59 protein-coding genes and 2 pseudogenes (2 of these 61 running past the window's edge) are annotated in these 56,771 nt (G+C 66.8%); 8 read left to right on the top strand and 53 right to left on the bottom strand.

Features of this window, described 5'->3' with window-relative positions:
* The 13 genes from EBL85_RS00570 to EBL85_RS00630 all read right to left on the bottom strand — a co-directional run.
* Positions 1-78, bottom strand: the beginning of a protein-coding gene (locus EBL85_RS00570) for an OadG family protein (RefSeq protein ID WP_207301260.1). Its footprint begins 186 nt before the window's first position; the window shows 78 of its 264 coding nt (coding positions 1-78); the start codon lies at positions 76-78; its stop codon lies beyond the left edge, outside the window.
* A gap of 11 nt (positions 79-89) precedes the next feature.
* Complete coding sequence (locus tag EBL85_RS00575; protein WP_123141863.1) at positions 90-1,385, bottom strand: adenylosuccinate synthase; 1,296 nt, start codon at positions 1,383-1,385, stop codon at positions 90-92.
* Between the two features lie 12 nt (positions 1,386-1,397).
* Complete coding sequence (locus EBL85_RS00580) at positions 1,398-2,591, bottom strand: ATP phosphoribosyltransferase regulatory subunit (protein ID WP_123140760.1); 1,194 nt, start codon at positions 2,589-2,591, stop codon at positions 1,398-1,400.
* A 13-nt stretch (positions 2,592-2,604) separates the two neighbouring features.
* Positions 2,605-2,787 carry a DUF2065 domain-containing protein gene (locus EBL85_RS00585; protein ID WP_062274437.1) on the bottom strand — a complete coding sequence of 61 codons (183 nt, stop codon included), beginning with the start codon at positions 2,785-2,787 and terminating at the stop codon, positions 2,605-2,607.
* A gap of 297 nt (positions 2,788-3,084) precedes the next feature.
* Entirely contained in the window at positions 3,085-3,972 is an 888-nt protein-coding gene (gene hflC / locus EBL85_RS00590; protein WP_123140761.1) for a protease modulator HflC, read from the bottom strand.
* Positions 3,972-5,135, bottom strand: coding sequence for an FtsH protease activity modulator HflK (gene hflK / locus EBL85_RS00595; RefSeq protein ID WP_123140762.1), 1,164 nt, complete (start codon positions 5,133-5,135; stop codon positions 3,972-3,974). The genes hflC and hflK overlap by 1 nt, the downstream gene beginning before the upstream one ends.
* A gap of 264 nt (positions 5,136-5,399) precedes the next feature.
* Positions 5,400-6,686: a ribosome rescue GTPase HflX gene (gene hflX, locus EBL85_RS00600; RefSeq protein WP_123140763.1), complete on the bottom strand. Its 1,287-nt coding sequence runs from the start codon at positions 6,684-6,686 to the stop codon at positions 5,400-5,402.
* 32 nt (positions 6,687-6,718) lie between these two features.
* On the bottom strand, positions 6,719-6,979 hold the full coding sequence (gene hfq, locus EBL85_RS00605) for an RNA chaperone Hfq (protein WP_005223727.1): 261 nt from the start codon (positions 6,977-6,979) through the stop codon (positions 6,719-6,721).
* A gap of 259 nt (positions 6,980-7,238) precedes the next feature.
* Positions 7,239-8,207, bottom strand: a complete 969-nt coding sequence (miaA, locus tag EBL85_RS00610) for a tRNA (adenosine(37)-N6)-dimethylallyltransferase MiaA (protein WP_123141864.1) — start codon at positions 8,205-8,207, stop codon at positions 7,239-7,241.
* Between the two features lie 28 nt (positions 8,208-8,235).
* The gene (mutL, locus tag EBL85_RS00615) at positions 8,236-10,206 is read right to left on the bottom strand and encodes a DNA mismatch repair endonuclease MutL (protein ID WP_123141865.1); all 1,971 of its coding nucleotides are present in this window, start codon (positions 10,204-10,206) and stop codon (positions 8,236-8,238) included.
* Positions 10,207-10,557: 351 nt separating this feature from the next.
* Positions 10,558-11,880 carry an N-acetylmuramoyl-L-alanine amidase gene (locus EBL85_RS00620; protein ID WP_123141866.1) on the bottom strand — a complete coding sequence of 441 codons (1,323 nt, stop codon included), beginning with the start codon at positions 11,878-11,880 and terminating at the stop codon, positions 10,558-10,560.
* 224 nt (positions 11,881-12,104) lie between these two features.
* A complete protein-coding gene (tsaE, locus tag EBL85_RS00625) occupies positions 12,105-12,563 on the bottom strand; it encodes a tRNA (adenosine(37)-N6)-threonylcarbamoyltransferase complex ATPase subunit type 1 TsaE (protein WP_123140768.1) in 459 nt (152 codons plus the stop codon).
* Positions 12,556-14,061 (bottom strand): NAD(P)H-hydrate dehydratase, encoded by a 1,506-nt coding sequence (locus tag EBL85_RS00630; protein WP_123141867.1) that lies wholly within the window; start codon positions 14,059-14,061, stop codon positions 12,556-12,558. The genes tsaE and EBL85_RS00630 overlap by 8 nt, the downstream gene beginning before the upstream one ends.
* An 84-nt stretch (positions 14,062-14,145) precedes the next feature.
* Between EBL85_RS00630 and queG the strand changes: the two genes are divergently transcribed.
* On the top strand, positions 14,146-15,231 hold the full coding sequence (gene queG / locus EBL85_RS00635; protein ID WP_123141868.1) for a tRNA epoxyqueuosine(34) reductase QueG: 1,086 nt from the start codon (positions 14,146-14,148) through the stop codon (positions 15,229-15,231).
* Between the two features lie 3 nt (positions 15,232-15,234).
* Here the strand turns inward: queG and EBL85_RS00640 are convergent, their stop codons facing one another.
* Positions 15,235-15,924 (bottom strand): hypothetical protein, encoded by a 690-nt coding sequence (locus EBL85_RS00640; protein WP_123141869.1) that lies wholly within the window; start codon positions 15,922-15,924, stop codon positions 15,235-15,237.
* 22 nt (positions 15,925-15,946) lie between these two features.
* Positions 15,947-17,146: an FkbM family methyltransferase gene (locus EBL85_RS00645; RefSeq protein WP_190288009.1), complete on the bottom strand. Its 1,200-nt coding sequence runs from the start codon at positions 17,144-17,146 to the stop codon at positions 15,947-15,949.
* A 194-nt stretch (positions 17,147-17,340) separates the two neighbouring features.
* Between EBL85_RS00645 and EBL85_RS00650 the strand changes: the two genes are divergently transcribed.
* Positions 17,341-17,736 carry a flagellar protein FliT gene (locus tag EBL85_RS00650; RefSeq protein ID WP_123141871.1) on the top strand — a complete coding sequence of 132 codons (396 nt, stop codon included), beginning with the start codon at positions 17,341-17,343 and terminating at the stop codon, positions 17,734-17,736.
* On the opposite strand, the gene flgL is transcribed toward EBL85_RS00650, so the two are convergent.
* The 14 genes and pseudogenes from flgL to EBL85_RS00720 form a co-directional block, all read right to left on the bottom strand.
* Positions 17,733-18,983 carry a flagellar hook-associated protein FlgL gene (flgL, locus tag EBL85_RS00655; RefSeq protein ID WP_123141872.1) on the bottom strand — a complete coding sequence of 417 codons (1,251 nt, stop codon included), beginning with the start codon at positions 18,981-18,983 and terminating at the stop codon, positions 17,733-17,735. The genes EBL85_RS00650 and flgL overlap by 4 nt on opposite strands.
* 22 nt (positions 18,984-19,005) lie before the next feature.
* Entirely contained in the window at positions 19,006-21,708 is a 2,703-nt protein-coding gene (gene flgK, locus EBL85_RS00660; protein WP_123141873.1) for a flagellar hook-associated protein FlgK, read from the bottom strand.
* Between the two features lie 98 nt (positions 21,709-21,806).
* Positions 21,807-22,862, bottom strand: a complete 1,056-nt coding sequence (gene flgJ, locus EBL85_RS00665) for a flagellar assembly peptidoglycan hydrolase FlgJ (protein WP_123140775.1) — start codon at positions 22,860-22,862, stop codon at positions 21,807-21,809.
* Positions 22,863-22,864: 2 nt separating this feature from the next.
* A complete protein-coding gene (locus EBL85_RS00670) occupies positions 22,865-24,007 on the bottom strand; it encodes a flagellar basal body P-ring protein FlgI (protein ID WP_123141874.1) in 1,143 nt (380 codons plus the stop codon).
* 22 nt (positions 24,008-24,029) lie between these two features.
* The gene (flgH, locus tag EBL85_RS00675; RefSeq protein WP_123141875.1) at positions 24,030-24,722 is read right to left on the bottom strand and encodes a flagellar basal body L-ring protein FlgH; all 693 of its coding nucleotides are present in this window, start codon (positions 24,720-24,722) and stop codon (positions 24,030-24,032) included.
* A gap of 20 nt (positions 24,723-24,742) precedes the next feature.
* Complete coding sequence (gene flgG / locus EBL85_RS00680) at positions 24,743-25,534, bottom strand: flagellar basal-body rod protein FlgG (RefSeq protein ID WP_123140778.1); 792 nt, start codon at positions 25,532-25,534, stop codon at positions 24,743-24,745.
* 30 nt (positions 25,535-25,564) lie between these two features.
* Positions 25,565-26,305 carry a flagellar basal body rod protein FlgF gene (locus EBL85_RS00685; protein ID WP_123140779.1) on the bottom strand — a complete coding sequence of 247 codons (741 nt, stop codon included), beginning with the start codon at positions 26,303-26,305 and terminating at the stop codon, positions 25,565-25,567.
* Between the two features lie 23 nt (positions 26,306-26,328).
* Positions 26,329-27,093, bottom strand: a pseudogene (locus EBL85_RS17365) (flagellar hook protein FlgE); the annotation flags it as partial.
* A 291-nt stretch (positions 27,094-27,384) separates the two neighbouring features.
* Positions 27,385-28,188 (bottom strand): annotated as a pseudogene (locus tag EBL85_RS17370) (flagellar hook-basal body complex protein); the annotation flags it as partial.
* A gap of 76 nt (positions 28,189-28,264) precedes the next feature.
* Entirely contained in the window at positions 28,265-28,945 is a 681-nt protein-coding gene (locus EBL85_RS00695) for a flagellar hook assembly protein FlgD (RefSeq protein WP_123140781.1), read from the bottom strand.
* A gap of 10 nt (positions 28,946-28,955) precedes the next feature.
* Complete coding sequence (gene flgC / locus EBL85_RS00700; protein ID WP_123140782.1) at positions 28,956-29,375, bottom strand: flagellar basal body rod protein FlgC; 420 nt, start codon at positions 29,373-29,375, stop codon at positions 28,956-28,958.
* Positions 29,376-29,378: 3 nt separating this feature from the next.
* Positions 29,379-29,783 carry a flagellar basal body rod protein FlgB gene (gene flgB / locus EBL85_RS00705; protein ID WP_123140783.1) on the bottom strand — a complete coding sequence of 135 codons (405 nt, stop codon included), beginning with the start codon at positions 29,781-29,783 and terminating at the stop codon, positions 29,379-29,381.
* A gap of 251 nt (positions 29,784-30,034) precedes the next feature.
* Entirely contained in the window at positions 30,035-30,847 is an 813-nt protein-coding gene (locus tag EBL85_RS00715; protein ID WP_123140784.1) for a protein-glutamate O-methyltransferase CheR, read from the bottom strand.
* 125 nt (positions 30,848-30,972) lie between these two features.
* A complete protein-coding gene (locus tag EBL85_RS00720) occupies positions 30,973-31,905 on the bottom strand; it encodes a chemotaxis protein CheV (protein ID WP_123140785.1) in 933 nt (310 codons plus the stop codon).
* A gap of 257 nt (positions 31,906-32,162) precedes the next feature.
* Between EBL85_RS00720 and flgA the strand changes: the two genes are divergently transcribed.
* From flgA to EBL85_RS00750, 6 genes are all read left to right on the top strand, one after another.
* Entirely contained in the window at positions 32,163-32,912 is a 750-nt protein-coding gene (gene flgA / locus EBL85_RS00725) for a flagellar basal body P-ring formation chaperone FlgA (RefSeq protein WP_123140786.1), read from the top strand.
* Between the two features lie 100 nt (positions 32,913-33,012).
* Entirely contained in the window at positions 33,013-33,324 is a 312-nt protein-coding gene (gene flgM / locus EBL85_RS17155; RefSeq protein ID WP_165913552.1) for a flagellar biosynthesis anti-sigma factor FlgM, read from the top strand.
* Positions 33,325-33,350: 26 nt separating this feature from the next.
* A complete protein-coding gene (locus EBL85_RS00735) occupies positions 33,351-33,827 on the top strand; it encodes a flagella synthesis protein FlgN (protein WP_062274522.1) in 477 nt (158 codons plus the stop codon).
* Positions 33,828-33,891: 64 nt separating this feature from the next.
* On the top strand, positions 33,892-34,602 hold the full coding sequence (locus EBL85_RS00740) for a flagellar brake protein (protein WP_123140788.1): 711 nt from the start codon (positions 33,892-33,894) through the stop codon (positions 34,600-34,602).
* Between the two features lie 500 nt (positions 34,603-35,102).
* Positions 35,103-35,987, top strand: coding sequence for a flagellar hook-length control protein FliK (locus EBL85_RS00745; RefSeq protein WP_123141877.1), 885 nt, complete (start codon positions 35,103-35,105; stop codon positions 35,985-35,987).
* Positions 35,984-36,298 carry an EscU/YscU/HrcU family type III secretion system export apparatus switch protein gene (locus EBL85_RS00750; RefSeq protein WP_123140790.1) on the top strand — a complete coding sequence of 105 codons (315 nt, stop codon included), beginning with the start codon at positions 35,984-35,986 and terminating at the stop codon, positions 36,296-36,298. The genes EBL85_RS00745 and EBL85_RS00750 overlap by 4 nt, the downstream gene beginning before the upstream one ends.
* Before the next feature lie 32 nt (positions 36,299-36,330).
* On the opposite strand, the gene EBL85_RS00755 is transcribed toward EBL85_RS00750, so the two are convergent.
* From EBL85_RS00755 to fliI, 24 genes are all read right to left on the bottom strand, one after another.
* Positions 36,331-36,777 carry a DUF2802 domain-containing protein gene (locus EBL85_RS00755; RefSeq protein WP_123140791.1) on the bottom strand — a complete coding sequence of 149 codons (447 nt, stop codon included), beginning with the start codon at positions 36,775-36,777 and terminating at the stop codon, positions 36,331-36,333.
* 67 nt (positions 36,778-36,844) lie between these two features.
* Positions 36,845-37,240 (bottom strand): hypothetical protein, encoded by a 396-nt coding sequence (locus EBL85_RS00760; RefSeq protein WP_123140792.1) that lies wholly within the window; start codon positions 37,238-37,240, stop codon positions 36,845-36,847.
* Between the two features lie 71 nt (positions 37,241-37,311).
* Complete coding sequence (locus EBL85_RS00765) at positions 37,312-37,797, bottom strand: chemotaxis protein CheW (RefSeq protein ID WP_123140793.1); 486 nt, start codon at positions 37,795-37,797, stop codon at positions 37,312-37,314.
* A gap of 77 nt (positions 37,798-37,874) precedes the next feature.
* A complete protein-coding gene (gene motD, locus EBL85_RS00770; RefSeq protein WP_123140794.1) occupies positions 37,875-38,810 on the bottom strand; it encodes a flagellar motor protein MotD in 936 nt (311 codons plus the stop codon).
* An 8-nt stretch (positions 38,811-38,818) separates the two neighbouring features.
* The gene (locus tag EBL85_RS00775) at positions 38,819-39,562 is read right to left on the bottom strand and encodes a flagellar motor protein (protein ID WP_123140795.1); all 744 of its coding nucleotides are present in this window, start codon (positions 39,560-39,562) and stop codon (positions 38,819-38,821) included.
* 1 nt (position 39,563) lies between these two features.
* On the bottom strand, positions 39,564-40,673 hold the full coding sequence (locus EBL85_RS00780; protein WP_123141878.1) for a chemotaxis response regulator protein-glutamate methylesterase: 1,110 nt from the start codon (positions 40,671-40,673) through the stop codon (positions 39,564-39,566).
* A 3-nt stretch (positions 40,674-40,676) separates the two neighbouring features.
* Positions 40,677-42,791, bottom strand: coding sequence for a chemotaxis protein CheA (locus tag EBL85_RS00785; RefSeq protein WP_123141879.1), 2,115 nt, complete (start codon positions 42,789-42,791; stop codon positions 40,677-40,679).
* 35 nt (positions 42,792-42,826) lie between these two features.
* Positions 42,827-43,597 (bottom strand): protein phosphatase CheZ, encoded by a 771-nt coding sequence (locus tag EBL85_RS00790; RefSeq protein ID WP_123140798.1) that lies wholly within the window; start codon positions 43,595-43,597, stop codon positions 42,827-42,829.
* 155 nt (positions 43,598-43,752) lie between these two features.
* Complete coding sequence (cheY, locus tag EBL85_RS00795; RefSeq protein ID WP_005224626.1) at positions 43,753-44,127, bottom strand: chemotaxis response regulator CheY; 375 nt, start codon at positions 44,125-44,127, stop codon at positions 43,753-43,755.
* 47 nt (positions 44,128-44,174) lie between these two features.
* Positions 44,175-44,930 (bottom strand): RNA polymerase sigma factor FliA, encoded by a 756-nt coding sequence (locus tag EBL85_RS00800; RefSeq protein WP_369957890.1) that lies wholly within the window; start codon positions 44,928-44,930, stop codon positions 44,175-44,177.
* The gene (locus EBL85_RS00805; protein WP_123141880.1) at positions 44,927-45,751 is read right to left on the bottom strand and encodes a MinD/ParA family protein; all 825 of its coding nucleotides are present in this window, start codon (positions 45,749-45,751) and stop codon (positions 44,927-44,929) included. Before EBL85_RS00805 ends, EBL85_RS00800 begins: the two co-directional genes overlap by 4 nt.
* A complete protein-coding gene (gene flhF / locus EBL85_RS00810) occupies positions 45,738-47,012 on the bottom strand; it encodes a flagellar biosynthesis protein FlhF (protein WP_123141881.1) in 1,275 nt (424 codons plus the stop codon). Before flhF ends, EBL85_RS00805 begins: the two co-directional genes overlap by 14 nt.
* Positions 47,013-47,034: 22 nt before the next feature.
* Positions 47,035-49,146 carry a flagellar biosynthesis protein FlhA gene (gene flhA, locus EBL85_RS00815; RefSeq protein ID WP_123140802.1) on the bottom strand — a complete coding sequence of 704 codons (2,112 nt, stop codon included), beginning with the start codon at positions 49,144-49,146 and terminating at the stop codon, positions 47,035-47,037.
* Entirely contained in the window at positions 49,146-50,300 is a 1,155-nt protein-coding gene (gene flhB / locus EBL85_RS00820; protein WP_123141882.1) for a flagellar biosynthesis protein FlhB, read from the bottom strand. Before flhB ends, flhA begins: the two co-directional genes overlap by 1 nt.
* Position 50,301: 1 nt before the next feature.
* Positions 50,302-51,075, bottom strand: a complete 774-nt coding sequence (gene fliR, locus EBL85_RS00825; protein ID WP_123140804.1) for a flagellar biosynthetic protein FliR — start codon at positions 51,073-51,075, stop codon at positions 50,302-50,304.
* A 7-nt stretch (positions 51,076-51,082) separates the two neighbouring features.
* Positions 51,083-51,352, bottom strand: coding sequence for a flagellar biosynthesis protein FliQ (gene fliQ / locus EBL85_RS00830; protein WP_005224619.1), 270 nt, complete (start codon positions 51,350-51,352; stop codon positions 51,083-51,085).
* Between the two features lie 10 nt (positions 51,353-51,362).
* Complete coding sequence (gene fliP / locus EBL85_RS00835) at positions 51,363-52,106, bottom strand: flagellar type III secretion system pore protein FliP (RefSeq protein ID WP_123140805.1); 744 nt, start codon at positions 52,104-52,106, stop codon at positions 51,363-51,365.
* Positions 52,103-52,522, bottom strand: a complete 420-nt coding sequence (gene fliO, locus EBL85_RS00840; RefSeq protein WP_223805975.1) for a flagellar biosynthetic protein FliO — start codon at positions 52,520-52,522, stop codon at positions 52,103-52,105. Before fliO ends, fliP begins: the two co-directional genes overlap by 4 nt.
* Before the next feature lie 5 nt (positions 52,523-52,527).
* A complete protein-coding gene (fliN, locus tag EBL85_RS00845) occupies positions 52,528-52,983 on the bottom strand; it encodes a flagellar motor switch protein FliN (protein ID WP_190287937.1) in 456 nt (151 codons plus the stop codon).
* Positions 52,980-53,978, bottom strand: a complete 999-nt coding sequence (gene fliM, locus EBL85_RS00850; protein ID WP_123140808.1) for a flagellar motor switch protein FliM — start codon at positions 53,976-53,978, stop codon at positions 52,980-52,982. The genes fliN and fliM overlap by 4 nt, the downstream gene beginning before the upstream one ends.
* A 16-nt stretch (positions 53,979-53,994) precedes the next feature.
* Positions 53,995-54,537 (bottom strand): flagellar basal body-associated protein FliL, encoded by a 543-nt coding sequence (fliL, locus tag EBL85_RS00855; RefSeq protein ID WP_123140809.1) that lies wholly within the window; start codon positions 54,535-54,537, stop codon positions 53,995-53,997.
* A gap of 261 nt (positions 54,538-54,798) precedes the next feature.
* Positions 54,799-56,211, bottom strand: coding sequence for a flagellar hook-length control protein FliK (locus EBL85_RS00860; RefSeq protein WP_123141884.1), 1,413 nt, complete (start codon positions 56,209-56,211; stop codon positions 54,799-54,801).
* Between the two features lie 71 nt (positions 56,212-56,282).
* Entirely contained in the window at positions 56,283-56,720 is a 438-nt protein-coding gene (fliJ, locus tag EBL85_RS00865) for a flagellar export protein FliJ (protein WP_123140811.1), read from the bottom strand.
* Positions 56,717-56,771, bottom strand: the 3' portion of a protein-coding gene (gene fliI, locus EBL85_RS00870) for a flagellar protein export ATPase FliI (RefSeq protein WP_123140812.1). The gene runs 1,325 nt beyond the window's last position; 55 of the gene's 1,380 nt are visible here — the last part of the coding sequence; its start codon lies off the right edge, out of view; the stop codon is at positions 56,717-56,719. The genes fliJ and fliI overlap by 4 nt, the downstream gene beginning before the upstream one ends.

A 56,771-nucleotide genomic window follows, 5' to 3' on the forward strand; every position in this document is an offset into this window, starting at 1 on the left:
GGCGACCACGATGGTCATCCCGACCCCCATCAGCTGCAAGCCTTCGAGGAAGAGTTTTGAAAAGGAGATTTCGGTCATGACGATAGCCCTCAGACGTCGAACGGATGACGTCGGATCAGGGTCTGCACACGATCGGGACCCGTCGAGACCAGATCGACCGGCAGTCCGCTGAGCTGTTCAATGGTTTCGATATAGCGTCGCGCATTCTCGGGCAGCGCCTCGTAGCTCTCGGCGCCCACGCTCGACTCGCTCCAGCCGGGCAGATCAAGATAGCGCGGGGTGCAGCGGGCCATCGCCTCGCTGCCTACCGGCGGCGTCTCGAGCAGCTTGCCGTCGAGCTCGTAGCCGGTGCAGATCCGCACCCGCTCCATGCCGTCGAGCACATCGAGCTTGGTGATGCAGATGCCGGTGACGCTGTTGATGGCGAAGGAGCGCTTGAGCGCGACCATGTCGAGCCAGCCGCAGCGACGCTTGCGCCCGGTGGTGGCGCCGAACTCCGCCCCCTTCACCCCGAGATGATTACCTTCGTCGTCGAACAGCTCCGAGGGGAAGGGGCCGGCCCCGACACGGGTGGTGTAGGCCTTGACGATCCCCAGCACATAGTCGAGGTCGCGCGGCCCTACCCCACTGCCGCTGGCGGCACCGCCGGCGGTGGTGGTCGAGGAGGTGACGAAGGGATAGGTGCCGTGATCGATGTCGAGCAGCGCGCCCTGCGCGCCCTCGAAGAGCACGTCCTCGCCACGCGCGCGCATCTGGTGCAGCAGGCCGGGGACGTCGACGATCAGCGGACGCAGCTCCTCGGCATGGGCCAGGGCCTCGTCACGGATCGGCGCGAGCTCGAGCGGCGCGAGCTTGTAGTAGTGCTCGAGGACGAAGTTATGATAGTCGAGGACCTCGCCGAGACGCGCCTCGAAATGGGTCGCATCGAGCAGCTCGCCGAGACGGATGCCGCGCCGCGCGGTCTTGTCCTCGTAGGCCGGACCGATGCCGCGCCCGGTGGTGCCGATGGCGTTGCTGCCGCGGGCACGCTCGCGCGCCTGATCGAGCGCGACGTGATAGGGCAGGATCAGCGGACAGGCGGCACTGATGCCGAGACGCTCGCGCACCGGCACGCCGGCCTGCTCGAGCATCGCCATCTCGTCGAGCAGCGCCTGCGGCGAGAGCACCACGCCGTTGCCGATCAGGCAGCGCACGCCTTCGCGCAACACGCCCGAGGGGATCAGGTGCAGGACGGTCTTGGCCCCGTCGATCACCAGCGTGTGACCGGCGTTGTGTCCACCCTGGAAACGCACCACGGCGCCAGCGCGATCGGTCAGCAGGTCGACGACCTTGCCCTTGCCCTCATCGCCCCACTGGGTGCCTATTACAACGACGTTGTTGCCCATCTAGACTCTTTCCTACTCCGCATCGATAGCTTGTAATTCCCAGCGCCCCTCGCACCGCGCCAGGGTCTGGCTGCAGCCGAGTTGACGTGGATCCTGTTCGACCCCGGGCAGTACCTCGACCACCCGTCGCCCAGCGGCGCGCAGCCGCTCGATCTCGGCGCGCAGCGCCGGATCGGGATCGGCCGGCGCGAGCACCGGCGCGTCAACGCGATAGCGTTGCTCGAGCCCGCGTCCGTGACGCAACAGCTCCTTGAGGTCGGCACTGAAGCCGACCGCCGGGCGCGCCCGGCCGAACACCCGACCGATGTCGTCATAGCGCCCGCCACGCGCGACCTCGAGCCCCCAGCCGGGGACGAAGGCCGCAAACACCGCGCCGGTCTTGTAGCGATAACCGCGCAACTCGGCGAGGTCATAGTGGACCCCGACCTCGGGCAGCCAGCGCTGCAGCCCCTCGGCGATGCGCCGCAGGTCATCGAGCGCGGCCTGTACCGGCTGGTCGGCGCGACTCAGCACCTGCTCGGCACGCACCAGCGCATCGGCGCCGTTGAGTTCGGCGAGCGCGACCAGCATGTCGGCCGCAGCACCGTGGACGCCGAAGCCGCCGATCAGCTGCTCGACCTCGGGCACCGCCTTGCGCTGGAGCGCATCGAACAGCGCGTGCTCCTGTGCCGCATCGAGCCCGGCCTGACGGGCCAGCCCGCGGAAGATACCGACATGACCGAGATCGAGATAGCTCTCCTCGATCCCCGCCGCGCGCAGCGTGAGCATGATCAGGCGCAGGATCTCGATATCGCTCTCGACGCCGCCATGACCATAGATCTCGGCACCGAGCTGGAGCGGGCTGCGCGTCCCACCGAAGCCGTCGTCGCGAGTGCGCAGCACGGTGCCGAGATAGCACAGACGCTGCGGCACATCACGACGCAGATGATGGGCATCCATACGCGCGACCTGCGGGGTCATGTCGGACCGCACCCCGAGCAACCGCCCGGAGACCTGGTCGGTGAGCTTGAAGGTCTGCAGGTCGAGGTCCTGACCGGTCCCGGTCAGCAGCGAGTCGAGATAATCGATGAACGGCGGGATGACCAAGTCGTATCCCCAGCCGGCATAGAGATCCAGCAACTCGCGACGCAGCCCCTCGATGACCTGGGCCTGGGGCGGGAGCACCTCTTCGATTCCGGCTGGCAGCAGCCACCGTTCCTCATTCATTGCGCACTAAAACTCAGTTCACCAGATAGAGCAGCCCGAGCCCGACGATCATGCTCGTCAACCCGGCCAAACGCAGCGCCCGATCCCGCTCGGCCACCATCAGCAACAAGGCGCGTCTGAAGCTTCGCGGCGAGAGAAACGGCCAGATCCCCTCGACCACCAGCATCAGCGCCAGTGCGATCAGCAGCTCGTTCACAACCAGACGTCCTCGACCGGGGCTCGATCACGCGAACGCAACCGGGCTGGTACCCTTTCAAAAGGCGCCCATCTTTCCAGACGCAAGGGCATTTGTCCATCGCCGGGACATCGAAAAACACCCCGCAGACAGACAGAAAAACGTGATTTCAGCGCAAAAGCAGCATTTTGACAACAAAATGCATGCATTTAACCAGGGTGCGAAGGGTCGCTGAAACGTGGACGAAACGTCTGCAAGACGTCTTGGGTGGGGAAATGCGGCCCCGAAACGGGGCCGCATCCTGCAGCGGAGGGAGGATCAGCGGCCGATGGCCTCGACCGGGGCCTGCTGCTGACGGAAGAAACGGAAGAACTCCGAATCGGGTTCGAGCACCATCACGTCGCCACCATTGCCGAAGGCGTGGCGATAGGAACCGAGACTCCGGTAGAAGGCGTAGAACTCGGGGTCGACGCTATAAGCGCCGGCATAGATCTCGGCCGAGCGCGCATCGCCCTCACCGCGGATCTCCTCGGACTGACGATAGGCGTCGGCGGTGATCACGGTGCGCTGACGATCGGCATCGGCGCGAATCCGTTCGGCGGCCTCAGAACCCTTGGCCCGCAGGTCACGCGCCACCCGCTCACGCTCGGCGCGCATGCGCTGATAGACCGACTCACTGACCTCGGGCGGCAGGTCGATCTTCTTCACCCGCACGTCGACGATCTCGACACCGAGATCCTCGGTGTTGGCATTGACCTCCTTGGTGAGGATCTGCATCAGCTCCAGACGATCATCGGAGACCACCTCCTGGATGGTGCGCTTACCGAACTCGTCACGCAGGCTGGTGTTGATCCGCTCCGAGAGCAGCCGGCTGGTCCGCGCACTGCTGCCACCGGTGGAGCGGAAGAACTGCGCCGCGTTGGAGATCCGCCACTTGGCGTAGGAATCGACGATCACGTCCTTCTTCTCGATGGTGAGAAAACGCTCCGGACGCGAGTCGAGCGTCTGGATACGACGATCGAAGATCTCGATGGAGTTGATCAAGGGCAGCTTGAAATGCAGCCCGGGGCCGTACTGGTCGGAGACGATCTCACCGAGTCGCAGCTTGATCGCCACCTCGTACTGCTTGACCACGAAGGTACAGCTGTAGACGAGGAGCGCGAGCACCGCGACGCCGATCGGCAGCAGGGTCCTGTACTGATTCATCAACGCGTCCTCCGCTCACGGTCCACGATGCGCTGGGGCGTAGAATCACTCGCCCCGGTGGCGCTCGCCGGCGTCGCCGCGACCGGCGCCGACGCTGCCGGGCCACTCTGGGCCGGCGTTGCTGATTGCTTGAGCATCTGATCGATGGGCAGGTACATCAGGCTGTTGCCGCCGTCCTTGACATCGAGCAGCACCTTGGCGTTCCCGCCGAGCACCTGCTCCATGGTCTCGAGATAGAGACGCTCGCGCGTCACCTCGGGGGCCTTCTGATACTCGGCGAGGATGGCACTGAAGCGCGCCGCCTCACCCTCGGACTCGGCGATCACCTTGTCGCGATAGGCGCGGGCATCGGCGATGATGCGCGCAGCCTCACCACGGGCGCGCGGCAACACCTCGTTGGCATAGGCCTCGGCCTGGTTCTCGATGCGCTCCTTGTCCTCGCGGGCCTTGATGGCATCGTCGAAGGCGGCCTTGACCTGCTCCGGCGGCTTGGCCGGCTGCATGTTGATCGTGGTCACCTCGAGGCCGGTCTTGTACTGATCCATCAGCGCCTGGATGCGCTCCTTGATGGTCACCGCCACCGCGCTACGACCCTCGGTCATCACATAGTCGAGCTTGCTGCCACCGATGGTCACGCGCACCACGGTCACCGTGGCGTCACGCAGGGTCTTCTCGGGATTCTGGTCCTGGAAGAGATAGTTCGCCGCATCCTGGATACGCGACTGCACCGTCAGCTCGACATCGACGATGTTCTCGTCCTGGGTGAGCATCGATGCCTTGTGACTGAAGGTCGCGATCTCGTCGACATTGACCTTGGTCACCGACTCGATCGGTGCGGGGATGTGCCAATGCGGCCCCGGCCCGGTGGTCTCGGTGAGCTTGCCGAAGCGGGTCTCGACGCCGCGCTCGGCAGGGCCGACGATATAGATGCCGGTGGCCAGCCAGATCACCACCAGCACGGCCACCGCCACACCGATCAGGCGCAGACTGAGGTCGCGCCCGGGACCACCGCTCGGGCCGCCCTGCCCGCCGCCCTTGCCGCCGAAGAGCCCACCCAGGCGCTCCTGGAGCTTGCGTACCACCTCGTCGAGATCGGGCGGTCCTTGGTCGCCGCCACCACTCCAAGGATCTTTGTTACCGCCACCTGGCTCGTTCCAGGCCATAGCTTCTCCGTCTGTACTGGTTGGTTGGGGGAGTCGTCCCGGATTGCCCTGTCGGGGGTTGACGATCCAGCCACTGCAAACAGGGCGTCACGACAAATCCGATGGCAGGTGAATATCGCGTAGAACAATGCCGACGTACGAGGCCGATATCAAGCGATATCGCATGATGAGGTCACGCGGACACGCATCCCCGGGCCCCAAATCGAAGGTGTCATTCTAAGATGGCGCAGCGGGGTGGAGCAAACGCCCCACCCCCAATGAAACTCAGGGTTCGACACAGGCGGCCAGGCGCACATCGCGTGCCCGCAGCCGCGCGAGATCGGCCCGCGCGATACTGAAGCTCATCTCCCATCCACCGCTCTCGAGGGGGGTGTCGGCGAGTATCTGGGCGTGAGCGAAGAGCAGCGCCCGCACCCGCCCATCGGCTGGCTCGAGTCGGACCCGGCGCTCGACGCGCTGGCCACCGACACGCTCGGCGATCGCCTGCAGCAACAGCTCGATCCCCTCGCCCTCGCGCGCCGAGATCCACACCCGCACCGGCACCCCCTCGGCATCGCGCTCGAGACGCGGCACGGCCTCCTCGAGCCGATCGATCTTGTTGAACACCTCCAGGCGCGGAATCTCGCTGCAACCGATCTCTTCGAGCACCTGCTCGACATCGGTGATCAGTCGCGAGCGCTGCGTGGCGGCGGCATCGATCACGTGCAGCAGCAACGCGGCGTTGCGCGCCTCCTCCAGCGTCGAGCGAAAGGCCGCCACCAGCTCATGCGGCAGATCACTGACGAAGCCCACGGTATCGGCCAGCAAGGCCCGCTCGCCGGTCGGCAACTCCAATCGACGCAGCGTCGGATCGAGGGTGGCGAACAGCTGATCGGCCTGGAACACCCCGGCCTCGGTGAGACGATTGAACAGCGTCGACTTGCCGGCATTGGTATAACCGACCAGCGAGACCACCGAGAGTTCGGCCTTGGCCCGCGCCTTGCGCCCCTGGGCGCGCTGCCCCTCGATCTTGCCGAGTCGGCGCTCGAGCATCGCCACGCGCTTGCCGAGCAGACGGCGGTCGGTCTCGAGCTGGGTCTCGCCCGGACCGCGCAGCCCGATACCACCCTTCTGGCGCTCGAGATGGGTCCAGCCGCGCACCAGCCGGGTCGAGAGGTGACGCAGCTGCGCCAGCTCCACCTGCAGCTTGCCCTCGAAGGAGCGCGCCCGCTGGGCAAAGATATCGAGGATCAACCCGGAGCGATCGAGCACCCGGCACTGTACCAGGCGCTCGAGGTTGCGCTCCTGAGCCGGCGAGAGCGGATGATCGACGATCACCAGGTCGGCGGTGCAGGCGGCGACCAGATCCTTGAGCTCCTCGGCCTTGCCGCTGCCGAGGAAGTAGCGCGGATCGGGCGCGGCACGACTCCCCCCCAGGGTCGCCAGCACCTCGGCGCCGGCGGCCTCGGCGAGCAGCGCGAATTCCTCGCGCTGCTCGGCATCGACCCGCTCGCCGCCGAGATCGATCTGTACCAGCACCGCCCGCTCACCGACATCGGGACGCTCAAACACGCCGCGCCCCCACCAATCGTTGCGCGTGCGACTCAGGCATCGTCGGACTTGTCCTCGCCCTTCGGCGACTCATCGCTCGGCGGCAGCTTGACGTTGCGCGCCGGCACCACCGTCGAGATCGCATGCTTGTAGATCATCTGACTGACGTTGTTCTTGAGCAGCACGACGAACTGATCGAAGGACTCGATCTGCCCCTGCAGCTTGATACCGTTGACCAGGAACACCGAGACCGGCACGCGCTCCTTGCGCAGGGTGTTCAGGAAGGGGTCTTGCAGGCTATGGCCCTTTGCCATGTGTTGAGTCTCCTTGTTGTCGTTTGTTCGGTCGGCATCCGGATGTGACCGTGGCCGGACAGGTGCTCCGGGGCAGCGCTTCCCCCCATCCCGGATCACCGCCGCTCTCTACGGTCGTCATGACCGCGTCGTCCGTCAGCGGGTTGCGAACTGGTGACGGACACCGACCTGATTTGGAGCAAGCCCCCAACGCGGGGGACCGCACTGAGCATGCCTCGCTGGCGACACCGCGGCAAGGACCAGCAACACCGGCCACGGCTCATCGACCGCCGCCCGCGCCACCGATACCGGCCGCCGCGAGCGCCGCCAGCGCCTGGCCACAGGGATCCGGGTGATCATCGATCCAATGACAGTCGGGCTCGGCGCGCAGCCAGGTGAGCTGACGCTTGGCGAGCTGTCTGGAGGCATAGATACCGCGCTGCACCAGCTCATCACGGTCGTACTCGCCGTGAAGATATTTCAACACCTGGCGATAGCCCACGCAGCGCATCGAGGGCAGCTCCGGGTGCAGGTCGCCGCGCGCCCACAGCCGCTCGACCTCGGCCACCAGCCCCTGATCGAGCATGTCGCAAAAGCGCTGCTCGATGCGCCGATGCAGCAGCGCGCGCTCGCCTGGCGCGCGCACCAGCTTCATCCAGCGATAGGGCGGCTCGGCGCGTGCGCGGGCCTCGGCGATCAAGGCGCTCATCGGGCGCCCGGCGAGGGTGTGGACCTCGAGCGCGCGCTGGATGCGCTGCGGGTCGTTGGGATGGATCTGCGCCGCGCTCACCGGATCGACCGCAGCGAGCCGCTCATGCATCGCCTGCCAACCGAGACGCGCCGCCTCCGCATCGAGCGCGGCACGCACCGCCGCATCGGCCCCCGGCAGCTCGGCCAGACCGCGCAACAGACCGCGCACATAGAGCATGGTTCCACCGACCAGCAAGGGGATCCGCCCCCGTGCGCTGATCTCGGCCATCGCCGCCAGGGCATCGGCGCGAAACTGCGCGGTCGAATAGGACTCGCTCGGGTCGAGGATGTCGATGAGCCGATGCGGGGCCTCGGCGAGCACCTCGGGACCGGGCTTGGCGGTACCGATGTCCATGCCGCGATAGACCATCGCCGAGTCGACGCTGATGATCTCGCACGGCAGTCGACGCACCAGCTCGACGGCGAGGTCGGTCTTGCCGGCAGCGGTCGGGCCGAGCAACAGGATGGCCCACGGCCGTGGGTCGGCGGAATCGATCATGACGGGGAGATCCTCTCGGGGATGCGGCTCAGCGGCCGCGCTCGAACAGTCGGTCGAGCTGATCGTGGGTCATCTTCACCCAGGTGGGACGGCCATGGTTGCACTGATCGATACGCTCGACCTGCTCCATCTCGCGCAGCAACGCGTTCATCTCTTCGATGGTGAGCCGCCGGTTGGCGCGCACCGCGCCGTGACAGGCCATGGTCGCGAGCACCGCGTCGATCGCCGCATCGAGCCGCCGACTGCGCCCGTGCTCGGTGAGATCGGAGAGCAGGTCGCGCACCAGCGGCGCGATCTCGGCCTGACGCAGCAGCGCCGGGACCTCGCGGATCACCAGGGTCTCGGCGCCGAGCGGCTCGATCACCAGCCCCAACCGGGCAAGGGTGTCGCGCTGCGTCTCCAGCAACTCGACCTCGGCGCGACTGACCTGGAGGGTGACCGGCAACAGCAGCGGCTGGGAGACGATGCGCCCGCGCGCCCAGGCCTGCTTGAGCCGCTCGTAGCCGATGCGCTCGTGGGCGGCGTGGATATCGACCACGATCAGCCCGTCGCGCGCCTGGGCGAGCAGGAAGACCCCGTTGACCTGCCCCAGGGCGAAGCCGAGCGGCGGGGCATCGGCCGCCTCGACCTCTTCCTGGCGAGGCACGGGCCTCGCCCCGCCGACCTCGGGCAACGGCTTGGCCGGGGCGGCGGGCGCTGTCGAGGACGACTCCTCTCCCCCGCCATCTCGTGCCGCTGGCCTCGGGTGCTGGAAGGCCAGATCGGCCTGATAGCGCGCCGGACGCTCGGCGACCCGGCCCGCCGGGGCGACGACGGAACTCCGCTCACGAGCGACAGCGGCTCGCGCGCCTGTGCCGACGCGCCCGGCCTGCCCGCCCGAGGTGGCAAGCGCCGGCGTGAGCGGCGCGGCCGACGACGCACGCGTGGAGGCGACCGCCGGCGCGGGCGCAATCGTCCCGGTCTCGGGCGTCCGCTCGCCGAGCACGCCGTCGGCGAGCCGGCGCTGCAGACTGCTGAACAGGAAGTCGTGGACCTGACGACTCTCGCGGAAGCGCACCTCGTGCTTGGCCGGATGGACATTGACGTCGACCTGACGCGCCGGCAGTTCGAGAAACAGCACGAAGGCCGGATGACGGGCATGGTGGAGCACATCGCTGAAGGCCTGGCGCACGGCGTGTGCCACCAGCTTGTCGCGCACCATGCGGCCATTGACGTAGAAGTACTGCTGATCGGCCTGGCTGCGCGAGAAGGCCGGTGGCAACACCCAACCGTGCAGGCGCAACCCGACGGCCTCGGCCTCCACCGTCAGCGCCTGCTCGGCAAAGGACTGGCCGAGCAGCTGGGCGAGACGGGCGCGCTCACGTGCCGTCTCGCCACCGGCCGGAGCCAGGTCGAACACCTGACGGCCATTGTGGCGCAGCACCAGACCGACCTCGGGACAGGCCAGGGCGATACGTCGCACCACCTGCTCGAGGTGGCCGAACTCGGTGCGCTCGGTGCGCAGGAACTTGCGCCGCGCCGGGGTGTTGAAGAACAACTCGCGCACCTCGACCGAGGTCCCGGGCGGGTGCGCGGCCGGCTGTGGCGACTCGAGCGTCCCATCGGGACCGACCCCGATACTCCAGGCCGGGGTGTCCCCGGGCGCCTCGCGGGGACGCGAGGTCAGCGTCAGCCGGCTGACCGAGGCAATACTCGGCAGCGCCTCGCCACGGAAACCGAGGGTGATGATGCCGTCGAGATCCTCGAGTGCGGCGATCTTGCTGGTGGCATGCGCCGAGAGCGCCAGGCCCAACTCGTCGCGCGGGATGCCGCAACCGTCGTCACGCACCCGCAACCGCTTCACCCCGCCCTGCTCGACCTCGATCTCGATACGCTCGGCACCGGCGTCGAGGCTGTTCTCGATCAGCTCCTTGGCGATCGAGGCCGGGCGTTCGACGACCTCGCCGGCGGCGATCTGATTGACGAGATGGGGCGGGAGGGTACGGATCGGGGAAACCATCGCGCAGATGGAACCAGATCGGCGCGCGCACGGCAAGGGCCAGCGGCCAGCGGCCAGCGGCCAGCGGGATTGAACCGCAAAGACACAAAGGGCGCAAAGGGATTGTGTGTTCAGGACCCCAGCGCAGGCGCTGTTCCCTACTGGAAGCTGGCCGCTGGAAGCCGACTCGAATGACCAAAACGCAAAGAAAACACGCGAAGAAAGCGGCCAGCTTTCAGTCAACAGCCTCCAGTGTCGGCCTGCAATCAACGGTCGCGCGACGAGCCAAGCCCTCCCCTCGCTGGCGGCTGATAGCTGAAAGCTGGAGGCTTTTCCCCTTTGCGGCTCAATCCGTCCTGGTCGCAAGCGAGGTCACGAGTCCTCGGGGATGGCAAGCACCTGACCGACGCGGATGGTGTCGTCGGTCAGGCCGTTCTCGGCACGCAGCGAGGAGAGACTGACGCGATAGCGCTGGGCGATCTCGGAGAGGGTATCGCCCTGGTGGGTGACGTGACGGCGCGGGGTCGAGCGCCCGTTGGCCGCCTGCAGCAGCGCACCCTGTGGCGGGTACTTGCGAAAATAGGCCTTGATCCCGGCGAGGATGGCGCGTGCCAGCCGCTCTTGATGGGCCGGGTCGCGCAACCGGCGCTCCTCCTCGGCATTGGTGATGAAGGCGGTCTCGACCAGCATCGAGGGAATGTCCGGCGACTTGAGTACCGCAAACCCGGCACGCTGGACCCGGCGCTTGTGCAGATCCCCGATCTCGCCGAGATGCGAGAGCACCGCGCCGGCGGCCTCGGTGCTGTGCTCGATGGTGGCGTTCTGGGTCATGTCGATGAGCACGCTGGCGAGCAGATCGTCGCTGTCGGCGATGTTGACCCCGCCGATGAGGTCGGCGGCGTTCTCGCGGTTGGCCAGCCAGCGCGCCGCTTCACTGCTCGCGCCGTTGAACGACAGGGTATAGACCGAGGAGCCGTGGGCGCGATCGTTGGTGAAGGCGTCGGCATGGATGGAGATGAACAGATCGGCCTTGTGCTTGCGCGCCTTCTCGATGCGCTGGCGCAATCGGACGTAGTAGTCCCCGTCGCGGATCATCAGCGGGCGCATCCCCGGCTCGCGCTCGACCAACGCGGCGAGCTTGCGGGCGATCGCCAGGGTGACGTCCTTCTCGTAGGTGCCGCGCTTGCCGATGGCACCGGGATCGGCGCCGCCGTGGCCGGCATCGATGGCGATCAGCACCTCGGGACGTGAAGGCGATCGAGTGCGACTGGCCACCACCGTGGTATGGGGTGCGGCACTGGCGGTCCGCGGCAGCAGATCGATCACCAGGCGGTGTTTGTCGTGACGGCGATCCGGCGGCAGGCTGAAGCTCTTGACCCGTACCGGACACTTGAGGTCGAAGACGATACGCAGATCGGTCTTGTCGCGAATACCGCTGCGCAGCCCGACCAGCGCCGGATCATTGCCACGTGGCCGCGGCAGCGTGCCGGACAGCCGGGCGTCGCTGAGGTCGACGACGACCCGGTCCGGACCCTCGAGGGTAAAGATCTTGTGGGTGAGCGCAGCTCGGGTATCGAGTACCACCCGGGTGCGACCGTCCTCGACACCGACGCGCGCGCCCTCGACCGTGACCTGCGCGGCAAGTGCGGGCAGGGCCAGGAGGGAGCAGAGCAGGAGAGTGAAAACCCGTTTCACGTCGCAGCCTCGGGGTCGCCGGGGTCGCCGACGACCGATGTTCTCGGGGACGGCACGGCCATGCAGTGGAGATGACCCGCCCCAGGGGATTGACGGTTCGTTGTTTTTAAGATAGCAGCTTTAGCGGGAGTATTCCAAGAAAAAACCTGGGATTAGCCTCGCTTTCTGAATTTCTTCGGAACGAAATGTATCGCTTATACAACAAGGATTTGCGCGACCGGGACTCAGCGCTCATAGAGCGCTCGGGCCAGCGTCAGACCCGCCTCGGTGGTCGCCACCGGGCGCAGGCTGCGCCCATCGGCGCGATGCTCGAGCTGGAGCTGCAGATCCGGCGGCGGCAACGCGCCGGCACCGCATTGCGGCCACTCGACCACCCAGATCGCCGGGGTCTCGAGCAGATCGCGCAGACCGAGATACTCCAGCTCCTCGGGATCGGCCAGGCGATAGAGGTCGAGATGGTAGAGTTGGGTGGTGGCGAGTACATAGGGCTCGATCAGGGTATAGGTCGGACTGCGCACCGCACCCTGGTGACCGAGCGCACGCAGCAGCCCCCGGGTCAGGGTGGTCTTGCCGCAGCCGAGGTCGCCCTGCAGATAGAGCACGAAGGGCGCTCGCATTCGCTCGGCCAGCCGTGCACCGAGCGCCAGCTGGGCCGCCTCACCGGCGATATGGATCTCATGCATGATGGTTCTCTCTCCCGTCGGCCAGGGCGCGCACCGCCTCGATGATGTCCCCGGCGATCATTCCCCGCTCACCCGCGCGCGCTGCCCGGTCACCGGCGGCGGCATGCAGACAGACCCCGACACGCGCGGCGCCCCCGACATCCATCCCCTGCCCGATCAGCGCAGCGATGACCCCGGTGAGCACGTCTCCGGCACCGGCGGTCGCCATCCCCGGATTACCGTCGCTGCAGACCGCCGGCGGTGTCTCGTCCGCGTCGGCGACCAGACTGCCGGCACCCTTGAGCACCAGGGCACCGCCATACTTTTGACGCAAGGCCGCGAGCGCGGCGAAACGATCCGCCTCGAGCGCGGCGGTCCCACAGCCGAGCAACCGCCCCGCCTCGCCCGGATGCGGCGTCAGCACCCAGTCATCGCGCCGCAGCGGCTGCTCGGCGAGCAGGTTGAGCGCGTCGGCATCGACCACCAGCGGCAACCGGCACTCGCGCACCCGCCGCCACAGCCCGCGCCCCCACGCCTCCCGCCCGAGCCCGGGACCGATGGCCACCAGATCGGCACGTGCGAGCAGTGGCTCGAGATCGGCGTCGTGCTCGACCCCACGCACCATCAGCTCCGGGCGGGTGAGATTGAGCAGCGCGGCATGTGCCGGATGGGTGGCGACCGTCACCAGCCCGGCACCGGCACGCAGCGCCGCCTCGCCGGCAAGACGTGCCGCGCCGGACATCCCCGGGGCGCCACCGATCACCAGCACATGACCGCACTGCCCCTTGTGCGCATCGCGCCGTCGCGTGCCCAGACAGGCGCGCTGGCTGGCCCAGTCAATGCGCTGCGCACTGGCCGGCTCGGCCACCAGCAGGGTCTCCGGCACCCCGAGCGAGTCCCAGTAGAGCCGGCCACAGCAGCCGGGGCCGGCCCCGGTCAGCAGCCCCTGCTTGAGCACGATGAAGCTGATGGTCGCGCTGGCCCGCACCACCTCGCCGAGCACGGCGCCCCGGTCGGCATGCAACCCGGTGGGGAGATCGAGCGCGAGAACCGGCGCCGGGTGGGCATTGAGCGCACGCACCGCCTCGGCCCAGTGCTCGCGCAACGGACGCTCGAGCCCGATGCCGAGCAGGGCATCGACCAGCAGCTCGGCGTCCTCGGGAAGGCCACCGCGCCAGGGCTCGATCGCCCCGCCGGCCGCCCGCCAGTCGCGGCAGGCCTCGGCGGCCTCATGCCGCAGCCGCTCCGGCGCGACCAGGCTCAACACCCGAACCTCGCGCCCGGCCCGGCGCAACAGCCGCGCCAGCGCATAGCCGTCACCCCCGTTGTTGCCGCCGCCAACGAGCACGCAGACCCGGCGCGCCTGCGGCCAGCGCGCGGCCACCAGTCGCTGCGCCGCGCGTGCGGCACGCTCCATCAGCTCACGACCGCTCAGGTCGGGCTGGAGACAGGCGGCGCGGTCGAGCGCGCGGGCCTGATCGGCGCGGTAGAGTGCGTGCGGCAGCGATGGCTGGTTCATGACGGTCTGGAGATGGATTGGGATCGGCGTGGCGACCCCGATTCTAGGGTGAATGGACGAGACAGGCGAGTACCGGAGCAGACGATGACGCGCGCGCTCGATCCGCACGAGGCGCTCGAGCTGGCGACCCGGATCAAGGGCTGGGGGATGGCGCTCGGCTTTCAGCAGGTCGGCATCACCGATACCGGACTGCAGCGCGCCGAGCAGCGCCTGCTCGACTGGCTCGACGCCGGCCATCACGGCAAGATGGACTACATGGCCCGCCATGGCTGCCGGCGCGCCCGTCCCGCCGAGCTGGTGCCGGGGACACTGCGCATCGTCTCGGTGCGCATGGACTACCATCCCGAACCACACGAAGATCCGGCGACGCTCAGCGACCCGGCACGCGCCTTCGTCTCGCGCTATGCACTCGGGCGCGACTATCACAAGCTGATCCGTCGTCGCCTGCAGCGCCTCGCCGACCAGATCACCGAGACGATCGGCCCCTTCGGCTATCGCGCCTTCGTCGACTCGGCGCCGGTGATGGAGAAGCCGCTCGCCGAGCAGGCCGGACTGGGCTGGATCGGCAAGCACACCAACCTGATCAACCCGCGCGCCGGCTCCTGGTTCTTTCTCGGCGAACTGTTCACCGACCTGCCGCTCCCGCTCGATACACCGCTGCGCTCACACTGCGGTCACTGCTCGGCCTGTCTCGAGGTCTGTCCCACCGCAGCGATCATCGCGCCCTATCGGCTCGACGCCCGGCGCTGCATCTCCTACCTCACCATCGAGCACCCAGGTCCGATCCCGCTGGCGCTGCGCCCCGCACTCGGCAACCGCATCTACGGCTGTGACGACTGCCAGCAGGTCTGCCCCTGGAATCGTTTCGCCCGCGCCACCGCCGAGACCGACTTCCTGCCTCGCCAGGGACTCGATCGCGCCACCCTGATCACCCTGATCGGCTGGGACAAGCCGACCTTTCTCGAACGGACCTCGGGGTCTGCGATCAGACGCATCGGTCATGGTCGCTGGCTGCGCAACCTCGCCGTTGCACTCGGCAATGCCGATCCGTCGCCGGCGACGCTCACTGCACTCATACGCTGGCGGGACCATCCAGACCCCATGGTTCGCGAGCATATCGACTGGGCGCTGGCGCGCCAGCGCGAGCACGGCGCGCGTGACGGATGGTGACGCTCAGGTCGGGACGCGCAGCAGCGACCACACCTCGCTGTTGCGCTCGGGGCGGAGGTCGCGGTCGGCCGCCGGCACCTCGGGCGAACCGAGCGCGATCCCCAGCCGGGTGGCGAGCAGGCGCTGTCGACGCTCCATCTCCAGGCTGTGGTTGGGGTTGGCCAGCAGCAGCTTGAACAGCTGCAGATCGTTGTGGAAGTAGGACGAGTCGGCCTTGGTGCACTCCAGCGTCTCGATCAACGCGGCCTGCAGCCAGAGTCCCAGATCGCCCTTCACCGGACGCTGGTCGAAGCTCGGCATCGGTGCGACCAGCGGGCGGTTGACATGGATCTGCAGGTCGTCCGGGATCGGCTCGGTGAGCCAGGTCATGCCCTGCAGCAGACCTGCGACCTCACCGCCGGCACGCTGACGCTCACCGAGATCGAAGAGGATACGGATCAGCACCATGCGGGTGGCGAGATGACCATCCCCCTCGGCCCTGAGCTGGACGAAACGCGCCATCGCCTCGGTCAGCGCCTGATAGCGCTCGGCCACCGGCCGAGCCGAGTCGTGGCTGTCGAGATAGCGCTCGAGCGCCTCCTCGAAGCGCGACCAGAAGGGATCGCGACCGTGGTCGGCGATCTGCCAGTCGATCAGAAAGGGCTGGGCATAGGGATAGGCGCCCAGCCGGATATACCATGCGCTCTCGGTCATCGCGATCTCCAGTTGAGCCGGTTCACACCATCAGGCCGCGCGCCCGCAGCCGCTCGGCTCGCGCCGGCGCACAGGCAAAGAGGTTACGACGGCGCGCATCGAGCGTCTCCGCCGTACCACAGGGGGCCAGGGCGCTCAGTGCATCGACCTGGCGGTACAGCGCGTAACCGAGCGTCTCGACCGCCTGGCGCAACGCACCCAGGTCGCAATCCGGAGCGACCCGGAACATCAGCAGCGGGTCGTGTGCGGCAAAAAACCGCTCCCCCGCCCGCAACACAGCGGGCAGATGCTCGGCGGCGAGATCAAGACGCACCAGCGACGGACTCGCGCCTGCGGGCCAGGCCGCATCGGCCAAGAGCTCGTCCAGGGTCAGTGCCCCGACCGTACGCGTCTCGAAGGAATCGCCGAGGTCGTGCGGGCGCGCCGCCCGACGCACCCGGATACCGACCTCGCCGGCCCCGTCTCCGATCGCCCGTTGCTGAAGCACGACACGTGTCTCCAGCGCATTCTCGGCAAGGCTGCGCGCCAGCAGCGCCGCGGCTTCGGTAACCGGCTCGAGCGCCAGCACCCGACCGTTGCCCTGCCCCATGGCATGGGCCATGGCGAGGGTATAGACACCGAGACCCGCGCCCAGATCGAGCACCAGATCGTCGGGCTCCACCAGACGACGCACCAGCGCCAGCTCGGGTTCCGGCCAGTCCTCGCGCTCGAGCAGCAGATAGGTGGGCAACGCGTCGATATCATTGGGGACATGGATGCGCACACCGTCATCCATGGTCAGCAACAGTGAGTCATTGCCAGCCGATGACGCCGGCATGGTCGGCTCCGAAGGCAGCGGCGCCGCAGTCGAGGCCGGGGTCGCCGCCATCGCCTCGGTGATGCGCTGGGCGAGCGCATCCGCCTCGGGGGAGTCGAGCCCGAGTCCGCGCGCGCGCTCCATCACCTCGGCGGCCTCGGCGGCACGCCCGGCGAGCAGCAGACCCTCAACCAGGGTCAACCAGTAACCACCGATCTCCGGGGCCTGATCGAGTGCATGACGCACATGGTCGAGCCCGGCATCGAGATCACCGCGTTCGATCTCGATGATGCCGAGGTTGTGATTGGCCTCGGCATGATCCACATCGAGCGCCAGCACTGCACGATACAGCCACTCGGCGGCCTCGGTCCGTCCACCGCGCTGATGTTCGATGGCCTGCTCGAGCAGTCGTTGGGAGTCTGTCACGATCGTTGCTCCGAGATTGACGTTGGCGGATCGGGTGCGGGCGAAGACCCGGCGCCCCCGTGATTGAATGAGCATCCTAGCACCGATCGGCGAACCGCCTAAAGTGCCACTGATGCTTGCCCGGGACGTCCCCGGGTGGCACAGTCCGAACAGGGATCGAGCACCCCGAGAGCAAGCGACGAGAGGCCTCGACCATGACCATGCACACCGATCTGATCACCGAACTCGAGCAGGCCACCGAACAGCTGGTGGGGGCGGCGACGGGCGCCGACTGGGCGCTCGTCGAGACGCTGCAGAAGCGACGTCGGGCACTGATCCAGCGACTCGGCACGGACCTCAAACCCGAGACATGGAGCGCAAGCGAGCGCCAGCGCCTGCAGCACATTCTCGAACAAGAGGGCCACGCCGAGACGCGTGCCATCAACGAACGGACGAAGGTGCTGCGCAAGCTGCAGCGACTGCGTGCGGCCGAGGACGGCGAGCGCCAGACCAAACCGCAGGACAACCCGGGGTCGGCGCATACCGCGCAGCGGATGCGCAAGGCCTATGGCAATCCCGGACAGGATCAAGGTGGACCCAAGACCTCCTAGAGGAAGTCGAACAGCGACAGCCGATTGACCTGCACATAGGTCTGCTGCGCGGCCTGAAGGACCACTTCTTGCAGTCTGAAGCGGCTGATCGCCTCGGCATAGTCGACGTCCTGGATGTCGGAGAGGGTGCTCTCGAGATTGAGTTCGCGCTCGGCATTGAGTTCGGTCTGGGTGTCGAGCGTCTGTAGCCGGGAGCCGACCGTGCTCCTGACATCGCTGAGCCGATCGAGACCCGAGTCGATATTGCCGAGTGCGATCTCGACCGACTCGGAGAGCCGGGCGCGGACCTCGGGATCGCTCACCGGGGTCTCCAGCGCGGTGGCGATCTCGTCAAGGGTGGCGAAGATGTCACGGTGCTCGGCCGGGCGCGAGACCACGGTATCGCCATCGGCCGGCGCGCCGGTCAGGGTCACGCTGCGCCCGGCGAACTCGATCGCATCGCCGCTGTTGTAGGCAACGCCCTGGATCGGCGTGCCGCTCTTGTCGAGCACGACATTACCGAGGTCGTCGACCACGGAATATTCCATGGTCCCGGCATTCTCGGCGAAGCGGATCTCGAAGCGCTCACCGGCGGTGGCATCGAAGTCCTCACGATCCCTGATCCGCGTCTCCTCGACCACCAGCGAGCCGGTATTGCCAAGCGGCTGCTGCGCCTCGAGTACCAGGCCGCTGCGCTCGGGCAGATCCATGAAGAGGACGTCGCCACTGTCACCGACGGTGATGGTGCTGGTCGACGAGAGTTCGACCTCGCGTACCGCGCCAGCCCCCTGGGCGCCGACATAACCGACCGAGCCGTCGGCCTCCTTGTTGAAGGGCTGGACGAACGAGCGGGTCCCGGCGAACAGGTATTCGTCGTTGGCGTCTCTGGTGTTGGCGATGTCGATGAGATCATCGCGCAGCTGATGGATCTCGCTGGCGAGATAGCTACGGGTCTGGTCGTTCTGGGTATCGTTGTTGCCGGCGAGCACCAGCTCGCGGGCGCGTTGCAGCAGGTTCTCCATGGCGATGATGCTCGCCTCCTCCTGCTCAAGACGCGGCAGGGCATAGTCGGCGTTACGCTGATATTGCTCGTTGGCGCGGATCGCGGCATTGAGCTGACCGGCCTGGGTCGCCCCCGCGGGGTCGTCGGCAGGGGTGAGGATGCGCCGACCGGTGGACAGCTGCAGTTGGGTGTGGCTGAGCTCGGACTGCGCCCGCTGCATCGCCGTGACGCCGCTCTGGAAGGCCTGTTGGGTGGAGATTCGCATGCTGGGCTCGCCTCCGCGGGGCTTAACGCCTGACCGCGTTGATCAGGGTGTCGAACAGGGTGCTGGTCGTGGCGATCACCTGCGCCGAGGCCTGATAGGCCTGCTGGTAGCGCAACAGATTGGCCGCTTCCTCGTCGAGGTTCACCCCAGAGATCGACTCACGCTGGGCCTGGGCCGATTCGAGCTGGGTGGCACTGGCATCACGCACGATCTGTGCCTGACGGGTCTGGGTGCCGACCTCGGAGATCAGGCTGTTGTAGCCGTTCTGGATGCTCTCGTCGCCCTCGAGGATGCGCGCGTCCTGGAGCCGGGTCAGCTCGAGCATGTTGCGGTTGTCGCCCTCGCGCTGGACATTGCCGGAGATCTCGAAGACCTCGCCGTCATTGGGCGCGCGCTCGAGCGTGACCTCCCAACCATTGGCGGCGATGGTCACCCGGCCATCGGCGCTCCCGCTCACCGCCGAGGTCGGCAGCGGCACGCCATCGAGACTGTACTGGAAGGTGGCGGCGTCGTAGCTCAGCTCGACGGTGTCGGCAAAACGCGGGTGCTCGCTGTCGGTCACCCGCACCTCGGCGGCGCTGACACCATTGGCCGGATCGGGATAGACGGCGATCTCGGCAAGCCCGCCGATGTCGAACTGGTCACCCGCGGCGGGCTGCGAGTCGAGGGTCAGCGCCCAGCCATTGGCGGTGATCGTGGTGGTGTTGCCGTCCGGCGCCACCTCGACCGCGGAATTCGGCAGCACGGTGCCGTCAAGGACGTAGTTGGTACCGTTGAAGGCCAGGGTCGAGGCGGTCGAGAAATCGGCCTCGGGATCGGTGACACGGCTCTCGAGCACCGCCGCCGTGCCGGTGTTACCGGCGTCCGGCGTCACCGCCAAGGTGCCGCCGCCACCGACGGTGAAGCGATCACCGGCGATCCAGGCGTTCTGCAGCTCGAGCTGCCAGCCGTTGGCGGTGATCTGGATGTTGCCCGAGGGCAGCGTGGTGAGGTCCGGTGGTGTCAGGGCAACGCCGTCGAGGGTGTAGTCGGTGCCGTCGAACTCGATCACCACCTCGTCGAGCAGATCGGGGTCGGTGGTGTCGATGACGCTGCGGCTGACGACATCCGGGCGCAGGTTATCCTGGCCGAGGACAATATCCACCCCGCCATTGCCAGCGACGGAGAACTCGTCACCGACCTCGGGCGTGCCATCGAGGGTCAGCGCCCAGCCATTGGCGCTGATGGTGGTGAAGCCCTGTTCGTCGACGTTGACCGCGCTCGGCGGCAGCTCGACACCATCGAGGGTATAACCATAGCCGTTGTAGCCGACCACGGCGCTGTTGAGCAGCCGTGGGTCGTCGCCGTCGACGGCGACGACCGAGGCAATCTGCACCGCGCTGGCATTGAGATCGCCGGCATCGGCGACCATGGCGCCGGCGGCAGCGATCTTCTCCGGATCGCTGATCAGCACCTCCAGCGAATCGGCCGCGCCCCGCGTCGGCTGGATCAGCCACTGATCGCGCGAGGCGGCGCCGGAGAGATCCCCGGTATCAATACGTAATCCACCACCGGTGAGGACATCCGGGTCGTCGGGATCGGGCGTCAGCGGCACATCGGTGCCATCGGGGAGGGTTTCGAGACGGTAGGCGCTGCCGGTGAAGCGCAGCCGGTAGTCGTTCTGCGTCAGCTCGCCGACGTCCTCGAGGGTGACCTCGAGCTGACCACTGGCGGCATTGCCGGGCGTCGGATAGACATCGGGCTCGGGGATGGCAAAGAGCTCGCCGCCAAGGTTGCCGTCACGGTCGACACCGAGGGTGTGCTGCTGGTTGAAGGCGGCGCCCAGGTTGAGGGCGATGAATCCCAGGGTGTTCTGCGCCTCGTCGAGGATCCCGGTACGCGTCTCGAGCATGGCGCCGAGCTCTCCGCCGGTCACAAAGCGCGAGATGTCGACCGGCTGATCGCCCCCGGAGGTCTTGAGTCCGATATCGATGTTGCCGTCACCGGAGAAGGAGCGCGCGACCAGCTCGGCCGCATTCCCGCCGGTGACCAGCGCCTGACCGTTGCCGACGAAGACGTTGACCGAACCGTCGTCCTGCACCGTGGTGTTGAGATCGACCTTCTCGGCGAGCTGGTTGAGCAGCAGATCGCGCTGGTCGAGCAGGTCGTTGGGCTGGCTGCCGCGCGAATCGCCGGTGACGACCTGGGTGTTGAGCTCGGCGATCGCCGCGGTGAGCTGGTTGATCTCGTCGACGCTCGAACGGATCTCGCCGTTGAGCAGGCCGCGCTGCTCCTCGATCTCGCCGTTGACGCGGGAGAAGCGCGCGGAGAGCGACTCTGCCTCGCCGATCAATGCGGTGCGCGCGGCGATCGCGGTCGGGTCGTCGGCGACATCCTGGACGGCGGCGAAATAGTTCTCCAGCACCGGCGCCATGCCGGTGGTGGCATCGGCGAGCAGGCTGTCGACCCGCTCGGCATACTCGGCGCGCACCGAGCCATAGCCGTTGTCCGAGAGACTGGTGCGCAGCCGGGCGTCGACCAGATCGTCCTGGATGCGACGGATACCGTCGGCGGTGACGCCCTGACCGACGTAATACCCACCGGTGAACTGCGGCGTACGCGTACTGAAGTCGACGCGCTGGCGGGTATAGCCCTCGGTGGCGGCATTGGCGATGTTGTGCCCGGTGGTGGAGAGCGCGCGCTGGAAGGCCAGCAGCCCCGATACCCCCGTCCCCAGAATACTCATACCCGTCTCCCGTGGATCTGCCGGTTGATGGATGCCTGGCCGCCGTCAACCACGATCGACCACTCCACTGGACCCTGTTGCTGAACACCCCGCATCATCTACCCTCGCACTCGAGTCTTATCGGCCGGCGCCGTGGAAACTTGAGGCGCGGCAGGCGCTTCCGTGGCCTGTTCGGCGCTCATCCGTCGCAGCTTGGCATGGATGCCGAGGATCTTCTCAGCATAGCGCGGATCGGTGGCATAGCCGGCGCGCTGCAACCCACGCACGAAATCGCGCGGCGAGTCGGCATGGGCCAGCGCATCACCATAACGAGGATTGCGCTGGAGGAAATCGACATAGTCCTCGAATGAACCGGCGGGACTCGGGTAGGCACGAAAGCGCGCCTGCTCGCGCCGGGCCACGCCGTCACGATACTCGAGCGTGCCGACCGAGACGCGCTCGCCCTGCCAGGCGCGATTGGCCTTGATGCCGAAGAGGTTGAAGCTGCTGCTGCCATCGGCATGACGCGGCACGTGCTTCCCCCAGCCGGTCTCCAGCGCCGACTGTGCAAGCAGCACATGTGGATCGACACCCAGTCGCGCGGCGGCCTGCTCGGCGTGCGGGGCGAGATAGTCGAGGAACTCCTGCGGGTTGCGCGGCGGCCAGCGCCCCTCCCCGGCGCGGGCGATGCCCGTCGAGGTCGCACCCGACGCGGCCTCCTCGCTCCGGGCGGTCGGTGCCGCGTCCGTCGAGCTCTCCGCCGGATGCAGCCGCCGCAACCAGGGGGTGCGTTCGGGGACGGCGAGGGTGCGCTCGGCGCCGCTCTCGGCGCTCACCGCCGGCCCGGACGGCGAGAGCTGGCGCAGCAGCGCCTGACGGATGCCCAACCCCCGCCCATCGCTCAGGTTCGCCGCGATCTGTTGATCGTGCATCTCCTGGTACATGCGGCTGTGCTGCGAGTCGAGGATGCCCTCGCCGAGCGAGGCGGTGCGCATCTGCTTGAGCATCTGCCCGACCAGCAACGACTCGAAGGCGCGCGCGGCGGTATCGAGCGCGGCGGCATCGTTACGCCGCACCACGGCACCGAGCGACTTCAGGCTCGCCGGATCGGCGGCCAGACGGTTGCCGAGTCCCGCCCGGGCGGTGAGTGCGGAGGTGGAGTCGAGCGGCAGCATGACTAGATCACCACCAGCTCGGCGCGCAGCGCGCCGGCCTCGCGCAGCGCCTCGAGGATCGACACCAGATCGCCGGGCGCGGCGCCGACGTTGTTGACCGCGCGCACGATCTCGTCGAGCGAGGTCCCCGGGGCGAACAGGAACATGCGGTTGTTCTCCTCGGTCACGTCGATGCCGGTATCGGGCACCACCGCGGTCTGACCGCCGCCGAGCGGCTGCGGCTGCGAGACCAGGGCGTCCTCGCTGATGGTCACGGTGAGGCTGCCGTGCGAGACGGCGGCCGGATAGACCTGTACCCCGGAGCCGATGACCACGGTGCCGGTACGTGAGTTGATCACCACCCGGGCGGCCGGCTCCCCGGTCTCCACCTCCAGGTTCTCCAGGGTGGCGACGAAGTCGACCCGGCGACCCGGGTCGATCGGGGCATGGATCTGTACCGAAGAGGCGTCCATCGGCTGGGCGACGTCGTTGCCGAAGGTGCGATTGACCGCCTCGGCGAGGCGGCTGGCGGTGGTGAAGTCGGGACGGTGCAGGTTCATCACCATCAGCCCGCCCTGGGCGAAGGCGCTCGGCACCTCGCGCTCGACCGTCGCCCCCCGGGGGATACGTCCGACGCTCGGGACATTGACGGTGACCCGGCTGCCGTCGGCGCCCTCGACGCCGAAACCGCCGACGATCAGGTTGCCCTGAGCGATGGCATAGATCTCGCCATCGGCGCCCTTGAGCGGGGTCATCAGCAAGGTGCCACCACGCAGGCTCTTGGCATTACCCATCGACGAGACGGTGATGTCGATGCGCTGCCCCGGCTTGGCGAAGGGTTGAAGATCGGCGGTCACCATCACCGCGGCGACGTTCTTGAGCTGGGGATTGACGTCGGCCGGCAAGGTGATGCCGAGCTGGCCGAGCATGTTCTTCATGGTCTGGATGGTGAAGGGGGTCTGGGTGGTCTGGTCGCCGGTGCCGTCGAGCCCGACCACCAGGCCATAGCCGAGCAGCTGGTTGTCGCGCACCCCGGAGATGGTGGCGAGATCCTTGACCCGCGCCACCCGGGCATCATCCGGTGCATAGGTGTTGCCCGCCAGTGCAAACGGCGCGAACACACCGAGCAGCAGCGAAAACACAAGGGCGAGACTGCGATCGTTCATGTCGAACCTCTTGCCCGCGCCATCAGAAGGGGAACAGCGGGCTGTTGGCGATCCGGGTGAGCCATCCCGGGCCATTGCTGTCGGCCAGCGCGCCGGTGCCGCCGTAGTAGATCTGGGCATTGGCGACCTGGGTCGACTGCACCGTATTGGTGGCGCTGATATCGACCGGGCGCACGATGCCGCGCAGCCGGACGTACTCCTGACCCTGGTTGATCCCCAGCCACTTCTCGCCCTGCACCACCAGATTGCCGTTGGGCAGCACCTGGGCCACGGTCACGGTGATGCTGCCGGTGAGCTGGTTGCTCTGCTTGGAGTCGCCGGCACCGTCGAAGGTGCGTCCGGCGTTCGACTCGGCGGCGAACAGCGAGGCACCGCCGGCGGTCACCGGACGACCGGCGATGCTGACGCTGCCGAGATCCATCGAGTAACCGGAATCCTTGGAGGTCGAGGTCTCGGCGGTCTTCTGGGCATTGGTGCTCTCGGCGAGCTCGACGGTGAGGATATCGCCGACCCGCCGCGCCTTGTAGTCCTCGAACAGGGTCTTGGCACGACCCTGCTGGAAGATCGAGCCGGTGTTGAATGCGCTGGCAGCGGCCGTGGTCGGGGCCACCGTCTGGTACTCGGGCGAGTCGCCGGGGCGCGGCGGATCGAGGCTGGCACACCCGGAGAGTGCGGAGGAGATCAGTGCCAATGTCATCAGTGGGCGGGTGTTCATGCGGTGCCTCGTCCCGGCCCTCAGCGGGCCAGGTTGTTGTTGACGAACTGCAGCATCTGATCGGCGGCGGAGACGGCCTTGGAGTTGACCTCGTAGGCGCGCTGGGTCTCGATCATGTTGACCAGTTCCTCGGCGATGTTGACATTGCTGCTCTCGAGCGAACCCTGGATCACGGTGCCGATGCCGTTGAGCCCGGGATTGGACTGCTGCGCCGCACCCGAGGCCCCGGTCTCGAGAAACAGGTTCTCGCCCATCGGCTGCAGCCCGGCGGGGTTGATGAAGTCGGCCAACTGGACGATCCCCAGCTGGACCCCTTCGGGCTGGTTGGGCAACTGGGCGGTGACGGTGCCGTCCTTGCCGATGGTCAGCGACTGGGTGTCCTCGGGGACCACCAGCCCCGGCTGCAGCGGATAGCCGTTGGACATCACCACCTCGCCGTCGGCGTTGAGCTGGAAGGAGCCGTCGCGGGTATAGCCGATCTCGCCGCTGGGCAGCAGGATCTGGAAGAAGCCCCGCCCCTCGATGGCCATGTCGAGGGCGTTCTCGGTCTGGATCAGGTTGCCCTGGTTGAACAGCTTCTCGGTGGCCACGGTGCGCACGCCGGTCCCCAGGGTCAGACCCGAGGGCAGCTGTGCCTCCTGGGTGGCCTGGGCACCGGGCTGGCGCACGGTCTGGTAGAGCAGGTCCTCGAACACCGCCCGCCCCTTCTTGAAGCCAGTGGTGTTGACGTTGGCAAGATTGTTGGAGACGACCGACATACGCGTTTGCTGCGCGTCGAGTCCGGTCTTGGCGACCCAGAGGGCACGATTCATGGTGCGACTCCTGTACTGGCGCGAACGCGGTTAACTGATCCCCAGCAACTGATTGCTGGTCTGTTCGAGACTGTCTGCGGTGTCCATCATCTTGACCTGCATCTCGAAGTGCCGGGAAAGCTCCATCAGCCGGGTGAGGGCCGCCACAGTATTGACGTTGCTGCCCTCGAGCATCCCGGTGACCACCTGGACACCGGCATCCGGCGGCACCGGTTGACCATCCTTTGCACGAATCAGGCCATCGTCGGTCCGCATCAGGTTGTCGGTATCGGGCTTGACCAGGCGGATGCGCTCGACCGCGGCCAGGGTGTTCGGGGCGGCGCCCTGCGGGCGCACGGTGATGGTGCCGTCGGTGCCGATCAGGATCGACTCGAAGGGCGGCACCGCGATCGGCCCGCCGTCACCGAGCACCGGCAACCCGCGCTCGGTACGCAGGATACCGACGCTGTCGACGTGCAGGTTGCCGGCGCGGGTATAGGCCTCGCCCCCGTCGGCGGCCTGCACGGCGATGAAGCCCTCGCCGCGGACGGCGACATCGAGATCGCGCCCGGTGCTCTGCAGCGGCCCCGGGGTGAAGTCGATGGCCTCGTTGCCGACCTGTACATAGTCGCGCGACGGATACACCGGCCCGCGTACCGGCGCGGTGTAGGCGTCTGCCAGCGCCTGGCGGAAGCCGTGGGTGTCGGCGTTGGCCAGGTTGTGGTTGTTGATGCTCTGGGCGTAGAGATTCTCCTTGGCCCCGGACATCGCGATGTACAGAAAACGATCCATGACTCAGCCCCGTGATCCGCGACTCAGCGGATGTTGATGATGGTCTGGGTGATGGCGTCGGCCGTGGAGATGGTCTGCGCGTTGGCCTGATAGTTGCGCTGCGCGATGATCAGGTTGACCAGCTCCTCGGCGAGATCGACGTTGGAGGCCTCGAGCCCGCCCGACTGCACCAGCCCCAGACTGCTGGTGCCGGCCTCGCCGTAGACCACGTCGCCGGCGGCATAGGACTCCGCCCAGTTGTTGTCACCGAGCTGCAGCAGGCCCTGCGGGTTGGTGAAGTTGGCCAGCGCCACCTGTCCCAGCGCCGCCGCCTGACCATTGGTGTAGCGGGCGAACACCACACCCGACTGGTCGACGTCGAAACCGACCAGACGCCCGGTGGTGAAGCCGTCCTGGTTGAGATCGTCGACCGAGTAGTCGGGGCCGAACTGGGTGATGTCGGAGAAGTCGATCGAGACCACCCCGGTGGCCTCGCCCGTGACCGGGTCGATCTCACCGAGCAGACCGCCATTGACCGGGTCGTAGTTGGCGAGATCGAAGGTGAAGTCGGTCGCCGTGGTCGGACTGGTCATCACCCCGTTGGAGTCGAAGGTGAGCTTCACCGGGCCTTGCGGCTGCGGCGGCGACAGGTTCGACCCGGAGAGATCGACATAGGCCTCCCACTCCAGGGTGTTCTCCGTCTTGACGAAGTACATGGTCGCGGTGCGCGGCGCGCCGAGCGAGTCATAGAGGGTCAGCGCGGTGGAGTACTGATAGGTCTCCGGATCGGTCTGGTCGAACTTCACCGGGGCCCCGGGCTCGAAGGCCACGCTGAACTCGTCGCCGACATCGGGTTGGGCAGACAGCGTCAGCTCCCAGCCGTTCTCGGAGATGACGTGCTGGCCACCGCTCACCGTGGCCAGCACCAGCTTGCCGTTGAGCAGATACTGCTCGTCACCAGCCGCGTTCGCCCCCTGATAGACCAGGGTCGCCGGATCGAGGATATCGGGGTCCGAGGAGTCGAGTACCGCCAGACCGCTCACGGTCACCGCGCTGGTGTTGGCGCTCCCCACGGTGGCCGTCGCCTCGGGCGCGGTCGAGAACTGATCGCCATCGGCGGGTGTGCCGTACAGCTCCATCGCCCAGCCATTGACGGTGATCGTGGTCTTGTCGCCACTGACCACGACATTCTCCGCCGCGACCGGGACCTGGGTACCGGTCCCGTCATCATAGGTGTACTCATCGTTGGTCGCGTCGTAGGTGAGGGTGAACGGGTTGAGATAGTTCGGGTTGCTCGAATCGACCACATAGACCCGCGACTCGGTCACCGCGCCGGTGTTGGCGGGATCGGCCGTCACATTGATCACCCCCGCCTCCTCGTCGACGATCTGCTCGGCCTCCGAGCTGAGGTTGATCGACATGTCGATCTCCGAGGTCGGACGCGGCGGATTGTCACCGAAGTCGAGCTGGAGGTCGCTCAACTGACCGGTGCTGAAACCGGGGTCGGGGCTGTTCTTCTCGACCGGCGGGAACACCTGCAGACGCTGGCCGGCGCTGTTGACGACGAAGCCGTCGCGGTTGACCTGGAAGGCCCCGGCGCGGGTGTAGAGCTGCTCGCCGTTGTCGTTGAGCACGAAGAAGCCCTCACCGTTGATCGCGAGATCGAGCGCGTTGTCGGTGAAATCGATGTTGCCCTGGCTGAACTGCTGGGTCACCGCCTCCAGACGCACGCCCGAGCCGATGGCGGTCTTGGTGATGTCGCCGTAGGAGTTGGCGAAGACGTCGGCGAACTCGGCGCGCGACTCCTTGAAGCCGACGGTGCCGGCGTTGGCGATGTTGTTACCCGTGACCTCGAGGTCGGCCGAGGCGGCGTTCAGACCACTGAGTCCGATGCGAAAAGGCATGATGCGTCTCCTGAACTAGAGCTGATATCTGCGATGACGTCCCAGGGTCTACCGGCGCGCCGCATCCATGCGCGCGTCAACTGCCGATGCGGAACACACTGTTGAAGTCGACGTTGCCGAGCCCCTGCACCTGGAGCACCAGGCCACTGTCCTCCCCGCCCAGGGCGACGCTGCTGACCTCGCCACTGACCAGGGTGTAGAGCGCCTCGGTGCTCTCGCCGAGCAGCGCCCTGGACTTGAACTCGTAGGTGCCGCTGGGCGCCTCCGTTCCGTCGTTCGTCAAGCCGTCCCAGGTGAAGTCATGCAAGCCCGATGCCTGGGTACCGAGATCCATCGAGCGCACCACCTGTCCCGCATCGTTGTAGACGTCGACCGTAACGCCAGTCCCGGAGCTCGGCAGACTGATCGCTCCCGCCACCGTCTCCCCCGACTGGAACTCGAAGTCCTCGACCGGCACCAGTACATCGCGACCGACCAGGGACGCGCCCTGCAGGGTCTGCCATTGGCTGAACGACTGCGCCAACGACTCGAAGGCGACGGTCAGCTCCTCGATGCCGGTGACGGTGGAGAACTGCGCCAGCTCGCCGATGAACTCGCCGTTCTCCATCGGGTTGAGCGGGTCCTGGTTGGACAGCTGGGTGGTCATCAGCTTGAGGAAGTCCTCCTGGCCGAGCGAGTTGTCGATCGGTTCCTTCTTGGTGCCCTCGTAACTGCTGAGCCCCAGCCCAGTGAGCACGTCGGTATTGATTTCACTCATGGCGAGGCTCCTAGCTCTGACCGATGCGCAGGGTGCGCTGCAACAGCTGGCGCGAGGTGTTCATCACCTCGACGTTGGCCTCGTAGCTGCGCGAGGCCGACATCATGTTGGCCATCTCCTCGACGACGCTGATCGCCGGGCGGAACACATAGCCCTCCTCATTGGCCTGCGGGTGGTTGGGCTCGAAGGTCGGGATCGGCTCGGCGGTAGAGTCGACGATATCGGCCACCCGCACCGGGCGGGCCGCGCCCGTGGGGTCGCTGCGATCGAGCAGGGTCTGGAACAGCACCTGCTTCGACTTGTAGGTCTCCTCCGGCGAGCTCGCCGCGGTATTGGCGTTGGCCAGGTTTGAAGCGACGGTATTCAGTCGCACCGACTGCGCGGTCAGCGCCGAGGCCGAGGTATTGAAGACACTGAATAGGGTGCTCATGCCTTACTCCTTGCGTAGTGCGGAGCGGATGCCGGAAACCCGACGATTGAGGAACTCGAGGCTGCTCTGGAACTGCATGGCGTTCTCGGCGAAGGCGGCGCGCTCGAACTGCGGGTCGACGGTGTTGCCATCAAGCGACGGCTGCGACGGGATGCGATAGAGCGGCGCCATCGCCGAGTCCAGATCCGCGCGCGGCAGCGGCAGATGGCCCTGCCGGGTCTGCTCCAGTGGCAACAGATCGTCACGCTCGACCTGGGTGGCGAGCGCAGACCTGAAATCGATGTCCTGTGCCTTGTAGTTCGGGGTGTCCGCGTTGGCGAGGTTCGAGGCCAGCAGCTCCAGACGCTGTGCCCGCACCCGTACCGCCGCGGGCTGGATCCCCAGTGCCTTGTCGAGTGAAAGACTCATGTGGAACACGCCTGTGGCATTGACTTGCCGAAGACAATGCAAACATTAGGCCAACCTGGAGGCTGGAGGCTGGAGGCTGGAGGCTGGAGGCTGGAGGCTGGAGGCTGGAGGCTGGAGGCTGGAGGCTGGAGGCTGGAGGCTGGAGGCTGGAGGCTGGAGGCTGGAGGCTGGAGGCTGGAGGCTGGAGGCTGGAGGCTGGAGACGACCCCGCCGCGAACAGACAGGAGCGCGAGCGGGGTCGTAGAGAGGCGCTAACGACGCCTGAGCACGGCGCCCTTTGGCGTGCGGACCATCTCGAAGGCGTTGGTATAGGAGCCGACCGATTCGGAGGCTCCGACGAAGAGATAGCCACCCGGCTCCATCTGTTTGGCAATGCCGTCAAAAACCCGACGCTTGGTCTCGGCCGAGAAATAGATCAGCACGTTGCGACAGAAGACGATCTCGAACTTGCCGAGCGCGGCATAGGACTCCATCAGGTTGAGCTTCTGGAAGCGGACCCGACGCTGGATATCGGGCTTGATGCGATGCCCGTTGGGCACGGTCTCGAAGAAACGGTCGCGCCGTTCCTTGCTCAGGCCGCGCACGATCCCAAGCCCATCGTAGACACCACCACGCGCCTCGGCGAGCACGGTATCGGAGAGATCGGTGCCGAGCACGCTGGTCTGGATGTTCTTCGGCGGAAAGCTCTGCTCCCACTCGGCCAGCACCATGGCGATGCTGTAAGGCTCCTGACCGCTCGAGCAGGCCGCCGACCAGATGCGGATCGGGCGTTTCTTTTCCGCCAGCTCGGGCAGGACCACGTGGCGCAGGATCTCGAACGGATAGACATCACGAAACCATGAGGTCTCGTTGGTGGTCATCGCGTCGATCACACGCGACTTGAGCGTCGGGTCCGCAGAGCGGCGCAGCGCGCGCAGCAGCTCCTCGACACTGGAGAAGGAGAACTCACCGAGCAGGCGTGAGAGCCGACTGGAGACGAGATACTGACGATTCTCACCCAGCACCAAGCCGCAGCACTCGGAGAGAAAGCGCGAGAATTCTGCGTAGTCTTGCGGATCTATCACGACAGACCTCTGGCCAAACGTCCGTTCGCATCCGCCATGCACTGGCGCAGGACCACGCTGATCGAATCACTCAATGGAATACTCACACTTTCTATGCATCAGGAAGACTGTAAGGGCCATCTCGCTCAGGAGTCGTCCGCGGGTCGGCCACCATGCTTCATCACCATCGCGGCCAACTCGTCCGGATCGAACTTCGGCAGGAAGTCATCGGCCCCGGCGCGCTTGACCATATCGGCGTTGAACTGCCCGCTCAGCGAGGAGTGCAGCACCACCGGCAGATCCTTGAGCTTGCTATTGTCGCGGATCTTGCGGGTCAGGGTATAGCCGTCCATACGCGGCATCTCGATGTCGGAGATCACCATCTCGATGGTGTCCGAGACAGCGCCAGTCTCGGCCAGCTCCTCGAGGAAGTCGAGCGCGGCGCGACCATCGGAGCGGGTCTCGACCTGGAAACCGATCTCGCCAATGGCGCGCTCGATCTGCTTGCGCGCGACCATCGAGTCGTCGACCACCAGGATCGACTTGTGATGATCGATGTGCTCGGCCCGCTCCAGGGTGGTCTCCGAGACATCTTCCTTGAGCTGATTGATGGCAGCGAACACCCGCTCGACATCGATGATCTGCACCAGCCGCCCCTCGACCTCGGTGACCGCCACCAGATAGCTTTCCTGTTCGGTCCCTCGTGGCGGCGGCTTCACCGTCTCCCAGTTGACGTTGACGATACGATCCACCGCCGAGACCCAGAAGCCCTGCACCGAACGGTTGAACTCGGTGACGATCACCTTGGCATCGGTATCATCCCCCGGCCGGTCGACGAAGCCGATGGCCTGCGCCAGATCGATGATCGAGACCGTGCGGTCACGGATCGTCGCCACGCCGCGCACGATCGCGCTCGCCCCGGGCAACTGCTGCAGCTTGGGGCGAGCGATCACCTCGCGAACCTTGAACACATTGATACCGAACGTCTGGTCGCTGCCGAGGTGGAACAGCAGCAGCTCCATGCGATTCTGCCCCACCATGCGGGTACGTTGATCGACGTCGTCAATAAACTGACTCATCTACCACCTCCAAGTCGAGGCCCGCCGGCCCGGGTGATCATGCCTGAGCATGATAGCCTAAGCCGACAGGCTTCATGAACGAATTCGGCGCAGCCGTCCTCTCCCACTCGTCTCTCCGGGGCATCATGACCCAACGAGACGCCACCACCGACCCTGCCCCGGGCTACGCTCAGGCGCGATTTCTGCATGCCATGGCGTATCGGACAGCCGACCCGGCGCGTCGGCACCCCGCCAGCATCCATTCAGCGGTGATCCCCATGCAACCATCCACCTCTATCGACAACCCGACACGGCGCACCATCAGCCTGGCGATCGCCCTCGCCGGTCTCCTCAGCCTGCTGTTGTGGCCAGCGCAGCACCCCCAGGCTGGCGAGATCGAGTCGGTCGAGCGACTCCGCGATACCGTGGCCACCTATCTCTCGGCGATCACCCAAACGACGGGGACGGACGAGATCGAGGTCCTGGTCGGCCAGATCGACGCCCGCCTGCGACTGGCGCGGTGTGATCGTACGCCGAACGCCAGTCTCGCCCCCGGCGCCCGCACCAGCGGCTCGACCACCGTCAACCTGCGCTGCTCCGAGCCGGTGCAATGGTCGATCTTCGTCCCCGCCCGTATCGAGCGCCACACCCAGGTCGTGGTGGTCGCCAGGCCGATCGCCCGCGAGCAGCGTATCCAGGCAACCGACCTGCGGCGTGAACGCCAGGAGGTCTCGAGCCTGAGCGGTGGTTACTTCAGGGACCCGAACGCCGTGATCGGCATGGAAGCGCGCCGCGCGCTCACTCCGGGGCAAGTCATCACCAGCGCCCACGTCGCCCCGCGCAAGCTCGTCGAGCGCGGACAGCTCGTCACCATCTACTCGGGAGACGGCGGCCTGATGGTCCGAATGTCCGGCGAGGCGCTCGAGGATGGAGCGGCGGGAGAGCGCATCCGCGTGCGCAACCGCTCCTCGCGCCGGATCGTCGAAGGCTATGTGGAACCCTCCGGGCATATCCACGTACCATTGTAGCCATATGGTGGGGCTGCGACGGGCACACGACAATGGACTACAGTTTCCTGGTCGACGGCCGTTATCAGCTGTGAGCCCACGTCGATCGGAAGCAACGCCAATGGACATCAAGAACCTCACCACGACCGCGTTTCGCACCGAAGGCAACAACTCCGCCGGCAACGGCGTGCGCGGTGGCGCCAAGGCGCCCGAGGGCGAGGCCCAGGCACGTCCGGGCGTCGAGGGTGGGGAGACGGTCACGTTGACCTCAGCGGCCAAGAGCATGAGCGCATCGCGGGGCGAATCGACCGAGCCGCCGATCGACGAGGCCAAGGTCGCGAAGATCAAGCAGGCCATCGCCGAGGGGCGCTATCCGATCGACAACCAGCAGCTCGCCGACAGCGTCATCGAGTTCGAGCAACTGCTGGCCTGAATCACCGTCTGACTTGAGGTTGGCCCATGGAGCACACCGGTCCCTTCGCCCACTCGCTCGAAACGGCGATCGCCCTGGCGACCCGTCTGGAGCAGGCGTTGCTCGACGAGACCCGGGCGATCGAGCTGCGCGATCCCGATGAATTGCAGCGCGTCGTCGCCGGCAAGCAGCAGCTCGCCGACCAGCTCGAGGAAGAGACGTTACGCATGAAGCAATGGGTCGAGGACACCGGCTACACCTTCGACGCCCAGGGCGTGGAGCGGCTGCTCGAGCGCGTTGATCCACGACGCGACCTCACCCCGCGCTGGGATGCGCTGCGGGGCTACGTGGTGCGCTGCGACCAACTCAACCGCACCAATGCCACACTGATCAATCGTGATCGCAAGCGCGTCACCCTGTCGCTGCGCATCCTCCGCGGCGAGGACCCCAACGCCACCACCTACGACCCGCGCGGCCAGGCCAACAACGGCACCCCGCACAGTCGCACCATCAGCCGCGCCTGACAGGCCGACCTCGCCCTGGCCGGAGCCGGACGGCCCCTCCGCCAACCACAGACCGAGCAGCATCATGGCCGCAGAAGAGTTGATCACCAACCCCGGACGGATCTCGACCATCCTCAGCGACATGAATCACCGGCTGCTGGTGGTCAACGTCCGTCTCGATCCCGACGGCCCGCTGTTCGCCTCCTCGCTGATCCGTCTCGATGGTGAACAGCGCACACTGTTTCTCGACGAACTCCACCCCGAGGAGGGACATCAGCAGGTCGGCCAGGCCCATGAGATCCGCGTCTATGGCAACCTGCGCGGGATCGCGATCCGCTTCTCGACCCGGGTGGCCGACATCCTCGAGGAGGACGGCATCGCGCTCTACGCCTGCCCCTACCCCGAGGCACTCAACTATCTGCAGCGTCGCGAGATCTTCCGCGCCGCCCTGCCCTTTGGCGAGATCCGTCACGTTCGTCTGCACCACGTCAACTCCAGTGATACGCTCAACGGCCGGCTGCTCGACCTCTCGGCCAAGGGCTTCTGTCTCGAGGTCGACTGGAGCGATATCGCACGGGTCGAGCCCGGCACCCTGCTGCACTACTCGGGGATGCAGCTGCCGGTCCTGAACGCACCGCTGACCGGCGAGGCAGTCCTGATCAACAGCCGCCCCGTGGCCGAGCCCGGGCGCTTCGCCGCCGGTTTTCGTATCGTCAATCTCGATCAGGGCACCGAGCGCGCGCTGATGCGCGCAACCCTCCACTATCAGCGTGAGGCGCGCAAGGTCGCGGTCTGACCCGCGAGCCCCGCATCACGGCCCGCATGAGCGAACCCATCCCAGGTCAACCATTGCTGCAGCTGCTGAGCAGCAGCCGGATGCAGGGCAGCGCCACGGTACGACAGGCCCTGGAGCTGACCATCGGATTGAAGCTCGAGCTCGAGCTCGCCACACCGAACCGCACCCCAGCGCCCGCCCCGGGAGAGGTCTTCGCCCGGGTCCGTCCCCCGGGCCCGGGCACCAGCTGGTCGGCCCCGCTGCAACTGCGCTTGCTGGCACCACTGCCATCCACGCAGTCGCCAGCACAGGCCAGCGCCCCACAGCCCAGTCCTCAGCTCCCGGGGGCGGCGACATCGACATCAACGCCGCCGCCCCAACCGAACGCCGCGCCCCTGCCCACGCGGCCAACCGCCGAGGTCATCGCGCTGCGCCCGATCCCGACGCTACGGCTACTCCCCGCCCAACCGCCTCCCGCACCGCTCGCGCCCCCTTCGGCAACGCTTGCAAACAGCGAGACGATGACACGCGACTGGCTCACCCAACAGGTCAGGCTGCACCTGCCACAGGCACGCGCACTCGCCGAGACCCTCACCGAATGGAGCAGACGACTCACGACCCAGGAGGCCATCGGCACGGCCCAACCCAAGGGGCAGACACCGGCCCCGAGCACCGCCGCCGTCCCACTCAACGACCGACTCGAGCGTCTGATCAGCCGCCTGCCCGGCCCCAGCACACTCACTGAGCCCGGCGGACTGCAGCGTGCCGTCGAGGGATCAGGGATCTGGCTCGAGGCCCGGCTCGCGCAACTCGCGCTCACACCCGGAGCGCTCACCGATGCGAGTCTCGGTGAGGATCTCAAGGCACAGCTGTTGCAGTTCGCCGACCAGATCAGGCGTCACAACCGGGATGCGGCCGACACCACGGCCCGCACCGCCACGCCCGCCGTGATCAACGCCGGTAAGGCGTTGGAGCACGAGACCGAAGGCATGCTCAAGCAGCTCGTCAGCCTCCAGCTACAACCCTTGGAGCAGGAGGCCGAACAGCCGCGCTGGGTGCTCGACCTGCCCTATCGACACAGCGGCGGTGTCGGCACCGTTCAGGCCGAGATCGAACGCGAGCGAAGACAAGGCGAGGTCGAGGAGGCTGGGTGGACGATCCGGCTGCGGCTGGATCTGGCCGAACTCGGCCCGCTCTCGATTCGCCTGACCCTCAAGGGGCAGCGGTTGAGCGCGAGCCTGCTGGCCGAGCGCGCGCCGACCGCGGCGCTGCTGCGCAGCAGACTGCCGTTGCTGCGCGAACAGCTCGAGGCGCGTGAACTCGAGGTCACCGCCCTGCACGCGGGCCAGGGCCAGACGGCGAACCCGACGCGTCACCCCGGGCCACTGATCAGCGAGCAGGCATGAGCAAGCACGATGATCTTCCCGAGGAGACGCCGAGCAAGGCGGTCGCGTTGCACTGGGACACGCGCAACGCGCCACGCATCACCGCCTCGGGGCTGGGCGTCACCGCCGAGCAGATCGTGCGTATCGCCGAGGCCCACGACATCCCGCTGCACGCCGACCGCCAGCTCGCCGAGGCATTGGCACAGATCCCGATCGGCGACGAGATCCCGGCGGAACTCTATGTCGCCGTCGCCGAGGTCCTGGCATTCGTGTTCGCACTTGCCGGAATCGACCCGCGCCAGCAACACCAGGAGCCGCACGAGCAGGACTGAAGATCGAGAGGCGCGCCGACGCCCAGGCGCTCTCAGGAACCCGTGTCGGACAGCCGATCGGAGGCGTACTCACCACCGATTCCGTGGCCATGCAGGCCGAAGAGCAGTTCGAGTTCGGCGTCGGTCAGGGCGCAGAGTCGACGGACCTGCTCCCGGCTCTGGCCATTGCGGATGAGCTTGATCGCCTGGGCATAGGGACTCTGATCGGCATCGCGCATGCGCATCTCGAGGCGCATCTCCTGCTGCTGATCGGCCAGGCGCTCCAGGGCATTGACCAGCATCACCCGATCCTGACCGCGATGGAAGCTCTCGCCGGCGATCACCCGAAGGTCGCGATGCAAGGTCTGCAGCACGGGATCAAAACGCCTCAGGTCGCGCCGCAACCTGCGTGTTTCGCGCCACAGATAGACGAAGGCGGCGAGCGCGAGCGCTGCCGCCAGCAGTGCCAGGATGGCCAGGATTTCCGCCAGACTGATCAAGGGCCCAGGCTCTCAGCGGTCAGCGGCGAGGCGCGGCCGCGATACAGGTCGCGACCCGGCTTCCCGGCTAGGCATACTCATCGATGAACCCCCGACGTTTCCTGCCGATCAGTCGGCGCGACACACCGCTTCCACCCGAGGTCGGTGGATCATCGCCGGGACGGCGACGCTCAGTTCGTCGTCGATCGCCCAGCCGCCGCTCCCCCTGCCGCCGCTCCTGCCGGCGACGTTCCAGCGCGCGTGGCGCGCCGGCACGACGCTCCTCTGAACGGCGTTCCATGCTGCGACGCTCGAGTCGACGACGCTCGCCCTGGCGCCGTTCGATCTGACGACGCTCGCGCAGCCCGGCTCGGCGACGCAGCAAAGGGCTCCACAGCGCGGCCGCCTGCCCCTGGTCCTCGTCCGAGTCGCGTCCCCTGAGACCGGATTGGACGGGTAGCATCGGCTTGATCGGATCGCTCATACACTCCCTCCTGAGCCGCCTCGACCACCCCTGGCCGGAAGCCGCGGGCCATGCACCCGCGGCACCCAGGATCAGCCGACGCTACGTACCAGCTCCCACTCGTCATCGGAGAGCAGCTTCTCGAGGCTGATCAGGATCGTCAGCCCCTCCTCGGTACTGGTCACGCCGAGGATGAAGCGACTGCTCTGGTCATTGCCCACCGCCGGCGCCGGATCGACCGAGTCGGCATCGATCTGCACGACCTCCGCCACCGCATCGACCAGGATGCCGACATTCTGGTTGTCGATGTCGATGATGACGATGCGCGAGGCTTCATCGGGCGCACGCGGCGGCAGCCCCATGCGCCGGCGCGCATCGATCACGGTGACCACGTCGCCACGCAGGTTGATGATCCCGAGGATGTAATCGGGCACGCCGGGCACCGGCGCGATCTCGGTGATCTTGAGCACCTCCTGAACCTGCAGCACATCGATGGCATAGGTCTCCTCTGCCAGGCTGAAGGTTACGAAGGAGGAGGAGGTGCCCGCGGTGTTGGTCTGGGTGTTTGGTTCGCTCATGGATTCCTCGCCTTGATGTCCGGCCGTCACGCACCGCCGGAGGTCATTCTGAATGATGGTCGGCGGCGGCGCCCGGATCAATCCCCGGGTACGGCGCCGAACTCGTCCACCTCGGGGACAATATGATCACGCTTGAGCCATTCGGGCTCGACGCGTTCGTGAGAACGCGGCGGCGGCCCCGGCAGCACCACGATGGCCACACGCCGATTGCGCGCCCGCCCCTCGGCGGTGTCGTTGGAGGCGACAGGCTGGAACTCACCATAACCGATCGCCACCATGCGACGGGGATCGACGCCATTCTGCGCAAACAGATTGACCACCGTCGCCGCGCGCCCCGATGACAGCTCCCAGTTCGAGGGGTAGATCGAGTTACCGATCGGCAGATCATCGGTATGCCCCTCGACATGGATGCGCGAATCGCGCTTTGCCAGCACCTTGGCCACCTCTTCCAGGACCGGCAGGGCCGCCGGCTCGAGGGTCGCCGAGCCACTGAGGAACAGCAGGCTGGTGTTGATCTCGATCTCCAGCCAATAGGCCTGACGGTCGACCTGAATACGCCCGTCATCGACCAACCCGCCGAGCGCCCCTTCGATCTCACCGGCCATCTCGCCGATCTCGCGTAGTATCTCGCGCCTGCGCACATCCCCTCCCCCCTCGAGGATGCTGCGCATCGCGAGATCGGCGGACACATCGGTCATGTCGACCAGAGGATCGAGCAGCGCCGGGTCGAGCAGCGCCAGGCTGCTGCTGATCGGGGCGAGCGTGCGGCGCATGTCCTCACCGATCAAGGCATCGCCCGGCAACGGCTCACCGATCTGTATCGGCGAGACCTTGGGCTGCGACCCGAAGGCCTGCTCCAGCGAGTCGGAAAGCACTCGATACTTGCCAGCATCGATGCTCGAGACCGCATACATCACCACGAAGAAGGCCATCAGCAGGGTCACCAGATCCCCGTAGGGGATGGCCCAGGCCTCATGGTTGGTATGGTCGTCGTATCTGCGCCGTCGCGCCATGGACCGCCTCAACGCTGGATGAAGCCGCTCAGCTTGTTCTCGATGTTGCGCGGGTTCTCACCCTCTGCGATCGCCACCAACCCCTCGAGGAGCATCGTCTGATAATTGACGCGCGCCTGGATCAAGCCCTTGAGCTTGTTCGACACCGGCAGGAACAGCAGGTTGGCCGAGGCGATCCCGTAGATGGTGGCCACGAATGCTGCAGCAATCCCCGGGCCAAGCTTGCTCGGGTCGGCCAGATTCTGCATCACCGCCATCAACCCCATCACCGCCCCGATGATGCCGAGGGTCGGGGCATAGACCCCCATACTCTCGAAGACCCTGGCACCCTGCAGGTCGAAGTGCTCACGATTGTCGAGATCCGACTCGAGGATCTGTCTCAGCACCTGGGGCTCGGTGCCGTCGACGAGCAGCTGCAACCCCTTGCGGACGAAGGGATCGGTCTCTTGCTCGGAGAGTGCCTCGAGACCGAGCAGTCCCTCACGACGAGACAGATGCGCCCAGTCGACCAGGCGCTTGACCATCGCCAGGGGATCGAGCCTGGGGGTAAGCACCACCCAGGGCAGGATGCGCAATGCATGACGGAATACCGGCAGGCGGGCCTGGACCAGTGCCGCGCCCAGGGTCCCGATCACCACGATGGTGAAGGCGGCGAGATTCCACAGCGCGCCCAGCCCACTGCCCTTGGCGATGGAGCCCCCGACCACGGCCACCAGCCCCAGCAGGAGCCCGACCAGGGTCAGGACATCCATCTCAACAGAGGCTTTTGACGAGCGCCGGCCCGACATCCCTCAACGCAAGCACCTGATCGGCGAGCCCGGCCTCGATGACCGCCGCCGGCATCCCGAAGACCACCGAGCTGGCGGCGTCCTGGGCCCAGATCCGGGCCCCATGCTCCTTGAGCGCGCGCGCGCCCTCACGACCGTCGGCCCCCATTCCGGTGAGCACCACCGCCAGCACCTGACTGCGCAGCGCAGCGACGGCGGAGGTGAAGGTGATATCGACACTCGGCTTGTAGATGGTGCCGGGCGGGCTGTCGACGATCCGCACCCGTGGCTGCGATCCGCCCTCGAGCACCAGCTGCATGCCGCCGGGCGCGAGTAGCGCCACCCCGGGTTTGAGTGCATCCCCATTGGCCGCCTCGCGCACCTCGATCTGGCAGAGGTTGTTGAGGCGCTCGGCAAAGGCCGGGGTGAAGCTCGCCGGCATGTGCTGGACCACCACGATCGGCAGCGGGAACTGGCTCGGCAGCGCCTTGAGCACCTCTTGCAGCGCCACCGGCCCACCGGTCGAGGTGCCGATCAGCAACGCCCGCAACGAGCGTAACGACTCGCCGCGCACACCCGATGAGCGGGGCGGCGGTGCCGGGGTCGGCGACTGAGCCGGCGCCGAGGATGCGGGGGAGGCTGGCACATGACGCGCCTCGGCGCGCGCCGGGGCACGAGCCGCAGTCAGCGCGGGGCCACGTCCCCGGGCCAGCGCGCGCACCCGGCGACGCAGCAGCATCTTGGCGCTGTCCTCGTCCTTGGCCATCTCGCTGAAGCGCTTGGGCAGGAAGTCCATCGCGCCTGCGTCCAGGGCATCGAGCGTGGCGGTCGCGCCATCCGTGGTGAGAGTCGAGAACATCAGGATCGGACGAGGCGACTCGGCCATGATCCGTCGTACCGCGGTGATGCCGTCCATCACCGGCATCTCGATATCCATGGTCACCACATCGGGCTTGAGGCGCTTGACCACCTCGATGGCCTCACGACCATCACCGGCGGTACCGACCACCTCGATGCCGATATCGGCATTCAGGATCTCGACGATACGACGTCGAAAGAAGGCGGAATCATCGACAACGACAACCTTGAGCGGCACGGATCAGCTCCCTGTGGCCAGTTCGGCGACCGTTTCCCGGCGACCGCCGAACTCCGAGCGCCCCATGACCTTGAGCAGCTCGGGGACATCGAGGATCAGTGCGATACCACCATCACCGGTAATCGTGGCCCCGGCGAGCCCGGAGACATGACGCAACCCGAGACCGAGCGGCTTGATCACCACCTCTTCCTGTCCCACCAGGCCGTCGACCACCAGGCCGACCTTGCGCTGTCCGACCTGGACCACCACGACATGGGCCTCGCCTCGTGGCCCCTCGTCCCGACCGGGGCGGACCCAGCGACCGATGTGATAGATCGGCAAGGCATGGCTGCGCACCACGATCGCCTCCTGCTCGTCGACGAAGCGGCTGCGCGAGAGGTCGAGGTCGAGGATCTCGGAGACCGAGGCGAGCGGAATGGCGAAACGCCGCCCGTCGAGGATCACCATCAACGCCGGCAGGATCGCGAGGGTGAGCGGCAGCTTGACCTGCAGCAGGGTGCCCCGGCCAAGCTCGGAGTCGATCTCGACGGAACCGTTGAGCTGGGCGATGCGGGTCTTGACCACATCCATCCCGACCCCGCGCCCGGAGACGTCGGAGATCTCTTCCTTGGTGGAAAAGCCTGCCATGAAGATGAGGTTGAAGGCATCGCGATCGGACAGCCGCTCGGCCATCGACGGCTCGAGCAGCCCCTTCTCCACCGCCTTCAGGCGCAGCGCCTGGGGGTCCATGCCGCGGCCATCGTCCTCGATGGTCAGGGCGATGTGATCGCCCTCCTGCGCCGCACCCAGGATCACCCGCCCGCGCCGCGACTTGCCGGCGGCCTCGCGCACGTCGGGCATCTCGATGCCATGATCGACGGCGTTGCGGATCAAGTGCACCAGCGGATCGGCCAGGGCCTCGACAAGGTTCTTGTCGAGATCGGTCTCCTCGCCATAGGTCTGGAAGTCGATCTCCTTGCCGAGCGAGCGCGAGAGATCGCGGACCACACGCGGGAAGCGACTGAAGACCTTCTTGATCGGCTGCATCCGCGTCTTCATCACCGCCGACTGCAGATCAGCGGTGACCAGGGCGAGCGAGTTGATCGCCTTGGAAACCTCGTCGTCCTCGGTCTGCGAGCGCAGCATGCTCAACCGGTTACGCACCAGCACCAACTCGCCGACCAGATTCATGATCTCGTCGAGTCGGTTGGTATCGACCCGCACCGAGGTCTCGGTCGGAGTGGCAGCCTGTTTGACGGCACGCGCCGCAGCCGCCGCAGCACTGCTCTCGCCCTCGGGCTTCGGCGCCGGCTTGGCGGGGGCGGGCGCGGTGCTCGGCTGTGGCGCCGGCGGGGGTGAGGAAGGCGCGCTCTCGGCCGCCGCCTTCGGCGCGGGCGCCGCAGTGAAGGCGCCCTTGCCGTGGAGCTGATCGAGCAGGTTCTCGAACTCCTCGTCGGTGATGAGGTCGGTATCCTCGCCGGCGGGCTCTTCCTCGACTGGCGGCCCGCCCGCAGCAGAGATCTCGGCGGAAGTCGACGCGGTCGGCTCCGGGGGCACAGACTCGGCGGGCGCAGCACCGGACTGGGGCTGACCGCTGAGCGCATCGAGCAACGCCTCGAACTCCTGCTCGGTGATTTCATCCGCGGGCTCGGCACCCGCCGCCACGGACTCGGAGGGCGGCTCAGGCGCCGCTTCGGGCTCGGCAGGCACCGGCTCGACGGGAGCCGGGGGCGGCTCGGGGGCCGCCGCCGCAGGCGAGGCCAGCTGCTCGAGTTCGGCGATCAGTTCGGGCGCGGCGGGCTCAGGCTCCTTGCCCGATTGCAGGTCGCCGAACATGACGTTGACGACGTCGAGCACCCGCAGCACCGTATCCATCAACTGCGCATCGACATGACGCTCGCCGTTGCGCAGCAGATTGAACACGTCCTCGGCATGATGACAGACCGAGACCAGCGCATTGAGGTTGAGAAAGCCCGCGCCACCCTTGATGGTATGAAAACTGCGGAAGACCGAATTGAGCAGGTCGCGGTTCGCCGGATCCTGCTCCAGATCGATCAGTTGCTCGTTCAAGCCTTCGAGCAGCTCGCCGGCCTCGACCAGGAAATCCTGAAGAATTTCGTCATTCGGGTCGATTGGCATTCACCTTATCCTCTGAACTCGATGGGCTCGGGCAACTAGAAGCCGAGACTGGACAGCAGGGCATCGACGTCGTCCTGACCCGAAACGACATCCCCGAGATCGTCGCTGGTGTTGGGCACCGCCGGCCCGACACCACCCCGGGCGGGTTCCTCGGCCTTCTCGACGGTCGGCTCGACGGGCTTGGCGACAGCCCCTTCCATGCGTCCGCTGGAGAGTCGAATCAAGCCGACCAGGTTCTCCTCGACGTCCTGAACCAGACGGATGACCCGCCCGATGATCTGGCCGGTAAGATCCTGGAAGTCCTGGGCCATCATGACCTCGGACATCAGCGAGCGCAGCCGCTCGGTCTCCTGACCGGTGGCGGAGAAGAAGGCGTCGAGCTCGCGCGCGAACTCGCGGAACTCATCGAGCGAGAGCTCGCGGCGCCGGAACCGCCCCCAACGCTCGGAGAGCCGCACCGCGCTGTCATGTACCCGCTCGGCGATCGGCAAACCCTCGTCGACCGCATTGAGGGTGCGGTGCGTGGCCTGCTCGGTCATGGTGACGACATAGGAGAGCCGCTCCTTGGCGTCCGGGATCTCGTCCTGGGTGATCTCGACCAGACGCGAGTCGCCGCGGAAGCTCTGCAGCGCTTCGTGCAGCTCGCGGGTCAGCTTGCCGAGCTCCTCGAACAGCTCACGCTCGTAGGGGAAGCGCAACTGCTGGATGACCAGACGCGCGCCTTCCTCATCGCCGTTTTGGAGGTGTTCGACCAGCTCCTGCGCAAGTGCAAGCTGTGCGGTCAAACGTGTTTCGTCATTGTCCATCGATTGTTCCCAGGCCGAACGAAAAGGCTACCCGTGACATGGCTGGGCCGGCCATGGAGGCACGTGCCGGAGTGGGCTGAGTCCATGTGTCAGCGCCAGGGGCGAACGATGAGGCGACGGCCGGCGCAGCGCGAGACAGTCGCTTCAGCCCGACCCTAGCCTGCGACCCGCTCGAAGATCTTATCGATCTTTTCCTTCAGTGTCTCGGCGGTGAAGGGCTTGACGATATAGCCGTTGACGCCAGCCTGGGCCGCCTCGACGATCTGCTCGCGCTTGGCCTCGGCCGTCACCATCAGCACCGGCAGCTCCTTGAGCTCAGGGTCGGCGCGGACCTGGCGCAGCAGCTCGATGCCTTCCATGTTGGGCATGTTCCAGTCGGTGATGAGGAAATCGAAGCCACCGCTCTTGAGCATCGGCAAGGCCGTGCTGCCGTCGTCGGCCTCCATGGTGTTATTGAACCCCAGCTCGCGCAGCAGGTTCTTGATGATGCGTCTCATCGTGGAGAAATCGTCCACGACGAGGATCTTCATGCCTTTGTCCACACTGAACTCCCAGTGTCAATTGTCGGATTTATCGATCACAACAGCGACTCACTGCCCTCGCCGGTCCAGTCGGACAACCGTGAGCGCAAGCGGTGCAAGGCCTGACTGCGGATCTGGCTGACACGCGACTCGGTGATGCCGAGCACGGCGCCGATCTCGCGCAGGTTCAACGCCTCGTTGTAATACAGGTTCATGACCAGGCGCTCGCGCTCCGGCAAGCCACCCAGGGCCTGGGCCAGTGCCAGGCGAAACTGCGCCTGAGCGAGCTGCTCCGGGGGCGAATCCTCCGTCCCCGCCAACCAGCGATCGGCTTCCATCTCCGGGCCGCCCAGGTCTTCGATGCCGAGGACGTTGGCGCTCGCACTGTCCTGCAGCATCGCATGATAGTCCGCCAGCCCGATCTCAAGCTCGGCGGCGACCTCGGCGTCGCTCGCCGTGCGCCCCTCGCGCGTCTCCACCTCACGGATGGCTGCGGCGATGCGACGGGTGTTGCGATGGACCGAGCGCGGGGTCCAGTCCGCGCGGCGCAGTTCATCGATCATCGCGCCACGGATGCGTATGGTCGCATAGGTCGCGAAGGTCGCGCCCTGTCCCGCCTGGAACTGGCGCGCGGCCTCGATCAGCCCCACCATGCCCGACTGGACCAGGTCGTCGAGCTGCACCGACGGCGGTAGACGCGCCGCCAGATGATGCGCGATACGCTGTACCAGATCGACATTGGCCGCAACCAGCTCGTCGGGCCGGTCGGCCAGGCTAGGATACCCCTGCAATGGACGTTTCGGGGCCATCAGGCACTTTGCAACATCCGTTCGACGAAAAAGCCGATCCCGCCCAGGTCGGTCTCGGTGATGGGCCAACGATCGACCCGGGTCGCCAACTCGGTGAAGGCGCGCCCCGAGGGACTGCCCGGATACAGGTCGACCACAGGCCCGCGCCGCTGCACGGCCCGACGCAGGTTGTCGTCGAGCGGGATGATACCCGAGGCCTCGAGCATCACCTCCGGCAGGTACTGGGCGCAGACGGCCGAGAGCTTGCGCACCAGACGCCGACCGGCCTCCGGCGAGCTCAACATGTTGCAGACCATGCGGAAACGACGCAAGCCGTGATCCTGGTGCAGCACCTTGATCAGTGCATAGGCGTCGGTGAGCGATGCCGGCTCGTCACAGACCACCACCATCACTTCCTGAACCGCCTTGCAGAAGGCGGTGACCGACTCCTGGACGCCGGCCGAGGTATCGACGATGAGCACGTCGAGCGGCTGACGGTAGGAGCTGAAGGCACGGATCAGCCCGGCATGCTCGGCGGGGCTGAGATTGGCCATGCTGGCGATACCCGAGGCCGAGGGCACCAGCTGCATGCCCTGCGGGCCTTGCACCAACACATCCTCGAGTCCCTCGACCCGCCCTTCGACGAGATCGTGCAGGGTCTTGGTCGGGCGCAGTCCGAGCAGCAGATCGGCGTTGGCCAGACCGAGGTCGGCGTCGAACAGCATCACCCGCCGTCCCATGCGCGCGAGCGCGACGGCGAGATTGACCGAGACATTGGTCTTGCCGACGCCCCCCTTGCCGCTGGCGACGGCGATACTCCTGAGCCGATTGCTAGGCGGTTGCATGGGCAGGCGTCCTGAAGGGCAAGACCGACTCCAGAACCATGCTGCCCTGTTCACCAGGCGTCCGCGTGGACGCCGGCATCGCGTTCATTGCCAGACCATCGAGAGAGGCGCGGGCGCCGCCCGGCGCACGCATGGCGTGCGCCCGCTCCTGGAGCGCCAAGCGGGTGAGATAGAGTGTATCGACCTTGTGGAAATCTTCGGTCATGCGTTGACCATCGCTATAAAAAATCAAACCGAGCCGCTGCTCCATCAACACGGACAGGGTCTCGCCGAGCTGTTCCGTCTCGTCCACCTTGGTCAACACCAGGGCCGAGGGTTCGCTCGACTGGAACGCCTCGAGCACCTGTCTGAGCACCATCGACTGATGGGTAGCGGCAATTACCAGCCAGGTCTCGAGCTCGATGCGCTCGCGCACCTGCGCAAACAATCGGCGCTCGGCGGCATCACGCGCGGCATGCCCGGCCGTATCGATGAGAATCAGTCTGCCATCACCGGCGCGACTCGACAACGCCGCCAGCTCATGCTCGTTCTCGAGCAGCATCACCGAGACCCCGGCCATCTGCCCGAACGCCTGCAACTGCTTGTAGGCGCCAATGCGCTGGCGGTCAAGTGAGACCAGGCTGACCGAGTCGCGTCCCATGCGCCGGATCTGGCGCAGCGCCAACCGCGCCAGGGTGGTGGTCTTGCCCACCCCGGTCGGCCCCACCAGCGCCAGCATGCCCCCCTGGTCGAGCACCGGCGACTGTGCCGTCGGGATCGCCGCCGAGAGCCGCGCGCGCAGCCGCGACCAGGCGCTCTCGACCGAGGTCTCCTCGAGGATCCCGCCGGCGAGACTGCGCGCGAGCTTCTCGGTGAAGCCACAGTCGGTCAGGCGCGTCACCAGTTCGGCGGCGAGCGGATGACGCGCCGCCCAGCGCGCCGACTCGCTGGCGTTCTGGTGTTGCACCAGCAGGCTGCGCAGGTCGCAGAGTTCACGCCGCATCGCCGCGATCTCGGGGTCGGTAGGCAGGGTCGCGGTCGCCGGCACCGCCGGGCGCGGAGCACGCGCCTCGGGCGCGCTCGCGCGCTCGCGGCGTGGCGCACGGGTCGGTACCGTCGGTGCCGGCGCGGCGGCCTGATCGCCCTCGTCGAGCGCGGCGATCACCTCCAGCATGCCATCGACCCGACGACTCGACAGGATCACCGCATCCGGTCCCTGCAGCTCGCGCACCTGACGCATCGCGTCGCGCATGTCCCGTGCCGTATAGCGCCTCACACTCATGGTCGTACTCCTGCTCGCTCAATCATGCCTTTGCCGGAGCGGCGTCGCCCTGCCCCACGGTGGCCACCACCCGGATCTTGCGGTTGTCCGGGATCTCGGTGAAGGCCAGCACCGTCAGGCTGCTGACGGCGCCGCGCAACCAGCTCGCGACCCAGGTACGGATCTCCGGGGCGACCACCAGCACCGCTGGCGCCCCCTCCATCTCCTGGCGTCTGGCCGCGTCGGCCACCGAACGCTGAACCCGCTCAGCCAGTCCGGGTTCGAGCCCGACGGTCTCGCCCTGACTGCCTCGCAGCGACTTATGCAAGAGTTGCTCCAATGTTGGCTCAAGGGCGATCAACGGCAGCTCGCCCGCAGGCCCGACCAGGTCCTGGACGATCGAGCGCGCCAGCGCGACCCGCACCGCCGCGGTCAGAGCGCCGGGATCTTGACTCTTCTGCGCCTGCTCCGCCAGGGTCTCGGCGATGGTGCGCATGTCGCGGATCGAGACCTGCTCGGCGAGCAGGTTCTGCATCACCTTGAGGATCGCGCTCAACGACAGCGTCTTCGAGAGCAGGTTCTCGACCAGCTTGGGCGAGCGCCGGCCGAGCTGATCGAGCAGGTGCTGGACCTCTTCGTGACCGATCAGTCGGTGGGCATTCTCGCGAAACACCTGCGAGAGATGGGTGGCGATCACGGTCGCGGCATCGACCACGGTGTAGCCCGCGCCCTGGGCGTTCTCGCGATCGCTCGGATCGATCCACAACGCATCGAGGTTGAAGGTCGGGTCCTTGGTCGGGGTGCCGGGGACGGTGCCGAAGACCTGTCCCGGGTTGATCGCCAGCTCGCGATCGGGGAAGACCTCGGCCTCGGCCTGGGTGACCCCGAGCAGCGAGATACGGTAGTGGTTGGGACCGAGCTCGAGGTTATCGCGGATGTGCACCGGCTGGATGAGAAATCCGAGCTCCTGCGAGAGCTTGCGCCGAATGCCCTTGATCCGTCCCATCAGCTGCCCGTTCTGGCCGCGATCGACCAGCGGGATGAGCCGGTAGCCGACCTCGAGCGCGACCAGGTCGACCGGCGGCACATCCTCCCAGGAGAGTTCGCGCTCCTCCGGCGCCGGCGGCATCTCCACCCCGGGCGGGAGCTGGTCGACCTCCTCGGCGCCGGCCGGCTGGGCGCTGCGACGACTGAGCAGATAGCCGCCGCCGGCCATCATCGCCGCAAGCCCGAGGAAGACCATATTCGGCATCCCCGGGATGGCGCCGAGGATGCCGAGCACGGCGGCGGCGACGAACAGTGCCCGCGGGTTCTCGAACATCTGTCCGAACACCTGCTGCCCCATGTCCTGCGCCGTCGAGGTGCGGGTGACGATGATCGCCGTGGCCGAGGAGAGCATCAGCGAGGGGATCTGCGCCACCAGCCCGTCGCCGATGGTCAACAGCACATAGACGTTGCCGGCCTCGCCGAAGGACATGCCGTGCTGGGTGGTGCCGATGACGATGCCGCCGAGGATATTGATGAAGAGGATGAGGATGCCGGCGATGGCGTCCCCGCGCACGAACTTGCTCGCACCATCCATCGAGCCGTAGAAGTCGGCCTCCTGGGCGATGTCCTCGCGCCGCGTACGCGCCTCGTCCTGGGTGATCAGCCCGGAGTTGAGATCGGCGTCGATGGCCATCTGCTTGCCCGGCATGGCATCGAGGGTAAAACGCGCGCTGACCTCGGAGATACGCCCCGCGCCCTTGGTGACCACCACGAAGTTGATGATCACCAGGATGGTGAAGACCACCAGACCGACGGCGAAGTTACCGCCGAGCACGAAGTCGCCGAAGGCCTGGATCACCTGCCCGGCGGCATCGGTGCCATCGGCGCCGCGCAGCAGGATCACCCGGGTCGAGGCGACGTTGAGCGCAAGACGCAGCAGGGTGGCGAGCAGCAACACCGAGGGGAAGGCGGCGAAATCGACCGGGCGCGGGGTGTAGACGGCCACCATCACCACGATCAGCGACAGCGAGATGTTGAAGGTGAACAGCAGATCGAGCGCCAGCGGCGGCAGCGGCAGCACCATCATCGACAGCAGCGCGATGAGCAGCAGCGGCGCGCCCAGCCCGAGCCGGCTCAGGCCCCCGAGGCGTTCACTGAATCCGGCCACTAGCGTTTACCCCGTGCGGCGCGGGCGGCCTCGCGCGGATCGAGATATTCATCGGGCACAGGCAGATCGGTCGGCATCGATACCTCGGGGTCGTGACGCTTGAGCTGATAGACATAGGCGAGGATGCGCGCCACGGCGACGAACAACCCACCGGGGATCTCCTCGCCGAGATCGGTGGTGAAATAGATCGCACGCGCCACCCGCGGCGCCTCCACCCGGATGATGTCGTGCTCGTCGGCGAGCCCGCGAATCGCCCCGGCGACCTCGCCAACCCCTTTGGCGAGCAGCCGTGGAGCACGCATTCGCGCCGGCTCGTAGACGATGGCCACGGCATAGCGGGTGGGGTTGGTGATGACCACGTCGGCCTTGGGCACCTCGGCCATCATCCGCCGGCTGGCCATCTCCTGCTGCAGTTGACGGATGCGTCCCTTGACCTCGGGCTTGCCGTCGGTCTCCTTGTACTCGTCCTTGAGCTCCTGACGGGTCATGCGCAGCTGCTTGTTGTGGTTCCACAGCTGGAAGGGTACGTCGACCGCAGCAATCAGCACCAGCGCCGCCGAGACCAGCAGAAAGATCCATACTGCCATGTCGGCGGTATGGAAGATCGCCTCCTTGAGCGGCTCCTCGCCGAGATGCAGCAACTCGTCGGAAACGCTCCAGAGCACCATGCCGGCGACCAGGGAGACGATCACGAACTTGGCAAGTGTCTTGCCAAGTTCGAGCAGTGCCTGGGCGGAGAATTGGCGCTTGATCCCCTTGAGCGGATTGAGCTTGTCGAGCTTGGGGGACATCGCCTGCGCCGAGAAGTTGGCACCGCCGATCAGGATCGGCCCGAGTAGCGCGACGACGAAGAGCAGCGCAAAGAGCGGCGCGAGGGTCAGCAGCGCGCGACCGATCTGGCTGGCCAGATAGGGCAGCAGTCGCTGGGTGTCGTAGAACAGCTCGCGCTCCAGGGTGAAGCCATCGGCCATCTGGGCGGCGAGCTGGCCGCCGAGATGACCACCGAAGAACACCATGAAGCCGGCACCGGCGAGCAACACCGTCAGGGTGTTGAACTCTCGCGAGCGTGGCACCTGGCCTTTTTCGCGCGCCTCGCGTTGGCGTTTGGCGGTCGGTTCTTCGGTTTTTTCCTGGCCGTTCTCGTTCTCGGCCATGTCACACCCCGAGCAGCCGCTGGATCAGCAGGAAAGCGGCGGTGAGCAGATCCCCGATCCGCGCCGGCAGCCCCGGCAGGATAAGTATGATGAGCACGAACCCCATCAGCAGGGTCACCGGGAAACCGACCGCGAAGATGTTGAGCTGAGGCGCGGCACGGGTGACCACGCCCATGGCGAGATTGACCAGCAACAACGAGGCCACCGCCGGCAGCGCGATCAGCAAGGCGCCGGCGAACATGGTGGTACCGAACCCGGCGATGCGCCAGAAGTCCTCGGCAACCAGCCCCTGCATCCCCACCGGCATCACCTCGAAGCTCAGGGTCATCAGCTGGAGCAACACCAGATGGGCATCGAAGGCGAGGAACAGCAACGTGGTGAGGATCACGAAGTACTGCGACACCATCGGCACCTGTACCCCGCCGGCGGGGTCGATCACCGAGGCGAAGCCCAATCCCATCGACAAGGCAATGCTCTCGCCGGCCAGGGTCACGGCGGCGAAGACCAGCTGGGCGACAAAGCCCATCATGACACCGATCAGCACCTGCTGGAGGGCGACCACCAACCCCTCCATGCTGAGTGGATCGATGGCGGGAAACGGTGGCAACAGGGGTGCGACCAGGATCGCCAGCAACAAGCCCAGCGACAGCCGGACACGGGCGTTGACGGTCCGGGCGCCGAAGATCGGTGCGACCAGCAGCATGGCGCTGATGCGCACAAAGGGCCAGACGAACATCCCCACCCAGTCGAGCAGGGTGTCGAACGAGATCACCATCCGCGGTTCAGCCGATCAGCTCGGGGATGCTGTGATAAAGCCTGATGGTGTAGTCGGTGACCAGCGCCAGCATCCAGTGGCCGGTGAACAGCAGCGCCACCCCCATGCCGAGCAGCTTGGGGATGAAGGTCAGCGTCATCTCCTGGATCTGGGTGGCGGCCTGGATCATCCCGATCGCCAGACCGACGGCGAGCGCGGTCAGCAGCGCCGGGGCCGAGAGCAGCACCACGACCATGCCCGCGTCCTTGCCGACGTCGATCACCATTTCGGGAGTCATAGCATCATCCTCAACTGTAGAAACTCTGCGCCAGGGTGCCCATCAGCAGCGGCCAGCCGTCGATCAGCACGAACAGCATGATCTTGAACGGCAACGAGATGATCAGCGGCGAGAGCATCATCATGCCCATCGACATCAGCACGCTGGCCACCACCAGATCGATGATCAGGAAGGGGATCAGGATGAGGAAGCCGATCTGGAAGGCGGTCTTGAGTTCGCTGGTGACGAAGGCCGGCACCAGCATGCTCAAGGGGATCGCCTCGGGCGAGTCGAAACCGTCGATGCCGCGGATCTCGGCGAACATCGCCAGGTCGGTCTCGCGGGTCTGGGCGATCATGAAGCGCCGCAGCGGCTCCACCGCCTGACCGATCGCCGCCTCGGTGCTGATTTCCTCGTCCATGTAGGGCTTGACCGCGGTGTCGTAGACCTCCTGGAACACCGGCGCCATGATGAACAGGGTGAGAAACAGCGCCAGCCCGAGGAGCACCTGGTTGGAGGGCGTCTGGGTGGTCCCCAGCCCCTGGCGCAACAACGCCAGCACCACGATGATGCGGGTGAAGGAGGTCATCATGATCAGCACCGACGGCAGCAGCGTCAGCAGCGTCATCAACAGCAGCACCTGGAGGGTGACCGAGTAGGTCTGCCCACCGTCGGCGCCATCGGTGACGGTCACCGCAGCAAGCCCCCCCGGCTGCCCCAGGGCGAGCCCCGGCAGCAACAGCAACGCGAGCAACAACCAGTGACGCGCGCTCACGACCGCCCCCGCCGACTCAGACTCTGCTTGAGCAGCGTAGCGAAATCGACCCCGCCACCGTTCTCCGGCGGCGCGACGCTCACCGGCTTGCGCAGCCGGTGCAGGGTACGCATGCCGGTGGCGCCGGCGGCGATCAGCAGCTGCTCCTCGCCGACCTGGACCAGCAGCAGTCGGTCGCGCGCACCGATGGCGCGTACCGCGAGGATCGAGATCGGCTGGTCAGCGGCCCGCCCCACCCCGCCGGGCAGCCGGCGCAGCAGCCAGGCCAGGCCGAGGATGGCGGCGATCACCAGCACCAGCGCGCCGAAGAGCTGCGCCAGATATCCGGCGCTGGTCAGCTCGACATCGGCGCACCAGGCCGCCCCCGGGAGCAGCGCCAGGATGCCGACGAGGATTGGCGTCGAGCTCGACCGCATTGATCTCATTTGAGTTTTCGCACACGCTCGCTGGGACTGATGACGTCGGTCAGACGGATACCGAACTTCTCGTTGACCACCACGACTTCACCATGAGCAATGAGCGTGCCATTGACCAGGACGTCGAGCGGCGCACCGGCCAGCCGGTCGAGCTCCACCACCGAGCCCTGATTGAGCTGGAGCAGGTTGCGGATCGGGATCTTGGCCCGGCCGATCTCCATCGAGATGGTCACCGGCACGTCGAGGATCATGTTGAGGTTGACGTTGTCCGACGGCGGCGTCTGATTGTCGGTGAAGTCCTCCGGCGTCATCGGCTGTGGCGAACCGGCGCCGAACTCATGGATGGCCCCACCCGGCGTCGTCTGCGGCGGGGTATCGGACTCCTTCTGCTCCTCGAGTGCCGCCGCCCAGTCGTCGGCCAGCGCGGCATCGTCCTGGCCCTTGCCTTTCTCCGGACTCATGGCGTCGTCGTCTCCTTGCTCCCTTGCAGGAATTCAGTGATCTTGATGGCGTTGTTGCCGTTCGAGGTGCCGAACTTGCCCCGAAATGTCGGGATATCCTCGACGTTGAGCACCACGGTCTCCGGCAGCTCGACCGGGATGATGTCGCCGGGGCGGACATCGAGCAGTTCGCGCACCGTCAAGGTCGCCTCGGTGAGCATCGAGAAGATCTCCACCTCGGCGATCTGCACCTCCTCCTGGAGCGCGTGCAACCAACGCTCGTCGACCCCGGAGCGGTCGGACTGCAGACCGGTGTCGAGCAGCTCGCGGATCGGCTCGATCATCGAGTAGGGCAGGGTCACGTGGAGGTTGCCGCCGCCGCCCTCGAGTTCGATGTGGAAATCGTTGATCACCACGATCTCGGTGGGACTGACGATGTTGGCGAACTGCGGATTGACCTCCGAGTTGACGTACTCGAAGGTCAGGTCCATCACCGGCTCCCAGGCCTTCTTCATGTCGTCGAAGGCGGCATGGAGCAGGTTCTGGATGACGCGCAGCTCCATCGGGGTGAAGTCACGGCCCTCGATGCGCGAGTAATAGCGCCCGTCGCCGCCGAAGAAGTTGTCGACCAGGGTGAACACCAGTCGCGGGTCGAAGACGAACAACGCGGTGCCGTGCAGCGGCGTCACCCGCACCAGGTTGAGGCTGGTGGGGACGTAGAGCGAGTGGATGTACTCGGAGAACTTGGTGACCTTGGTGCCGACCACCGAGATCTCCGAGGAGCGACGCAACAGGTTGAACAGGTGCACGCGCAGATAGCGGGCGAAGCGCTCGTTGATCATGTCGAGCGTGGGCATTCGCCCACGCACGATGCGCTCCTCGCTGGCGAGATTGAAGGGCCGGATCTGGCCATCGGCCGGATAGGGGTTGTCCTCGGTATCGATATCCCCGCTGTCGACACCATGCAACAGCGCATCGATCTCGTCCTGACTGAGGATGTCGGTCTGCTGGGCCATCGCCGCCTGTCCTCTGTTACTGCATCACCAGATCGGTGAACAGGACGCCCTCGATCCGTGCCGGCTCGCCGACCTTGATCAGCGCCGCGCTGAGCATCTCGGTGAGCGCCGCACGCAACGCGTCCTTGCCCTCAGGGGTGTTGAGCTGGGCATAGTCCTGCGCGGCCAGATGAGCCAGGAAGTCGTTGCGGATCATCGGCATGTGCTTCTCGATGGCGGCCGCCACCGCCTCGTCACGGGTCATCACCGTTACCCCGACACGGAGGAAGCGTACCGGCCCCTCGGCCGACAGATTGACCGTCATCGAGTCGAGCGGACGGTAGATCATCGGTCCCAGCGGAGCCGCCGGCGCTGCGGCGCCGGGCGCGACCATCTCGGTGCCCTGCTCGGCCGCCTCCTCACCCTCGGCCTCGGGATCATCGCCGCCCATCAGGAAGAAATAGGCCGCTCCCCCACCGCCGGCGAGGACCAGCACCACCAGCAGGATCAGGATGATCAGCTTCCACTTACCCGACGGTTTCGCGGCCTCGTCGGTCTCGGCCTTCTTGTTCTTCGCCATGGTTCACCCGAATTGACTGGCATCCGCGCGGGATGCGGATTGACTCCATCCGTGGAGCGGATCATGCCGCGATAGCGGAGACGACCAGGCGCGTCAGGATATTGACACCACTGGAGCGTCGAGCCTCGGGCACGCGCCGGACGCACGACGCGGCACCAGACCAGGCCGCGCGCCCGCACATCGGAGCAGTCTATCAAAGCCCGATGACTGGACGTAGGGAGGCGGGAACGGCGCTCGGCCGGGAGGACGGTAACGCCGCGATCAGACGAACAGATCGAGCCGTTGCGACAGGGCGCCGAGGGTGCTGTGGGTCAAGGGCTCGCCGGTCTCTCCCGGATCGCCACCACCCTCGCCACGACCGGCGCCACCGTCACGATCGGCCTGGGAACCGCGATCCTGTTGCTGCGGCGGCTGGTCGGCAATGGTCACCTCGCCGAGCGACATCCCCTCCTGGGCCAGCGAGTCGCGCAGCCGCGGCAATGCCGCCTCGAGCACCTCGCGGGCGACTGGGTTGGCGGCGAAGAACTGCACATTGGCCTTGTCGCCCTCCATCGCCACCCGTACCTCGAGCGCCCCCAGGCTCGGCGGGTGCAGCTTGATCTCGGCCGCATCCTCTCCGGCGCGAGCCAGCCACTGCATGCGCTCGACCAGCGCACGCTCGCCCCCCGGGCGCAGTAGCTGCTGGAAATCGAGCACCAGCGGGCGACTGGTCTCGGCGCCCGCCGGCTGAGTCGTCGCGCCGGTGCCGGTCGGCGCCGACACCGCAAGCCGCGAGTCCTGGTCTCGCTCCTGCTCGACAACCGAGGCGCCATCATGACCGCCCCAGCGCTGCAACAGCTCGAACAACGCCTCGCGCGAGAATTCACGACTGCCGTCGATCTCCGGCTGGAGCGCACGCGTCAGCCCCGGCGACAACGACAGGGCCGCAAGATCAGCACCCTCGCCCGACCTCACCGCCCCCCTGAGCAAGGCCTCGGGATCGGCATCGCTGCCGTCCGTCGTCACCGACTGCAACAACGACCGCAGGACCGGCGCCAGCGTCTCGAGTCCGTCCTCGGTCGACGCCCCACCCCCCTGTTGCTGGAGCAGCGCCGTCAGGCTTGCACGCTCCGCCGCCGAGAGCTCGACGCTGCTCGTCTCGCCTCGCAGCAACCCCCGCAGCCGCGCCACCAGATCGTCGGCACCATCGGCACTCTCGGTGCCGGTGGTCGCGGCATCGAGCTGGGCCTGCAATGCGTTGAGCAGGGCCTCGCCGCGCCCCGCCATCTCCTCACCGGGCAGCCGCGCGCCGAGCGCCCGGCCCTGTCCGAGCGGAAGTTGCTGCAACGCGGCGAGCACCACGGCCTCCCCCGTGCTCGGCCCGCTGCCCGGGAGTGCGGTCGCGACCACGCCCCCGCTCGGGACGACAGCGCTCGGCATCTCGGCGGGGAGTTGCTGGAGCAAGGCGACCAGCGAGGCCAAGGCCTCATCCGGGGTCTCGGCCCCCTGCAACTCGGAGTCGAGCTGTTCGAGGTCGACGCCCCAGCCCGAGAGCAGCTCGCGCAGCTGGCCCTCGAGCGCCTCGGTGAAGGCGCCTCCCTCCCCCGCGGGATCAACCGCCGCCGCCCCGGTCGTGGCGCCGGAGAGCAGCTGCAACAGGCCATATGGCTGTAACTGAGCTGTTTGCGCTTGCATGACCGCGATCCTCGCTATTGATGAAGGGGGCTTGCACCGCCCCGGTTAGGCGCCTGTCGCATCAGCGGGCCTCATTCCTGGTGACGCTGATCGAAGGCGCGCCGGGTCGCCCACATGTCCTGTTCGCGCTGCTGGCGACGCCCTTCCTGGAGCGCCTCCTGTTCACGACGTCGCTCGATCAGCTTGTCCAGCGACAGGCTCGCCTGATGGCGCTCGAGCCAGAACGCACGGGCCTGATCGACCTGTGCCTGAGCGGCATCGACACGCAGCTCCTGCTGATCGAGGGCCTCGCGCAGCTGATCGCGCATCCGCGCCAACTGCTTGAGCATGTTGACATCCTCCGGCACCAGGGCGTTCAGATAGTCGTTGAGATAGCGCTCGAGCTGCTCGCGCTGGGCCTCGACCTGGTTGAGGGTGTCGAGCCGCGCGGCGAGCCCCACCGCGGCCTCGTTCTCCTGCGCCTCGCGGATGCGCAGCAGGCGCTTGAAACGACGGATGCCGGCGCTCACGGCCCACCCCGCATCAGCGCGATCAGGCTGTCGCGGGCCTCCTCGAAGGTC

Origin of the sequence: Marichromatium sp. AB32, assembly GCF_003718675.1 — a bacterium.
Taxonomy (GTDB): Bacteria; Pseudomonadota; Gammaproteobacteria; order Chromatiales; family Chromatiaceae; genus Marichromatium; species Marichromatium gracile.

Coding starts and splice junctions, on each gene's coding strand:
- EBL85_RS00575 (WP_123141863.1), bottom strand. CDS start 1,385: ATGGGCAACAACGTCGTTGTAATAGGCACCCAGTGGGGCGATGAGGGC.
- EBL85_RS00580 (WP_123140760.1), bottom strand. CDS start 2,591: ATGAATGAGGAACGGTGGCTGCTGCCAGCCGGAATCGAAGAGGTGCTC.
- hflC (WP_123140761.1), bottom strand. CDS start 3,972: ATGAATCAGTACAGGACCCTGCTGCCGATCGGCGTCGCGGTGCTCGCG.
- hflK (WP_123140762.1), bottom strand. CDS start 5,135: ATGGCCTGGAACGAGCCAGGTGGCGGTAACAAAGATCCTTGGAGTGGT.
- hfq (WP_005223727.1), bottom strand. CDS start 6,979: ATGGCAAAGGGCCATAGCCTGCAAGACCCCTTCCTGAACACCCTGCGC.
- miaA (WP_123141864.1), bottom strand. CDS start 8,207: ATGATCGATTCCGCCGACCCACGGCCGTGGGCCATCCTGTTGCTCGGC.
- mutL (WP_123141865.1), bottom strand. CDS start 10,206: ATGGTTTCCCCGATCCGTACCCTCCCGCCCCATCTCGTCAATCAGATC.
- tsaE (WP_123140768.1), bottom strand. CDS start 12,563: ATGCATGAGATCCATATCGCCGGTGAGGCGGCCCAGCTGGCGCTCGGT.
- EBL85_RS00630 (WP_123141867.1), bottom strand. CDS start 14,061: ATGAACCAGCCATCGCTGCCGCACGCACTCTACCGCGCCGATCAGGCC.
- queG (WP_123141868.1), top strand. CDS start 14,146: ATGACGCGCGCGCTCGATCCGCACGAGGCGCTCGAGCTGGCGACCCGG.
- EBL85_RS00640 (WP_123141869.1), bottom strand. CDS start 15,924: ATGACCGAGAGCGCATGGTATATCCGGCTGGGCGCCTATCCCTATGCC.
- EBL85_RS00650 (WP_123141871.1), top strand. CDS start 17,341: ATGACCATGCACACCGATCTGATCACCGAACTCGAGCAGGCCACCGAA.
- flgL (WP_123141872.1), bottom strand. CDS start 18,983: ATGCGAATCTCCACCCAACAGGCCTTCCAGAGCGGCGTCACGGCGATG.
- flgK (WP_123141873.1), bottom strand. CDS start 21,708: ATGAGTATTCTGGGGACGGGGGTATCGGGGCTGCTGGCCTTCCAGCGC.
- flgJ (WP_123140775.1), bottom strand. CDS start 22,862: ATGCTGCCGCTCGACTCCACCTCCGCACTCACCGCCCGGGCGGGACTC.
- EBL85_RS00670 (WP_123141874.1), bottom strand. CDS start 24,007: ATGAACGATCGCAGTCTCGCCCTTGTGTTTTCGCTGCTGCTCGGTGTG.
- flgH (WP_123141875.1), bottom strand. CDS start 24,722: ATGAACACCCGCCCACTGATGACATTGGCACTGATCTCCTCCGCACTC.
- flgG (WP_123140778.1), bottom strand. CDS start 25,534: ATGAATCGTGCCCTCTGGGTCGCCAAGACCGGACTCGACGCGCAGCAA.
- EBL85_RS00685 (WP_123140779.1), bottom strand. CDS start 26,305: ATGGATCGTTTTCTGTACATCGCGATGTCCGGGGCCAAGGAGAATCTC.
- EBL85_RS00695 (WP_123140781.1), bottom strand. CDS start 28,945: ATGAGTGAAATCAATACCGACGTGCTCACTGGGCTGGGGCTCAGCAGT.
- flgC (WP_123140782.1), bottom strand. CDS start 29,375: ATGAGCACCCTATTCAGTGTCTTCAATACCTCGGCCTCGGCGCTGACC.
- flgB (WP_123140783.1), bottom strand. CDS start 29,783: ATGAGTCTTTCACTCGACAAGGCACTGGGGATCCAGCCCGCGGCGGTA.
- EBL85_RS00720 (WP_123140785.1), bottom strand. CDS start 31,905: ATGAGTCAGTTTATTGACGACGTCGATCAACGTACCCGCATGGTGGGG.
- flgA (WP_123140786.1), top strand. CDS start 32,163: ATGCAACCATCCACCTCTATCGACAACCCGACACGGCGCACCATCAGC.
- flgM (WP_165913552.1), top strand. CDS start 33,013: ATGGACATCAAGAACCTCACCACGACCGCGTTTCGCACCGAAGGCAAC.
- EBL85_RS00735 (WP_062274522.1), top strand. CDS start 33,351: ATGGAGCACACCGGTCCCTTCGCCCACTCGCTCGAAACGGCGATCGCC.
- EBL85_RS00740 (WP_123140788.1), top strand. CDS start 33,892: ATGGCCGCAGAAGAGTTGATCACCAACCCCGGACGGATCTCGACCATC.
- EBL85_RS00745 (WP_123141877.1), top strand. CDS start 35,103: ATGACACGCGACTGGCTCACCCAACAGGTCAGGCTGCACCTGCCACAG.
- EBL85_RS00750 (WP_123140790.1), top strand. CDS start 35,984: ATGAGCAAGCACGATGATCTTCCCGAGGAGACGCCGAGCAAGGCGGTC.
- EBL85_RS00760 (WP_123140792.1), bottom strand. CDS start 37,240: ATGAGCGATCCGATCAAGCCGATGCTACCCGTCCAATCCGGTCTCAGG.
- EBL85_RS00765 (WP_123140793.1), bottom strand. CDS start 37,797: ATGAGCGAACCAAACACCCAGACCAACACCGCGGGCACCTCCTCCTCC.
- motD (WP_123140794.1), bottom strand. CDS start 38,810: ATGGCGCGACGGCGCAGATACGACGACCATACCAACCATGAGGCCTGG.
- EBL85_RS00775 (WP_123140795.1), bottom strand. CDS start 39,562: ATGGATGTCCTGACCCTGGTCGGGCTCCTGCTGGGGCTGGTGGCCGTG.
- EBL85_RS00785 (WP_123141879.1), bottom strand. CDS start 42,791: ATGCCAATCGACCCGAATGACGAAATTCTTCAGGATTTCCTGGTCGAG.
- EBL85_RS00790 (WP_123140798.1), bottom strand. CDS start 43,597: ATGGACAATGACGAAACACGTTTGACCGCACAGCTTGCACTTGCGCAG.
- cheY (WP_005224626.1), bottom strand. CDS start 44,127: ATGAAGATCCTCGTCGTGGACGATTTCTCCACGATGAGACGCATCATC.
- EBL85_RS00805 (WP_123141880.1), bottom strand. CDS start 45,751: ATGCAACCGCCTAGCAATCGGCTCAGGAGTATCGCCGTCGCCAGCGGC.
- flhF (WP_123141881.1), bottom strand. CDS start 47,012: ATGAGTGTGAGGCGCTATACGGCACGGGACATGCGCGACGCGATGCGT.
- flhB (WP_123141882.1), bottom strand. CDS start 50,300: ATGGCCGAGAACGAGAACGGCCAGGAAAAAACCGAAGAACCGACCGCC.
- fliR (WP_123140804.1), bottom strand. CDS start 51,075: ATGGTGATCTCGTTCGACACCCTGCTCGACTGGGTGGGGATGTTCGTC.
- fliQ (WP_005224619.1), bottom strand. CDS start 51,352: ATGACTCCCGAAATGGTGATCGACGTCGGCAAGGACGCGGGCATGGTC.
- fliO (WP_223805975.1), bottom strand. CDS start 52,522: ATGCGGTCGAGCTCGACGCCAATCCTCGTCGGCATCCTGGCGCTGCTC.
- fliN (WP_190287937.1), bottom strand. CDS start 52,983: ATGAGTCCGGAGAAAGGCAAGGGCCAGGACGATGCCGCGCTGGCCGAC.
- fliM (WP_123140808.1), bottom strand. CDS start 53,978: ATGGCCCAGCAGACCGACATCCTCAGTCAGGACGAGATCGATGCGCTG.
- fliL (WP_123140809.1), bottom strand. CDS start 54,537: ATGGCGAAGAACAAGAAGGCCGAGACCGACGAGGCCGCGAAACCGTCG.
- EBL85_RS00860 (WP_123141884.1), bottom strand. CDS start 56,211: ATGCAAGCGCAAACAGCTCAGTTACAGCCATATGGCCTGTTGCAGCTG.